This window comes from uncultured Rhodococcus sp., assembly GCF_963525155.1.
GTDB lineage: Bacteria > Actinomycetota > Actinomycetes > Mycobacteriales > Mycobacteriaceae > Rhodococcus_F > Rhodococcus_F qingshengii.
Map to the genome: position 1 here is coordinate 1 of NZ_CAURKP010000021.1, position 51452 is coordinate 51452.

A 51452-nucleotide genomic window follows, 5' to 3' on the forward strand; every position below is an offset into this window, starting at 1 on the left:
CGCTCGTACTGTGGGTTCTCAGGCTTTGCGTGCCGTCTTCATTGCACGGTCCACTTCCCAGAATGCTCGAAGCGACGCGATCTTGCCGTCGTCGTTCACCCGGTAGACGAACACGCCCTCGGCGTCGATGATCGAGCCGCCGATGGTGGTTCGGATCTTGCCGATGTTGACGTTCTCGTTGCCGCACACCAGTGAATCGTCGATCAGAAATTCGAGCTTGTCCGCGTTCGCGATCGTCATGTCGTAGAACTTGGAGATCGCTTCGCGCCCGTGATGGCCTTTGCCTTCGGGATCGAAGCCCGAAGGCCCGACCGGATCTTCCACCCAACCGTCCTCGGCGAAGAGGTCCAGCCAGGCTTCCTTGTTCTTGCCACTCGCTGCGGCGCGCGAAGCGTTACCCGCGACGCGGGCGGGGTGTTCGTCGGTCATCGCGGCTCCTCAGTTGATGTACTGCTCGGCGAATTTGCGCATCGAATCCTGCTTTGCCTCCAGTGGGGCATCGAATCCGATTCCGTCGAAAACCCAAGGCACGGTGATGAGGTCCGTGACGCCGGCATCTTCGAGCTCTGCGTAACCGTCCTTGCCGAAACGGTCGATGCACACCGTCTGGATTTCGAACGGCTCGTTCTCGCGGCCGTACTCGGCGCGCAGTTCGCGTAGTCGTGCGATCACACCCACCAGGTCGTCGAACTTGATCATCGCCGAGGTCCAACCGTCGCCGACTCGTGCAGCACGCTTGAGTGCGACCTCGGTGTGGCCGCCGACGTAGAACGGAACCGGCTTGGTGGGTGCCGGGCTCATCTGCAGGCGATCGAAATCGAAGAAATCACCGTGATACTCGACCATGCCGCCGCCGAGGATCAGTTTGAGGACGTCGATCATCTCGTCCACACGTGCGCCCCGACGCTTGTACGGAGCGCCGCACCACTCGAACTCTTCCGGAGCCCAGCCGATTCCGACGCCGAAGCCGAAACGGTTGTTCGTCAATGCCGCCACGGAACCGACCTGTCGCGCGAGCAGGACGGGATTGCGGCTACCCAGCTTGAGCACCTGGGTGTAGAACTCGATCTTCTCGGTCACCGCGCCCATTGCAGCCGCGGCGATGAGCGGATCGACCCAGGGGGTCTCGGCATTCCACATCCGAGACCCGTCCGGGGTGTACGGGTAATCCGCCGCCTGTGTTTCCATGAAGAACAGTGAATCGGGGAGAGCGATCGACGAAAAGCCGCATTCCTCGGCAGTTTTGGCGATACCGGCTAACTGGTCCAAGGGGTTCATGGCAACCCCGACGGTGTACTTCATCTTCGGCCTCTTCCTGATCGGCGTGTGTGCTGCTGCTTACGTGGTGGGACGTTCGGAGCCGACGACCCACATCGAGAAGTACTGCGAGCCACCGCCGTAGGCATGGCCGAGAGCCTTGCGCGCGTCGGCCACCTGGTGATCGCCGGCGCGGTGCATGACCTGCATCGCCGACTCGGCGAAACGGATCATGCCCGAGGCGCCGATCGGGTTGGAGGAGAGAACACCGCCCGAGGCATTGACCGGGAGCTTGCCGCCGATCGCGGTTTCACCTGCCTCGGTCAGCTTCCAGCCCTGGCCTTCCTCCGCGAAGCCGAGGTTCTCGAGCCACATCGGCTCGAACCACGAGAACGGGACATAGATTTCGGCGCAGTCGATCTCGTTCAGCGGATCGGTGATTCCCGCGGACTTCCACAGCGCGGCCGCGGCATCCCGGCCGGCCGGCGGTTTGCCCTGATCGCGGCCGGCAAAGAAGGTCGGCTCGGTGCGCAGGGCCGTCGCGTGGATCCACGCGACCGAACGACCCTCGGCCTCGACCTGTGCGGCCGCTTCCTCGTTGCCGATCACCAGAGCGCACGCGCCGTCCGAGGACGGGCAGGTCTCGTCGTAGCGGATCGGATCCCAGAGCATCTGAGATGCCTGCACCGATTCGAAGGTGATGTCCGGCTGCCGCAGGTGCGCATACGGATTGAGGCTGCCGTTGAGCCGATCCTTCACCGCGACGAGGTAGCCGATGTGCTCCGGTGCGCCCGATCGACGAATGTACGAACGGACGTGCGGGGCGAAGTATCCACCGGCGCCGGCGCCAACAGGCATGTTGAACGGTACCGGTGTGGACAGCGCCCACATGGCGTTCGACTCGGACTGCTTCTCCCAGGAAACCGTCAGAACCCGCTTGTGGACACCGGATTTGACCAGGCTGGAGGCGACGATAGCCGTCGAACCGCCCACCGAGCCGGCAGTGTGAACACGCAGCAACGGCTTTCCGTTGGCGCCCAGAGCATCCGACATGGCGAGTTCGGGCATCATCGAACCCTCGAACAAGTCGGGGGCCTTTCCGATGACGACGGCGTCGATGTCGTCCCAGCCGACGTTGGCGTCGAGCATCGCGGCGTCGATGGCTTCACGAACCAAGCCCGCCATCGAGACATCGTGACGCTTTGCGACGTAGTGAGTTTGGCCGGTGCCGAGCACGGCCGCGAGTTGAGGCGTTCCGGCCATCAGTTCCGTCCCTCCAAGACTGCTACCAGGTTCTGCTGCAGCACAGGGCCGCTTGTTGCATGGGCCAGAGCGCGATTCGCCTGGCCGTCGAAGATTGCCTTGGCGGCGTGGCCGATTCGTTCCAGACCACCGGCGAACAGTGGGTTGCCGCTGAGCGGACCGCCGGACGGATTGATCGTGGTGGCGTCGGTCAGGCCGATCGCTTCCTTCAAGATCAATTCCTGGTGAGTGAACGGTGCGTGCAGTTCGGCGACGTCGATGTTGCCGACCTCGCCGCCCGTTGCCGCCTTGGCTGCCGACGTAGTGGACGGTGAGGTGGTCAGGTCACGTGCACCCAGGTTGGGGGAGTCGATGCGATGCTCGAGTCCGGTGATCCACGCCGGCCGCTCGCAGAGATCGCGGGCGCGGTTACCCGAGGCCAGGACGATTGCTGCCGCGCCGTCGGTGATGGGCGCACAATCGTGTGCGCGCAACGGATCTGCGAGGAAGGGGCTGGCGAGAAGGGCCTCGATGTCGACCTCGCCTGCGAGCTGAGCCTTCGGATTGCTCAGCGCGTGACGACGGCTACGAGCGGCAACCTCCGCCATGTCCTCTTGCGTCCACTTACCCGCGTCGAGTCCGAGCCGGGCTTGAAGTCCGGCGATCGAGACCGAATCGGGCCACAGCGGAGTGACGAGGTACGGATCGAGCTGCATGGACAGGATCTTGCGCAGGTGCCCGGCGGAGGACTTGCCGAAGCCGTACACCAGCGCGGTCTCGACCTCGCCGGTCAAGATCTTGATCCACGCTTCGTAGAAGGCCCACGCAGCGTCCATCTCGACGTGAGATTCGTTGATCGGCGGGACCGCTCCGATGGAGTCGATGGCCGAGATGAAGGAGAACGCTCGTCCGGCCAGGTAGTCGGAAGATCCGGAGCACCAGAAGCCGATGTCTGACTTGGTGATTCCCAGATCGCTGTAGAGCTGCTGGAAGCACGGGACGAGCATCTCGACGCCGTTGGTGGTGCCGTTGGTTTCGCGGACGTGGGGTGCCTGAGCAAAGCCCACGACTGCGATGTCTGCAGAAGTCATTTCAGGAGCCTCACAGGTGGTGTTGGAAGGTGGAGTACTCGGCGTCGGGTTCACCTGTCGGCCGGAAGTATTCGATGTTCTCGAGGGTGTAACCCCACTCTTCGCGAGGCTTCCACTTGGCTTCGACGCGCATGCCCATCCGCACGTCCGCGGCATCACATTCGAGGATCAAGTGCAGGAACGGAATGTCGGCCCCGTCGAGGAGCACGTAGGCGGCAACGTAGGGAGGTTTGATTCGCTGCCCGAGGAATGGGACGTTGACGATGCAGAAGGTGGTGACAATTCCCTTGTCCGGCAGTTCGATCTGCTCGCTCGTCGGCTTCCCGTTGGTGGGATTCGCGCCGCGCGGTGGGATGTAGATCTTGTCTTCGGGTCCGCTGCGACCACCGATGAGCTTGCCTTCTGCGAGACCGCGGAGGTAGAAGCTCTCCTCGGCCGAAGCGGAATGCATGAAGTGCAGGTCGACAGGCGTCGTGATCATGGTGACAGGATCGGCGCTGGAATCGACTGTCGCGATTCCATTTTCGCTCTCACCCGGTTCGAAGCACTCGATGTCCTTGATCTGCCCGACCCGCTCCGACGCCCAGCGAGCACGAACCCGCAGGCCGGTGCTGATGTCGTCAGGGGAGTCGACGTCGACTGCGTGGAGCATGGACGTGTCCGCGCCGTCGAGCTTGATCAGGGCCCACGCGAAAGGCTTCGTCAGTGGTTGACCCTCGATGGGTTCGGGCATCCACGTCCAACTCACGACCGTTCCGCCGTCGGAGACTCCGACGAAGTCGGTCAGTGGTTCGGCCGTATCCGGATCGAATTCCGGTGGCGGCACGAAGACACGACCGTTCGACCCACGTGCGCCGATCACCTTGCGATCACGCAGGGCAGTCACGAACGCGCCGATGGTCGGTCCCGTCGATCTGGTGTAGTCGAAATGGAGATTCAATGGTGCGCTCAGGGGCTTGTCGGCCACCCCGCTCTTTCCGATGGTCACAAGATCGAGTAGAACAGGTTCTAGAGATTGTGGCAAGAGTCACTTCTGATCACCGGCAATGTGGAGGCCTGCGATGAAGCTTGGGTTGCAACTCGGATACTGGGGCGCACAGCCGCCGGCAAACGCCCCGGAACTGATCGAGGCCGCGGAAGGCGCCGGATTCGACGCGGTCTTCGCGGCGGAGTCGTGGGGCTCGGACGCTTTCACCCCGCTCGCCTGGTGGGGATCGCGCACCGAGAAGGTTCGGCTCGGTACTTCCGTCGTACAGATTTCGGCGCGAACACCGACCAGCTGTGCCATGCACGCGCTCACTCTCGATCACCTCAACGGTGGGCGAACGATCCTCGGGCTCGGCGTATCCGGACCGCAGGTCGTCGAAGGTTGGTACGGCCAGCCGTTCGAGAAGCCGCTCGCGCGCACCCGCGAATACGTCTCGATCGTGCGCCAGGTCCTCGCCCGTGAAGCGCCCGTCACCAGCCCCGGCCCCCACTACCCTCTGCCGTATGCGGGACCGGGCAGTTCGGGACTTGGCAAGCCGCTCAAGCCCATTACGCACCCGCTGCGTGCGGACATCCCGATCTGGCTCGGCGCCGAAGGGCCGAAGAACGTCGCGCTCGCCGGTGAAATCGCCGACGGCTGGCTGGCGATCTACTACACCCCGCGCCTGGCCCCGATGTACAACAAGTGGCTCGACGAAGGCTTCGCTCGCGCCGGGGCCCGTCGTAGTCGCGAAGATTTCGAGGTGGCCGCCACGTGCCAGGTCATCGTGACTGACGATCGCGCCGCTGCCATCGCCGCTCTCAAGCCGATGACCGCCCTCTACGTCGGCGGAATGGGCGCCCCGGAGTTGAACTTTCACGCGCAGGTCTACAAGCGGATGGGCTACGAGAAGGAGGTCGACGAGATCGGTCGCCTCTTCATGTCGGGCCGCAAGGACGAAGCTGCTGCCGTCGTCCCCGACGAGATGGTCACCGAGACCATGATCATCGGCAACGTCGACGAGGTGCGCGCGGACGTGAAGCGTTGGGAGGAAGCCGGAGTCACGATGCTGCTGGTGACCTGCCGCGACGCCGACCATGTGCGTGAGCTCGCGGCCGCGGTGGGTGGTTGAGCGGGGCACCCCCCATTTTCGAGCGGTACCCCCCTTTTTTTTTCGAGCGCCGGTGCCGTCGCCAGCCATCTACCGCATCGCGTGAACGTATCGCTGCCCTTCTCTGACAGGGGGAGCGATACGTTCACAGGGCGGAGGGTTATCCACAGGTCGGTGTAAATGCCTGATTGGCAAGGGCCTGCGCGGCCGGGAAAGCCCATGATGTCTCCATGAGAAGGGGCGAATGGGGAGACGATCCGAGTTTGCTGATCGTTGCGAGCACGGATGGCGTAATTCGCGTGGCAGAGCTGACCAGACTGGGTGTGTCGGACACAGCGATTGCCGGGCGATGCCGCACGGGCGGTACTTGGCAGCGAATGCTTCCCGGCATAGTTCTGCTGGGGAACGGTTATCCGACGCCGCGCCAGCGCACGATCGCTGCATTGATGTTCTGCGGCCGCGGATCGATGGTCACTGGAAAAGCCGCCATGGCGCAGCATGGCTATCGTCCGCACTCCGGCGAGGTTCAAATCTTGATGCCCATGCATCGCAGGGTGCAATCGACCGGATTCGTCGTGGTCGAAAGGACTGTAAGGCTGCCGACGCCACTGACACGCAGCGGAATTGATTGCGCGCCACTGGTTCGGGCGGTACTCGATGCTGCACGGCGATGCAAGACTTTGGATAGTGCTCGCGCGTTGATTGCAGACGTCGTTCAACGAGGTGACGTTGTGGTTCGTGATCTGTCCAAAGAGTTGGAAGCCGGAAGTATTCGCGGTAGCGCATTGCCCCGCAAAGTTTTGCGGGAGGTGGATGCCAACGTGCATTCGGTGCCGGAGGCAGAGGCCCGCGAGCTGTGGAGGAGAACCGGGCTGCCCGAAATGGTATTCAACCGTGAGATCTGCGACGCAAACGGGAAATTCATTGCAATGCCCGACGGGTGGATCGATTCTGTGGCTTTTGCGTGGGACATCGATTCACTGGACTGGCATCTGTCACCTGGGGACTACCGGGCGACGGTCGAGCGTCGGACTCGTATGCAGAACGCGGGCATCATCGTGCTTCCGACTGTGCCGAGCGCGTTGCGCGCAGAGCCCGAGCGCGTGATAAGCGACCTGCGTGCGCATTTTGCGCTGGCCGCGTCACGGCCGCGTCCGAGGGTGTCAATCAGTGCCAGACCCGGAGGGTGAACGTATCGCTCCCCTTGTCAGAGAAGGGGAGCGATACGTTCACGCGATCGGGGGGCGGTGGTGTGGGGAGCGGTGCTGTGCAGAGTGGGACGGGATAGGGCACGGGTGCACCGAGAGGGGACGGGAAAGGGGGTGGGTCAGACAGGGGTGGGTCAGACACCCTTGAACTGGGGCGCCCGCTTCTCACCGAAAGCCCGCGGGCCCTCCTTGGCGTCGGCGCTCATGAACACCTTCATGCCCAGCTGTGCGTCGATCTGGAAGGCCTCTTCCTCGTGCATGCCCTCGGTGTCGCGGATGGTCTTGAGAATCGCCTGCACGGCGAGGGGGCCGTTGGCACTGATCAGGTCCGCGAGCTCCAGCGCCTTGTCGAGGGCCTGACCGTCCGGGACCACGTGGCCGATGAGCCCGATCTCCTTGGCCTCCGGAGCCTTGATGTGACGACCTGTGAGCAGGATGTCCGCCGCGATCGTGTACGGAATCTGTCGCACCAGACGCACTGCGGAACCGCCGAGCGGGAAGAGCCCCCACTTGGCTTCGGAGACGCCGAACTTGGCGCTCTCACCCGCGACGCGGATGTCGGTGCCCTGCAGGATTTCGGTTCCGCCGGCGATGGCTGCACCCTCGACCGCAGCGATCAGCGGCTTGGTCAACCGACGGCCCTTGAGGAGGCCTTCGATCTTGGACATGTCGACGCCACCGCCCGCGAAGGAATCTCCCGGCGGCTTGGCGGACATGTTCTTGAGGTCGGCGCCGGCGCAGAAGTCGCCGCCCGCACCGGTGAGGATGGCGACACGGATCTCGGGGTCGTTGTCGACCTGATCCCAGGCATCGACCATGATCGCCATCATCTCGCCGGTGATGGCGTTCTTACGCTCGGGGCGATTCATGGTCACGATGAGAACGTGGCCACGCTTCTCCACGAGGCAATGCGGCGCGGTTTCCGAAATGTCTGATTTTTCGGTCGTCGAAGTGGACACTGATGGCTCCTGGCGGGTCTGTGAGCTGGCTCTCAAATTGGGTCTTGCCAGAAACGGTAACACGTTCTACTTTGAACTCGTGGCCCTTAACATCGCAGACTTCGTAGAGCACGCAATCGACCTCGTTCCGGACCGCGTTGCGCTGGTCTCGGACAACCGCGAGATGACTTATGCACAGTTGGAGGACCGAGCAAACCGCCTCGGTCACTACCTGCGTGAACATGGCGTTCAGCCGGGTGACAAGGTCGGCATCTACTGCCGGAACGTCATCGAGGCGATCGAGGCCATGGTCGCGGTTTTCAAGATCCGGGCCGTGATGGTCAACATCAACTACCGGTACGTCGAGAACGAGTTGCAGTACATCTTCGACAACTCCGACATGGTTGCGCTCATTCACGAGCGCCGCTACTCGGACAAGGTCGCGAACGTCCTGCCGAACACTCCCAAGGTCAAGTCCGTCATCGTGGTCGAGGACGGCACCGATCTGGACTTCAGTGCTTTCGGCATCGGCTACGAGGACGCACTCGCGCAGAGTTCGGGTGAGCGTGATTTCGAAGAGCGCAGCAACGACGACATCTTCATGCTCTACACCGGCGGCACCACCGGAAGTCCCAAGGGCGTCATGTGGCGTCACGAGGACTGGTGGCGTGTTCTCGGCGGAGGCATCAACTTCGTCACCGGAGTTCCGGTCGAGGACGAGTACGAGATGGCGAAGGTCGGCGCCGCCAACCCGAGCATGATCCGCTACCCGATCCCCCCGATGATTCACGGCGGTTCGCAGTCGGCGGTATTCCACAGCCTCTTCGGCGGCGGAACCTGTTTGATGCACCCGGAATTCGACGCCCACGAGGTGTGGCAGAACATCGACAAGCACAAGGTCAACCTGATCTTCATCACGGGTGACGCGATGGGCCGTCCGATGCTCGACGCACTCATCGCCGGAAACCCGGAGACCGGTGAGCCGTACGATCTTTCGACGCTCTACGTGATGGCCAGCAGTGCTGCACTCTTCTCGCCGAGTATCCAGGAGCAGTTCCTCGAACTGCTGCCCAACCGACTGTTGACGGACTCCATCGGAGCATCCGAGACCGGCTTCGGTGGACTTGCCGTGCTGAGCAAGGGTCAGAAGCACACTGGCGGCCCGACGGTCAAGATCGACGCCTCCACAACGGTTCTCGACGACGACGGCAACGAGGTCGAACCCGGATCGGGCAAGCGCGGCATGCTCGCTCGCAAGGGCAACATCCCGCTCGGCTACTACAAGGACGAGGTCAAGACGGCCGAAACCTTCCGCACCATCAACGGCGTTCGCTACTCGATCCCCGGCGACTATGCGCAGGTCGAAGCCGACGGCACGGTCACGATGCTCGGCCGCGGTTCGGTGTCGATCAACAGCGGCGGCGAGAAGGTCTACCCGGAAGAGGTCGAGGGCGCTCTGAAGGCGCACCCGGACATCTTCGACGTCCTGGTGGTCGGTATCCCCGACGAGCGCTTCGGTCAGCGCGTTGCCGCAGTGGTCCAGGTGCGCGAAGGCACGTCGCCGACGCTGCACGACATCGCCACCGCAGCACGCAAAGAGATTGCCGGATACAAGGTTCCGCGCAGCGTGTGGTTCGTGGACCAGATCAAGCGCAACCCGGCAGGCAAGCCCGACTACCGCTGGGCGAAGGCCGAAACGGAATCGCGCGAGGCCGACGATCACAACGGAAACGGCGCTCCTGTGGCGTCCGCAAACGAAAGCGTGGAAGCCTGATGCGTTCGGATCTCGCCGACAAGTTCGGCATCGAATACCCGATTTTCGGATTCACTCCTTCCGAGCACGTCGCGGCCGCGATCAGCCGCGCGGGGGGTCTGGGCGTGCTCGGTTGCGTCCGGTTCAACGATCCGGAAGAACTCGAAGCCGCACTGACGTGGATGGACGAGAACACCGACGGTAAGCCGTACGGCGTCGACATCGTCATGCCGGCCAAGGTGCCGACCGAGGGCGGCGCCGTCGATCTCGACAAGCTGATTCCGGAGGAGCACCGCGCCTTCGTCAACCGCACGCTCGACGAGCTCGGTGTGCCGCCGCTTTCCGACGACGTCGAGCATGCGACCGGCGTACTGGGATGGCTTCACTCGGTGGCGCGGTCACACGTCGATGTTGCTCTGGGACACCGGATCGCGTTGATTGCGAATGCACTGGGATCACCGCCGAAGGACGTCATCGATCAGGCGCACGAGAAGGGCGTACCGGTAGCAGCGCTGGCCGGCGCCGTCGAGCATGCACGTCGTCACGTCGAGAACGGTGTCGACATCGTGATCGCGCAGGGCTACGAGGCAGGCGGTCACACCGGCGAAATTGCGTCGATGGTTCTCGTTCCGGAAATCGTTGATGCACTGGGTGATTCAGCTGCCGTACTGGCTGCCGGCGGTATCGGCAGCGGCCGTCAGGTGGCTGCTGCACTTGCACTCGGTGCGTCCGGAGTGTGGATGGGCTCGTACTGGCTCACCACGTCCGAATACAAACTCGGCAGTGCATCGGGCGAGGGCCCGTCCGCTATTCAGCGTGCACTGTTGGGCGCGACGTCGGCCGACACCGTTCGTTCGCGCATCTACTCGGGTAAGCCCGCTCGGTTGCTCAAGACCAAGTGGACGGAAGCCTGGTCGAACCCGGGAGCACCGGCGCCCTTGCCGATGCCGCTGCAGAACCTTCTGGTCAGCGACGCTCATCAGAGAATCGCTGCATCGGAGAACCCGGAAGTTGTGGCAATGCCCGTCGGTCAGATCGTGGGACGGATGAACGAGATCCGCCCGGTCGCCGAGGTCATGGCAGAGCTGGTGTCCGGGTTCGAGGACGCGCGAACCCGACTGGATTCGATGAAGTAGTAGATGACACGTGCGTGTGCCCTCGGCCGAGTTTCGGCCGAGGGCACACGTCGTTCAGCCGGCGAGGTCGTCCGGTCCGACGGTGTCCGACAACCATTCTCCGCGACTGAGGGCGCCGTCGTCGCGGCGGCGTGCGATCACGAAAATGACCAGGGCGGCAGCGAGGACAACTGCGAGAACGCGCGAAGGCGTCAGATTCGGGTTCTTCATACCCGTAATTTTGCCGGAAGAACGGGCGCGATGGTGAGACAGCGGAGCAAAATCACGTGTTTCGAAATTACTGCGCTTCCGACGCATGGAGACTGGCGATCCGCTCACGCAGGCCACCGAAGTGCACATCGAGAGTGTGCGCCGCCTCGACTGCATCACCCGTACGGATCGCGTCGAGAATCGCACGATGCTTCGACGCGATGTCGATCAGTGGTGTGTCCGAATGCCCGATGGCCTGCTGGATCTCGCTGTACACCTGCCAGAAGACGTCCATCAACTGAGCGAGGACCTGGTTGTCCAGCGGGGAGTACAGGCGGGAGTGGAAGGTAGCGTCGATGTCGGAGAAGTTCTTCCCGGCGGCGGCACGGACCTCCATGCCGGTGACGAGTTCGTCGAGGTCGGCGTGGTCGGCCGACGTCATCTCGGCCATCGCCGCACCGATCAGTCCGGTCTCGAGTGCCTGACGAATGTCGACCAGTTCCATCGCCTCGTGCCCGGTACCCTGCAAGGACAACCGGCCACGGAAGGTCAGGCCGTCGGCGAGAGCGTCGAAGTTGCTAGGGGCGACGAACATTCCGAAGCCGTGACGGATCTCGACGACGCCCAAGGCCTGCAGAACCTTGAGCGCCTCCCGGAGCGTGTTTCGGCCGATACCCAATTCCTCGGACAGTTCGGCCTCGGTGGGCATCGGGTCGCCGGGGGAGAGCCTGCGTTCGAGGATCAAGTTCATGATGTCCGTCTGAAGTGCGCGCATGCGGTTTTGCGCGCTGAAACGAGCGCCCTGTGTGCCACTCCGGACAGACATCGATTCCCCTTTTCTGATACGAACGTCCTTCATCCTATGTCCGGTCATCCGCTCCATTGGTCAACCCACGTCAACGGTGCGTTGCAGGAGGCTGGGCGCCGCACCCAGCAGTTTGGCCGTGTACGCATCGGACGGGCTGTCGAATACTTCCTGGGCCGTTCCCTGCTCGACGATCCGCCCGGCGTTCATGACGACGATGGTGTCGGAGACGTACCGCACCGTCTGTATGTCGTGCGAGATGAACACCATGCCGAGCCCCAACCGAGCCTTGATGTCGCTGAGCAGATTCAGGATCTGCGCTCGCACCGAGACGTCGAGCGCCGACGTCGGCTCGTCGGCCACGATGACGTCAGGTTCGAGCGCGAGTGCACGCGCGATCGCGACACGTTGCCGCTGACCGCCGGAGATCTGGCTCGGGATGACTTCGAGCGCAGATTGGGGGAGTCCGACCAAACCGACCAGCTCGCGAACTCGGGCGGTCCGGCTCGCGCGGTTGCCGATGCCGTGGACGTCGAGTGGATCGGTGAGGATGTCGGCCACCGTCATTCGGGGATTGAGCGCGGTAGCCGGATCCTGGAAGACGATCGAAATCGCCCGGCCGAACTCCTTGCGCACGCCGGCCGACCGGGTCAGAGCGCTTCGGCCGCGAAAGACCACGTCGCCCGACGTCGGTTTCTGCAGTCCGACCATGACTTTGGCCAGAGTGGACTTGCCACAACCCGACTCGCCCACGATGCCGATCGTCGTCCCTCGTCGTACGTCGATACTGACATCGTTGACCGCGTGAACCGTGCCCGGTTTGAACAGTGATCCCGAACGGGTCTTGTGGACGACGTGAATGTTCTTCAGTTCCAGGATGGGTGCTTCAGCTGTAGTCATCGCACGCTCTCCAATTCCGATTCTGTACGTACGGGAGTCGCGGACTGGTCGGCGAACCAATGCTCGGTCCCGTCGATTCGGACCATCTCCGGCTTACGGAGGGGGTCGGAGTCCGGGCGAGTGGAACGCTCGGCGAAACGGTCACCCGCCGCGAAGTTTCCGGGCGAGGGAACAGTTCCCTGAATCTGATGCAGTCGCGGCGCTTCGTCCTCGATAGAGAGAACGGCACCGAGAAGGCCCTGGGTGTATTCGTGGCGGGGATCGACGAGCAGATCACTCGTGGGCGCCGACTCGACGACCTGACCGGCGTACATCACCGTGATCTTGTGGGCCAGGGAGGCTACGAGTGCCAGGTCGTGGCTGACGAAGACCATTGCAAATCCCAGCTTTTCCCGAAGATCGTTGAGCAAGTCCACGACCTGGGCCTGGACGGTGACGTCGAGGGCGGTGGTGGGCTCGTCCGCGACGATCAACCGTGGACTGCGGGTGAGCGACATGGCGATCAGAACGCGCTGGCGCTGACCACCGGAAAGCTCGTGTGGGTAGCTGGCGAGAGTGCGCACCGGATCGAGTCCGACGAGTTCGAGCAGTTCCTCGGCTGTGCGGGTACCGCCGCGCTTGGTTAGCTGCTTGAACTGCGCGCGTATCAGCATCGCCGGGTTCAGTGAACTCAGCGCATCCTGGTAGATCATGGCCATGTCGTGTCCGCGTAGCTTGTTTCGCTCCCGGTTGTTCAGCTCGAGGACGTTGACTCCGTCGAACAGGATCTCGCCGGTCACCACTGCCGTCTTGGGTAGCAGACCCATGATCGCCAGCGACGTGAGCGACTTTCCGCAACCGGACTCGCCGACGAGCGCCATCGTCTCGTTCGGGCGGACGGTGAAGCTCACGTTGTCGACGATCGCCGTGTCTCCGTAGCGTTCCGGGAACCGGATCGTGAGATTGCGGACCTCGAGGAGTGGTGCGGCATCGCCCTCGTACACAAGACGATCGGACCGAGATCGCTCGGTTTCCGCCAGGATCTTCAGGTGAGTTTCGAGAGGAGTCGGCTCGGCGGCCGGTTTCAGGACATCTTTCACGACGCTCGGGTCGGCGAAGTCGTCTATCAACTCCGGAGTGTCGGTGACCGATGCGGCTTCGTCCTCCAGAATGAGCTCGTTGGAGGTCTCCTCCGCTGCAGCGGTCTGCGCTGCTTGGAGCGCGGAGGGCGTCTTCTTGGTCTTCTTCAGACTCGGATCGGCCATCGCGTCCGTCAGGCCTTCGGCGAGCACGTTGAGGGAGAGCACCGTCAGCAGAATGAGCAGGCCGGGAAACACCGTTGCCCACCAACCACCGAGGAGGACCATGTTCTTGCCGTCGGCGATCACCGATCCCCACGACGGATCCGGGGGACGGACACCTGCTCCGATGAACGACAGGCTGGCTTCCAGCACGATGGCGTCGGCGACCATGACAGTGCAGAAGACGAGAACGGGCGCAGCACAGTTGGCTACGACGTGCTTGACGACGATGTGTGAAGTTCTTGCGCCGATGACCTTTTCGGCCGCGACGTAGTCCTCACCGTACTGAGCGAGAACGTTCGCGCGAACGACGCGAGCCACCATCGGTGTGTAGAGGAACGCGATAGTGACGATCAGAACCGGGATCGAACCACCGAAGGCTGCAACGAGTACGGCAGCGAGCGCGATGCCCGGGAACGCCATGACCACGTCGAGCACTCGCATGATGGTCTCGTCGACGCCTTTTCGGCTCGTTGCGGCCACCGATCCGATGAGAGCGCCGGCGCACAGTGCGAGGAAGGTGGAACCGAGACCGATGGTCAGCGACCAGCGTCCGCCGTAGAGCAAGCGGCTGAACAGATCTCGACCGAGACTGTCCTGACCGAACCAGTGCTCGGCGCTGGGGCCCGCGGTACCCACCGCCTGTTCGAGCGGGGTGTACTGCGTGATCAGCGGCGCGAAGAGGCAGGCGAGCACGATGATCGCGAGAACCGCCATCGACAACCAGGCCGAGAGGGGGAAGCGAGAAAAGGTGATGCCGGGTCGCGAAAGCTTCTCGGTGAGTTTTCTTCTCATCATGCTGCGCTCCGAAGTCGTGGATTGACGAGCAGGTAGAGGATGTCGACGGCGAGGTTGACGACGACGAAGCCGACCGCGATGACGATGACAACACCCTGAACGACTGCGGGGTCACCGTTGGTGACGCCGTTGATCATGAGCTGACCCATGCCGGGCAGGCCGAAGATCTGCTCGATGACCACAGCGCCACCGAGGAGATAACCGACTCGTAGACCCAGGACGGTGAGCGGGTTGATCAGCGCGTTACGCAACACATTCCGTCCGATCACCACGTGATAGGGCAGGCCGCTGCCGATCGCGGTCCGGACGTAGTCCTTGTCCAACTCCTCGACCATCGACGTGCGGATGATGCGCGTGAGTTGTGCTGCGACGGGCAGTGACAGGGACAGCGCCGGGAGCGCCATGTACCAGAGCCAGTCGCTGACGGAGTCGCTCGGATTGACGTAGCCACCGGTAGGGAACCATCCGAGTTGGACAGCAAGGTACTGAATCATCAGCAGTGCCAACCAGAATGACGGTGCCGCCACACCACCGAGGGAGATCACTCGGATGACCTGATCCGGCCAACGATCGCGGAACAGTGCGCTGGTGACGCCGAAGATCAGCGAGAGCACGATGGCGATCACCAGTCCGAGAACCGTGAGCTGAATGGTCAGTGGCAGAGCGGTGGAGATCGAATCCAACACCGGGGTACCGGAAATCAGACTGTCACCCATGTTGCCGCTGACCAGATCGGTCACGAAGTGAACGTATTGCAGCGGAAGCGGATCGAGCAGTCCGTTCTCTTCCTTGAACTGCTGCAGCTGTTCCGCAGTCGGGTTGCCACCGTTGAACGCCGCGGTTGCGGGATCGGTGGGCGCGAACTGCATCACGATGAAGACGAACGCGATGATGCCGAGGATCAGGGGGATCAGTATCAGTAATCGCCTGATCAGCATGGGGAGGACTCTTGCCATCGGGGGATCTCTCAGTTGTGGGAAACGGCCGAGCGGGCGGGTATCAGGCCGGCTTCGCCTGAAGCAGGTTGACGCCGGGGTACGGCAGCGGAGTGACGTCGGCGATCTTCTTCGGATCCCACGCAGTCAGGAGTTCCTGATGGAGAACCGGGTAGTAGACAGCATTTTCGGCGATCTGGTTCAGGTACGACTGCACGAGGGTGCTGCGCTTTGCCGGGTCGGTCTCGCGGGTGGCTTCGTCCATGGTGGCGTAGATCTTCTGCGCTTCGGGGGTGTCGTCCCACTTGGCGTAGGTCTTCGTCCACAAGCCGCCCTTGCTGTACGTGTAGCGGACGAGAAGGTCGACGTCGCTGCCGAATGCCTGCGGGTTGGACGTACCGGCGGCGATCTGGAACTTCTGGCCGCTGTTGAGCTTGCTCACCATGGCGCTGGTGTCCTGCGGTTCGAGCGTCGTGTTGAATCCGACTGCGTCCCAAGACTCTTTGATGGTCGGCAAGCAGTCGGCCAACCAGCTGACGTTGGTGGAGAGCAGCGTCAGGTCGAGGCCACTGACACCGGCGGCAGCAAGGAGTGAGCGGGCCTTGTCCGGATCGTACGAGTAGACGGTGGACGCTCGCGCGTAGTCGGGGTTGCGCTCGTACAGGTAGCTCGTGGCCGGTGCTGCCTTGCCGCCGAGGGCGATCTCGATCATCTTCGGGGTGTTGATTGCGTAGAACATCGCCTGGCGAACACGAACGTCGTCGAACGGTGCCTGAGTGGTGTCGAAGAGCAGGTACATGAGGTTCATGCCCGGGTTGCCCTCGACGGTGCGCCCACCGGAGGTCAGAGTGGGGACGTTGGCGACGGGGATGTTGTCGGCGAGTTGTGCACCGGCATTGTTGCCCGAGACGCGCGCGATGCGTGAGGAGGTGTCGACGATGGAGAGCCAGTTCATGGTCGCGAAGTTGGCCGGACGCGGCCCGTTGTACGCCTCGAAGGCCTCGAAAGCTGTGTTGCTCTTGGGGGTGTGGCTCTTGAGCTTGTACGGACCGGAACCGACGACCAGCGCTCCGGACTTGGCCTCGTCCCAGTGGCCGTCGAAGACGTGCTTGGGCATGATCTTGGCGATCGAGAGACGCTGTGCGGCAGCGCTGAACGGGTAGTTGAAGTTCAGGGTCACCGTTTGGTCGTCGACCTTGGTGACGGACTGCAGCCAGGAGGAGAAGAAGGAGCGGATCAGTACGTTCTGCTGTGGATCGAGGATGCGATCGAAGGTGAAGACGACGTCGTCCGAGGTGACCGGAGTGCCGTCGTGCCAGGTTGCTCCCTCGCGGATTTTCATGGTCCAGCTCGAGGCAGTGGCGTCGGTCGGGACGGCCTGTGCGAGCGCCGCATACGTCTCACCGGTGCCTGGATCGTTTTCGAGCAGTCCCTCGTAGACGTGGTTGACCGCTGCCATGAGGAAACCGGATGCAGTCTGCATCGGGTCGAAGCTCTGGTCGTTGCCGTATCCGATGGCGGTGGTCAGATCGCCGGTGCTCGCGGAACCGCCGACAACCGAGGTCGACGACGGCCCGCCGCCACAGGCCGCGAGAGTCGCGGTGATACCTGCTGCAGCTCCCAGTAGCCCGGTGTACCGGAACAGGTCTCGGCGGGTGAACGCGGAGCTCAGCGGTCGTTCGTTCTTCAAGGCGGCCTCCAAGGCGGGGAGCGGGACATCAAGGGAGTGGATAGGGGATGTCCTATGTTCGACGTCCGATGTTGCGTAACTTACATTGTGGATCAGAAAGCGTCTAGAGAATCTTCGGAACTGGCGGCGCCGAACTTCGACGTTTTGCCGGTTTCGAGCCAAAAATAGTGCGCTCACCTGCATAGATGAAGACTGTGTTACCGACGTCGAATTGACGACCGATGACGCTGGCCGTATAACATAGGACATCCCTCATCCAATCTTTGGAGACTTCATGACCCGATACAAAGTCGGTGTGGTCGGTTGCGGATTCTTCGGTAGTTCCCTCGCTCGCGAGCTGGCTGCCCATCCACGTTTCGAACTGACGATGCTGTGCGACCGTGACTTCGAGCGGGCCAAGGACGTCGCCGCAGAGTTCTCGGCAACCCCGACAGACGATCACGACGCGGTGGCCGCTCACCCGGAGTTGGCCCTCGTTGTCGTCGCGACGCCCAATCACGCGCACGCCGAACCTGCCATCGCGGCGCTCGAACACGGCAAGGCAGTTTTTGTCGAGAAGCCGCTCGCCGTCGAACTGGTCGATGCGCAGAACATGATCGCGAGCGCCGACGCGAGCGGTTCGCCGTTGATGGTCGGGCACATCATGCGGATGATGCCGGGTGTACGACGTCTGGCGGACCTGCTGGCGTCGGGGGAGCTCGGCGAGGTCGCTGCGATTGAAACATCTCGCTCACGCTGGATCGACACCGACGGCGCAGATCCACAGTGGTGGAAGCTCGACAAGAGCCGAACGGGTGGAGAACTGACTCACGAGATTCACGAACTGGACCTGATGTGCTGGCTCGGCGGCGAGGTGACTGCCGTGTCGAGCATCGCCACCGCGGACGACGGCTTCCGCAACACAGTGGTGTCGTTCGCCGGCGGCGCGATCGGCAGACACACCATCTCGACGCGTTCACACACTTCGTCGTGGCAGCTGACGGTCGATGCCACCGAAGGTTCGGTCCACGCGGACTTCCACACCGGCCGGGTCAGCCGACTGCGCGGGGGGCGGGTCGTCGAGTCGTGGCCGATCTTCGACGTCGACGCCGAGAACCAATCGTTGATCGACGCTGCGAGCAGGACGCAGAAGTACAACTCGGGCAACGGAGGATCCTCGCTGTGGATGCAGGCTGCGATTCGTCACGAAATCGACGAGATGGCAGCAGTTCTCGACGGCAAGGCTGATCCCGACTCGCCGTTGACGTACGCACGTGAACGCGCACTCGTCGTCGCCGAACAGGTGCGACTCGGTGGCGGCGAACCGGCAGCGCTCTCGGGAAGTGCCAAGTGACGGTGCGTGTAGCCGTCATCGGTAGCGGCGGAATCGCGCGGGACCACGTCAGCGCCTTGGCGCGCATCCCGTCGGTCGAAGTCGCCTACGTATTCGGCAGTGACTTGGACCGGGCCGCATCGGTTGCGGCGTTGGCGCCGGGCGCGAAGGCCAGTACCGATCTGGCGAAGATTCTCGCCGACCCGAGCGTGCAGGCGGTCAACGTCGTCGGGGCCACTCCCGACCACGCACCCGTGACGATAGCCGCGGGCCGCGCGGGAAAGCATGTGCACGTGGAGAAGCCGGCCGCGCTGACAGTCGCGGACTTCGACGCCATGGTCGAGGCCACCGAAGGTGGCGGCACCTCACTGATGGTCGGACAGACCGTACGATTCCAGCCGTCGATCACCTCGATCGGAAACTCGGTTGCACAAGGTGCCATCGGCGACCCCCGGTTGATCCATCTCAGTTGGTACACCGGCCATGTCTGGCCAGGGGGCTGGCGAGGCTGGCAACACGACAAGGAACGTTCGGGTGGTCACCCCGTTCACAACGGAACCCACGCACTCGATCTGGTGACGTGGCTGATCGGTCGTCGTCCGACCCGTGTGTTCGCTCGTAGTTTCCCCACCTTCGCGGCGGGGATGCCCGTGCACGACAGCTTCCATCTGACCGTTCGCTTCGAGGACGGATCGCTGGCTCTCATCGAATTGGCTTACGCGTTACCACAATCGGGAAAGATGGTACGCCGGATCGTGGTGTCGGGGACTTCCGGCACGCTCGCGCACGACACCGGCGACGACCCGGGACTGATGACGGACACGACCAACGCGCCGCCGTCGTCGATCGAGGACGCGATGTCGCATCAGATGCGTCACTGGATCGCCACTCTCGACGGTTCCTCGAGCCCGGTAGTCGAGAACTGGCAGGTGCGTGCAGCTCTCGCGACTGCCATCGCTGCCCAGCAATCGCTCGACACCGGCCGCGCGATTTCGATCGGAGAAAACCAATGACCGGCACCGGTTCGATCCGCGTCGGATTTGTCAGCGGCGTCAGGCATGCCGGCTCCTATGCGGACCTGTTGCGTTCCGATCCTCGAGTGAGCCTGGTCGGGGCCTCCGACGAATCCTCGGTCCCCGATTGGATTCGTGAGGACGGAATCGCGATGGCAAAGGCCGCAGACATCGAGTGGATCGACGAACTCGGCGAGCTGCTCGACCCCGAACGGATAGACCTGGCGATCATCTGCAGTGAGCCGACCAGGCATGCACGGCTTGCGATTGCCGCACTGAACGCGGGACTCGACGTCCTGGTGGACAAGCCGGTGGGTATCGACGAGTCGGAGGCCGCGGCGGTCGAGGAAGCGGCACGGTCGAACGGGCGAATCTGTACGGTGGTGAACCGCACTCATTCACCTGCGCTCCGGCGACTGCGCCGCTGGATCGATGCCGGAAACCTCGGACTGCCGCGCCACGTGGACATCGAGTTCCTCGCAAGTGGAACACATTTCGCGACGTCCGTCGAGCGTCCCGAACTGGTGGTGGATCCCACGTTGTCCGGCGGGGGAGAAGTAGTGAACTTCGCCGGTTACGCCGCCGACTACCTCCGATACCTCACCGGCCTGGACGTCACCGAGGTGTACGCCGAGACGAGCACACTCTACGGCGGGGCCCACCAGCAGTTCGGCGTCGAAGACACGGCGTTGATCTCGCTCGCCCTGGAAAACGGCGTCACCGCGACGGTGACCGTCGGAAGAATCCCCGCAGCACCGGGTTTCGGCGCGAATACCGCGACGGTTCGGGTCCTCGGTTCCCACGGATACGCGAGTTCCGACGACGACAAACCCGCGGTGACCCACTTCGCATCCTCGGGAGACGTGACCGCACTACCCATCGGCGGCTTCGGTTCGGACAACGCGGTGTCGAGCTTTCTCTCTCACGTGCTCGATCGACTCCCCACACGGACCGAACCCGACTACACCGTGGCAGACGCCCGCGCGTCGATGCGCGTGATCGACGCTGCCTATCTGTCCGCCTCGAGCGGTCAGCCGGTCTCCGTTTCTCCCTGACAGCCGCACCCACAACTCAATCCGACAACCAACATATGGAGACCCCATGAGCACGGAAACCACCACCTTCAGCGGAATCGTCCCGCCGATCGTCACACCACTGACGCTCGAGGGCGAGATCGACACCGCGTCGCTCGAACGCCTGCTCTCACTGCAGATCGAAGCCGGCGTCGACGGCTTGTTCGTTCTCGGTTCCTCGGGTGAGGTCGGTTACCTCACCGACGCTCAGCGCGCCCAGGTGGTGCAGACGGCCATCGGTCACGTCGGCGGCCAGGTACCGGTCCTCGTCGGAGTGAACGACATGACCACCAACCGGGTCATCGCCGTTGCCGAGCAGGCGCGTGAAGCGGGCGCGGATGCCATCGTCGCGACGGCGCCGTTCTACGCGATCACCGATGCAGCCGAGACGGCAACGCATTTCCGCTCCATCCACGCCGCAGTGGATCTTCCGTTGTTCGCCTACGACGTCCCGGTTCGTGTCCACAGCAAGCTCAGCCCGGCAATGCTGGTCGAGCTCGGTCGCGAGGGAGTCATCGCCGGCGTGAAGGATTCGAGCGGCGACGACGTCAGTTTCCGTATGTTGCTCCGTCAGTCGGCCGGGCTCGAAAACTTCGCCGTCTTCACCGGGCACGAGGTAGTCGTCGACGGATGCCTGCTGATGGGTGCTTCGGGCGCAGTGCCCGGCCTGGCCAACGTGGACCCGCACGGCTACGTGCGACTGTGGCGCGCTGCGCAGGCAGGAGACTGGGCGGCGGCGAAGGCCGAGCAGGATCGACTCACCGATCTGTTCTCGATCGTCGAGGCGCCGACACCGGGTCGCGTCAGTGCCGGTGCCGCGGGTCTTGGCGCGTTCAAGACGGCTCTGGCCCTGCGCGGCGTCATCACCGGCAACACGATGTGCGCCCCGATGCTCTCGCTCGACGAGTCCGAGACCGCAACGATCAAGGTCGTTCTGGAACAGGCGGGGCTCCTCTGACATGACATCTGGGCAGAAGCGATGGATCGGCATCGACATCGGCGGCACCAAAGTGGCTGCTGCGGTGGTGACGTCCGACGGAGACGTGATCGACACGGTTCGTGCGGCAACACCGACGGCTGGTAGGGAGGCTGTTCTCGAGACCGCCACCGCGTTGGTCGACCGTCTGAGGACGAATCACCCCGTAGCCGGAATCGGAGTCGGTGCACCGGGAATCATCGATCGGGTGCGTGGCCGCGTCGTTTTCGCCTCCGACATTCTGTCCGGATGGAGTGGCGCCGAGGTTCGCGGAGAACTCGAGGCGCACTCGGGTCTACCGGTGACGGTGGACAACGACGTGCGCGCGATGGCCCACGGCGAGAACATGATCGGCGCCGGTCGCGGTCGAAGCTCTGCACTGTTCGTCTCGATCGGTACTGGAATCGGTGGCGCGTTGACCGTGGGCGGACAGCTGTATCACGGCGCCCACGGAACAGCCGGCGAGCTCGCGCATCTGCTGGTTCCGGTCTCCGGGGCTATAGGTTGCGGTTGCGGCAGAACCGATCACCTCGAGGCAGTCGCCTCTGGCCCGGCGATGGCGGCCGAGTACGCAGCGCGGGCGGGTGTGCCCACTCAACCGTTGCAGAAAGTGGTGGCACTCATGCGCTCCGGCGATCCGATCGCCCGTGCCGTGGTCTCCGACGCCGGTACTCTGCTCGGCCGAGTCCTGGCCGGCGTCGCCACCGCATTCGATCCCGAGGTGATCGTCATCGGCGGCGGTGCAGCCCAGATCGGAGCCGACCTGTTGTCGCCGCTGACCTCAGCTTTCCGGGTGGAAGCGATGGGCCCCATTGCCGAAACTGCCATTCTTCCTGCCCGTTTGGGCACCGATGCACCGCTCGTCGGAGCTGCGCTCCTGGCCGCCGCAACACGAATCGAGGTAACACCGTGACTGTCGAAGAATTGCTCACGATCATCAGCGGGAAGCTGATCGTGTCCTGTCAGGCCGGACACGGCCATGCCCTGCGCGACACCGGGACCATCGAGAGGATGGCCCGCGCCGCGGTCGACGGCGGTGCAGTGGCGATCCGCTGCGGCGGTGTGGGCGGAACCCCGGATGTCGCCGCAGTCGTGTCGGCAGTGAAGGTACCGGTGATCGGTTTGACGAAGATCGGCTCGGAGGGCGTGTTCATCACGCCGACAAGGGAATCAGCCCTCGAAGTCGTGGATTCGGGTGCGCAGATCGTGGCTGCCGACGCCACCCTGCGACCTCGTCCGGATGGGCTGACCTTTGCCGACACCGTCGAAGCGGTCCATGATCGCGGCGGCCTCGTCATGGCCGACTGTGGAACACTCGAGGACGGCGTCGCTGCCGCCGCGGCGGGCGCCGACATCATCTCCAGCACACTGGCGGGATACACCGAGAACAGCCGACGGCTGGCCGGCCCGGACCTGGAGCTGATCTCGGAACTGCGGCAGGCACTTCCAGATGCAGTCCTCATTGCCGAGGGGCGATACCACAGCCCGGAGGATGCGGCACGCGCCATCGCCCTGGGTGCAGACTCGGTGGTTGTCGGAACCGCAATCACGGATCCGGCGTTCATCACGTCGAAGTTCGCAGCGGCAGTATCGGGCGCCGAAAGGTCGAGGGTGTGACCCCGACGTCGAAGGCTCTGAAATCCAGGACCGCTGAACGGATTCGGCTGGAGACTTTGCTCGGCGACTCCTCGACGCCGATACGGTGGGTCTTCACCGGCGACAGCATCACTCAAGGATTGACGCACACCGACGGTCATCGAAGTTACGTCGAACACTGCGCCGAACGCGTCCGTGGTGAACTTTCCTTGTTCAACCACGTCCTTGTCAACACCGGGGTGAGCGGCAATCGATCCTCCGATGTGCGTGCGGGTTTCGCACACCGCATCGAAGTGTTCGAACCCTCGGTGGTGTTGATCATGCTCGGTACGAATGACGCAGTGGATGGCGAAGAAGGACTGGAGCGGTTTCGAGACGACCTCTCGGACACGATCTTCCGGACGCGAGCGATCGGTGCAGTGCCGATCCTGCAGACGCCGCCACCGATCGACGTCGAGAATGCGCCCACCAGAGCGGGATTGGTTCAGTACGTCGAGGTCGTGCGGCAGGTTGCCGCCTCGACGCGCGTGGTGTTCGTCGACCACTACGCGCAGTGGACGGCCCATTCTCCCGAGGGCCCACCGCCGGCTCTCCTGGCTGACGCATTCCATCCGAACGAACAAGGGCACTACGTGCTCGCGGACGCCGTGCTCCGCGAGTTGTCGATCGCAGATCCCCAAGTTCCCGTTGTACCGCAGGTGATGTCGTGATACTTCGTGGACAGATTCTTCGTGGACAACTGGTGACCGGTGGGCAACTGCTTCCGGACGGGGTCGTCGAGATTTCCGGTGATCGTGTGGTGTGGGCCGGGCCCGCGTCGCAGCGAACCGACCCGTTACCCGAACGGGCAGCTGCGGGTACAACGATCATCCCGGGGTTGGTGGACGTTCACTGCCACGGCGCCGGCGGATTCGGTTTCCCCGAGGCAGACGAGTTCGGATCCACCGTGGCTGCCGATCACCACCGGACGAACGGCACGACCTCGGTGATCGGCTCGCTCGTCTCCGCGCCGCCGCAGATCCTGCGCGGTCGCATCGAGCTCCTGGCAGGACTGGTGGACGAGGGTACGCTGGCCGGAATTCACCTGGAAGGTCCATTCCTGTCGGTACTCCGTTGTGGCGCCCAGGATCCCGACAGCATTCTCGACGGCGACCCGGCTCTGCTCGAGTCGCTGCTCGAAGCCGGCCGCGGGCACATCCGCTCGATGACGATCGCTCCGGAGACAGCACACTTCGGCGAACTTGCCTCATTGCTGGAGCGTCACGGTGCCGTCGTGAGTATCGGACACACCGATGCGTCCAACCCGATTGCGACACGTTCGATCGCACACTCGGCGCATGCACCGCTCAGTGCCACTCACCTGTTCAACGGTATGGCTCCGATGCATCACCGTGCTCCCGGCGCAGTGGCGGCATGTCTTGCCGCGGCTGCGAAAGGACAGATGGTGGTCGAGTTGGTCGGGGACGGAGTACATCTGGCCGACGAGACGGTGGCGACGGTGTTCGATCTTGTCGGTCCGCATCAGATCGCGTTGGTCTCCGATGCGATGGCTGCCGCCGGAATGCCCGACGGCCGTTACCCACTCGGGCCTCTCGACGTCGACGTGATCGATGGCGTGGCGCGATTGGCCGGCCAGGGGGAAACGGCCATTGCCGGCGGGACGAGTCGGTTGATGGACATAGTCCGCCGGGCTGTCAATCACGCCGGCGTCGATCTGCTTTCGGCTGTCATCGCAGCGACGGCAACGCCTGCTTCGCTGATGGGGCTGGCCGGAATGGTCGGCGATCTCGTGCCGGGTTGCCGCGCCGATCTGATCGTCACCGGTCCAGAACTCGAAACCCGCGCCGTCATGGCCGCTGGGAACTGGCTCATGAACTACACCGAAAGCTGAGGAATCAACCGATGGAAATTGTCATTGTCGACAGTGCGGAGGCGGCCGGCACCGTTGTTGCCGACATCTTCGAACACGCGGTGCATTCAGGTGCACGGACTTTGGGCCTGGCGACAGGATCTTCACCGCTCTCGGTGTACCGCGAACTCGCGCGCCGTCACCGCGAGGAAGGGTTGAGTTTTGCCGGCGTGCAGGCGTTCCTGTTGGACGAATACGTCGGCCTGCCGGAAGGCCACCCTGAGTCGTATGCCCAGGTTATCCGAACGGAGCTGGTGAATCACCTGGACCTGGACGCGGCAAGGGTATTCAGCCCCGACGGAACCGCGTCGGATCCATTTGCCGCCGCGGCAGCCTACGACCGGGCGATTGCGTCGAATGGTCCGGTGGACGTACAACTTCTGGGCATCGGCGGCAACGGTCACATCGGTTTCAACGAACCGACGTCCTCGCTGAATTCGAGGACCCGGGTCAAGACGCTGACGGAACAGACTCGAACCGACAACGCCCGATTCTTCGAGAGTCCGGACGACGTACCACGGCACGTGATCACCCAGGGCCTCGGAACTATCTGCGAAGCAAAGCATCTGGTGATGATCGCGACCGGCGAGCACAAGGCCGCTGCGATTGCCGCTGCCGTCGAGGGGCCGCTGGCCGCGGTGTGCCCGGCATCGGTCCTCCAACTGCATCCACACGCGACGGTGGTGATCGACGATGCAGCGGCATCACAGCTCCGGCTCACCGAGTTCTACAAAACGGTGTCGGCGCACAAACCGCTTGCTCAGCACTACTGAGATATCGGGCTAGACGGGCTCTCGCGTCTTCTCGAGGCCGAGTGCCATTTCGGGAGTGAGTAATTGGAAGTCGGATTCTCCACGCCGTCGGATCCACACCGGATCGGAGGTGTTCCAGCGTTCGGCGCTCTGCGTTCGAGTGACCACCTTGAACGTCGCCGTTCTCGGGAACTCACTGCACACTCGGATCAAGGTCGGCTTCTGCTTCGGCCCGAGTTCCGGCCGGGAATCGATGAATTCGGCTACGGCTGCCGGGTCGAAGTTGTCGACATCGCCGACCGGAATCACCGACGCCATGACGCGGTCGCCGACGTCGCTGTCGGGGACTGCGTACACGGACACCTGCGCGAAGCCCGGGTAACCGACCAGGGAGCGTTCGATGGGTGCGGCACCGATGTTCTCGCCGTCCACTCGCAGCCAACCGGAACTGCGTCCCGCGAAGTAGACGTAACCGTCGACGTCGGTGTACGCCAGATCGCCACTCCAGTACTGGCCGTTGCGCATTCGCTCGGCGTCGGCTTCCGGGTTCTTGTAGTACCCGGCGAATGTGCCTGGGCCGGTGACATTGACCAGTTCACCAGTTGCCTCGTCGGCGTTGGTGATCCGGCCGTCGGCATCGAAGACTGCAGGCGGGCATGGCGCTCCGGTCTCGGGATCGAGGATCTTGACGCCGTCCGGGAGCAGTCCGAGGGCGCCGGGCCGGGGAACCGGTGCCGCGGAGATCGAAATGCCGCCCTCGGTGGAACCGAACCCGTCGATGACGCGAGCGTCGAAGCGCCGGACGAAGGTGGCGACGGCGGGCGCCGAACCCTCGTTGCCGTACATGATCTTCAAGGTGTTGTCCCGCTCGTTCGGCACCTCGGGGGTGGAAGCGATGAAGGACAACGGCTTTCCGACGTAGTTGGAGTACGTGATTCCGTACTTGTGAACGTCGGGTAGAAAACCCGAAGCGGAGAACTTGCGTCGCATGGCAATTCCCGCACGAGCGTGCAGCGCGACCGTCCACGCCGCCATCATCGCGTTGGAATGGAACATGGGCATCGCCATGTAGACGACGTCGTCGGCGCCGAGCCCGAAACGATCGGCAAGCATGACGCCGGGAGAGGCCAACTTGTGGTGCGTGCACCGAACCGCTTTGGGATCACCGCTGGTTCCGGAAGTGAAGATGAGCATCAACAGATCGTCGGGCTGCGCCGTCGACGCGTAGGCCGGCGTATCGGCGAAGGGCGCCAACAATTCCGCCCAGGCCGGAGAATCCACGTTGATCACCCCGACATCGCCGAGATCGACGTCGTCGAGTAGATGTGCCTGGTTGTTCTCGGTGAAGATGACTTGGCAGTCGGAGATCGCAATGTCTCGCGCCAATGCCGGGCCGCGCCTGGTCGTGTTCAGCCCGGCGGCGACCGAACCCGAGAACGATGCCGCTCCGAGCAGCAACGAGAACTCGGGGACGTTCTCCATCAGAAGTCCGAAATTCCTGGGGCGCGTTCGATCGAGCAGCGTGTCCAGCAGCGCTGCTCGATCGAACGAGCCTTGAACGTGCTCGCGCCAGGTGATGACCTGGTCCTCGAAACGGATACCGCGGTCGTCGATCTCGCTGACTCCGAGGAGTAGATCGGAAACAGTGGGGCTCTGACTCATAGCTGCATCATCATCGATTCGTCTCGGACCAGGTCATGGATTTCCACTCGGTGGGACGCACTCAGGCAGGGACTGCGGCAAGTACCTTGCCGAGCGCGCGAAGCTGATCCGTTGCGTTGCCGAGCAGGAACTCGTGATGCTTGGCCGCGAGGAAGTAGCGGTGAACCGGATGGTCCTCGTCCAGACCGACACCGCCGTGAACGTGAACCGCAGTGTGCCCGACACGGTGTCCCGCATCTGCAGCCCAGAACTTGGCCGTCTGTACAGCGCCGTCGGAAGGAAGTCCTTCGCTCAGACGCCACGCGGCAGCCCACAGAGTCAGACGAACACCCTTGACGTCGATGTATCCGTCTGCGAGGCGCTGGGCCACGGCCTGGAAACTACCGATCGGTCGACCGAACTGCACACGCTCGGTGGCATATTCGGCGGTCAGCTTCAACGCTTGATCGAGCACTCCGTACTGGTAGGCGGTCGAACCGAGCTGAATTCGCTCGACGATCCACGCCGCGATGTCCGATCCCTGGGCAACCGAGCCGAGAACACGATCGGCCGGGATCTGCACCGAATCGAATTCGACGAGACCCGCGCTCGAGAAATCTGTGGTCGATTGCCTGGTAATGCTCACGCCCGCGTCCGACGGTTCGACGAGGAAGACCGCGACGCCGTCCTCGGTGATGGCGGGGACGAGGAACAGATCTGCGAGCGGTGCACTGTCGACGGTGATCTTGGCTCCGTCGATGCGCCAACCTTCGGCGGTCTTCTCGGCACGCGTGACGGGGTGGGCCGGGTCGTCGTTGTATTCCTCGGCGAGGGCCGCGGTGAGTACCTTCTCGCCGGCGGCGGCAGCGCTCGCCCATTCGTCTCGCTGTTGGTCCGAGCCGAATTCCGCTATCGCTGCGGCGGACCCGACGATGGACGTCAGGAACGGAACGGCTGCAACACCGCGTCCGAGTTCGGCCAGGATGCTGCACTGCTCGAGGACCCCGAATCCGTCTCCGCCGACCGACTCCGGAAGGGCCGCGCCGAGAACGCCGGCCGAGGCCAGAGCATTCCACAAGAGGGCGTCGAAACGGTCTTCGGCGGCGTCGAGTTCACGAAGGCGGTCGTTGGTGACCAGTTCGGCGACGACGGATCGTGTCAGTCCGGACAGGTCCTGCTGGGCCTCGGTAAGGGTGAATTCCATGATCGTTGGTCCTTATCGCTTCGATGCGGGAAGCCGCAGAGCTGTCATTCCGATGATGTCGCGTTGCACTTCGTTGGTACCGCCGCCGAACGTCAGGATCAGCGAAGAACGATGCATGCGTTCGATGCGTCCACGCAGAAGAGCGCCGGGGGAGTTCTGCCTGATCGTGGCGGAGGATCCGAGGATCTCCATCAGCAAGCGGTAAGCCTCGGTGGCGAATTCGGTACCGAACACCTTGTTGGCGGACGCAGCTTCGGGGCCGGGAGCGTGATCGGTTGCGGAGGCGATTTCCCAGTTCATCAACTTCAGGTACTCGGCCTTGGCATGCACGCGAGCCAGATTGATCTGCACCCATTCCTGGTCGATCATGCGTCGGCCGTCGGGCAGCTTGGTGTTCTGTGCCCACTCGCGGACCTCACGCTGCGCGGTCAGAATCGGTCCGGCCGAGGTGAGGGCAACACGCTCGTGGTTGAGCTGATTGGTGATCAGTGCCCAGCCGCCGTGTTCCTGGCCGACTATCGACGACGCCGGGACCCGCACGTCCTGGTAGTAGGTGGCGCTGGTGTCGGGGCCGGCCATGGTGTGAACCGGTGTGTAGGAGAAGCCTTCTGCCGTGGTGGGGACGATCAGCATGCTGATTCCCTTGTGCTTCTTGGCTTCCGGATCGGTGCGGCACGCCAACCACACGTAATCGGCGTACTGGATCAGGCTGGTCCACATCTTCTGCCCGTTGATGACGTAATCGTCACCGTCACGGACCGCCGACGTGCGCAGAGAGGCCAGGTCGGTGCCGGCCTCGGGCTCGGAGTAGCCGATCGCGAAGTGGAGCTCACCGCGAGAGATCTTGGGCAGGAAGAAGGCCTTCTGCTCGTCCGTACCGAAATGCATGATTGTCGGCGCTACCGAATTGATCGTCAGGAACGGCACCGGTGCACCGGCGATGGCGGCTTCGTCGGTGAAGATCAGCTGGTCCATCGCGGAGCGTTCCTGTCCGCCGTACTCTTTCGGCCAACCCAGGGTGAGCCAGCCGTCCTGGCCCATCTGCGCGACGACTTCGCGGTACACATTGCCTTCGCCGTACTCACCCGTCGTGGCGGCGAGCGCTTCTCGCCGCTCGGGAGTCATCAGTTGTGCGAAGTAGGCACGCAACTCCTCCTGGAGCTGTTGCTGCTCAGGGGTGTAGGTGATGTGCATGGTTACCTCTCCATAGAGATACGAATCAAAGCGTCAACCATTCGATTGACACAGGTTCTATCGATGCGTACATCGGCGACAAGGGGCGCCCTCGCCGTCGCCGGCGGATCGTTCGACGTCCGTTCTCGGTACTTTTTCGAATCATTGCACACGACTGAAACAGGTTCTAGTGTTATCGCCAGGAACGGTGTGCGGCACAGCCCTGCGGCACTCGTTTCGTATCCGTGTTCGTGTGAGCAGTTGTGAGTAGAGAAGAGGAATCGCCATGGAGGTCAGGGTTGATCTGGACCGTTGCGAGGCAAACGGTGTGTGCGTCGGGATCGCGCCCGATATTTTCGACCTCGACGACAACGAGGAGCTCGTGATCAGTTCTGTGCGCCCACCGGAGGATCGCTGGGAGGATGTCCGTTCCGCGATCGCTCAGTGCCCGCGCGCGGCACTGACCGAACATCCGTGACGATGGTTGCCCAAAACAAGAACACGTTCTAAAGTTGCGAACTCGTGGGTCACGGCAATCGAGCCGGGTAACTCGACACACGACCGCAGAGAACCGGGAGAGCGCTTCGATGAATGCTGTGAACAGCCCAGAAACCAGTCTCGAAGGCAAGGTCGCCATCGTGACCGGTGCCGGATCGGGGCTCGGAAAGTTCGAGGCCATCGGTCTGGCGAAGGCCGGTGCTTCGTTGGTCGTCAACGATCTGGCCCCGAACGAGGCCGTCGAAGCGACGCTCGAGGAAATCCGTGGTCTCGGTGCCAAGGTCGAATTCGTGGCAGGCAACGTCGGTGAGCGTTCTACTGCCGACGCGCTGATGGAAGCAGCGCAGGGTCAGTTCGGCAGTGTCGACATCGTCGTCAACAATGCAGGGGTCGTACGCGACCGGATGCTGTTCAACATGTCCGACGAAGACTGGGATCTCGTACTCGAAGTGCACCTTCGCGGCCATTTCCTCTTGTGCCGCAACGCCGCTGCCTACTGGCGGGCGAAATCCAAGGAAGCCGGGGCGCCGGTGTACGGGCGCATCGTCAACACTTCTTCGGAGGCGGGTCTCCTCGGACCGGAAGGGCAGCCCAACTACGGCGCTGCAAAAGCCGGAATCACGGCGCTGACGTTGTCGGCCGCACGTGGGCTCTCGCGCTATGGCGTACGGGCCAACGCGATCTGCCCGCGGGCACGGACGTCGATGACCGAAGGCGTGTTCGGCGACGCTCCGGCCGACGGCATGGATCCACTCTCGCCCGAGCACGTGGCTTCGCTCGTCTCGTATCTGGCATCACCAGCGGCCGACGCCGTCAACGGTCAGGTATTCGTGGTGTACGGACCGATGGTTGCGCTGATGGCGGCGCCCGTCGTCGAGCAGAGGTTCGATGCAGAGGGAGATTCCTGGTCGCCGGAAACGCTGTCCGCAGTGATGGGTGACTACTTCGCAGGCCGTGACCCGGCAAAGATGTTCTCGGCATCGGCGGCCTTGAGGGCGCTGGGCTGAACGGTGCTCGCGACACGTAGAACCGTTGTTCACACTCAGACGGTCTACGTGTCCACTTCCTGGTAGAAATAGCGTGTTCACGAGTCGGTGGGCGCGGCAGTTTGCCTGCGTTCTGTAACGAGACCAACGGTCTCGAAAAAACTGGACTGTGTTCCAATTTTGCATTCCTGCGAACGATGCGATATTCGATCGGCGTGCCCAGTCAAGGCTCTCGCATGGCTGAATTTCGAACCTGGCGCCGAAAGGCGCCGATCATTCAAAAGTATTAATTTCCAAGATATTTCGGCGAAAATCGCATCGAAAAGGGATGCTTCCCATGTCTCCGATCTTCCGGTTGCGGATCGGCGCCGTGAGGCTACTCCTTAGAGTTGGACACTTGTTTTTGACAGGTGAACACGTTCTAGTTAATATGACCTGAGTCACAAGCTGTCGGGGGCTGGACTATGAGAACAGACAGTACTGCGGCAACCAAGGACGAGGAGGGCGAATGGTAGACCTCGTCGAGGTGCCATTACGAGCGGTCGGTGGCTTCTTTCAGATGTCCGCCCAAACCTTGAGGGCAGTCTTCTCCCGCCCTTTCCAGCGGCAAGAGTTCATCGATCAGGCCTGGTTCGTGGCCCGAGTCTCGATGGTGCCGACGGTGCTGGTCGCAATCCCGTTCACGGTGCTGGTCAGCTTCACCATCAACATTCTCTTGCGCGAGATCGGTGCAGCCGACCTCAGTGGTGCCGGAGCTGCCCTCGGCACCGTCACGCAGGTCGGCCCCATCGTCACCGTGCTGATCGTCGCCGGCGCCGGCGCAACCGCCATCTGCGCGGATCTTTCGGCCCGAACCATCCGCGAAGAGATCGACGCCATGAAGGTGCTCGGGATCAATCCCATCCACCGGTTGGTCGTTCCCCGAGTGCTCGCGTCGACGGGTGTGGCGCTGCTCCTCAACGGACTGGTCTGCACCATCGGCATCCTCGGCGGTTTCGTCTTCTCCGTGTTCATCCAGGACGTGAACCCCGGCGCCTTCGTCAACGGCATCACACTGCTCACCGGATTCGGTGAGCTCATGCTCTCCATGGTCAAAGCAGGGCTGTTCGGCATGATCGCCGGCCTGGTTGCGGCCTACCTCGGACTCAACGTCAAAGGCGGCGCCAAGAGCGTCGGTGACGCGGTCAACCAGACCGTCGTGTTCGCGTTCATGGCGCTCTTCGTCGTCAACGTGCTCATCACGACCATCGGTATCAAGTTGACGGCCGGATGAGGCCCACGGCAGTCGGAGAGATCGAAGTGGACAGAACGACAAACGACAGACGGGAGGAGATCTGATGGCGTTGGCCGCAGCGGGACGCTTCCCGCGCACACGTCGACAGATCGGCTCGATCTCTCGCAGTATCGACAGCATCGGTGATCAAGCGCTGTTCTTCGCGAAGGCTCTCGGTCACGCTCCCAAGGCGCTGATGCGCTATCCACGTGAAACTCTGCGACTGATCGCCGAGATCAGCATGGGCACCGGTGCGCTCGCCGTCATCGGTGGCACCGTCGTGATCGTCGGATTCCTGACACTGTTCACCGGTGGCACCATCGCCGTTCAGGGCTACAGCTCGCTGGGCAACATCGGCGTCGAAGCACTGACGGGCTTCTTCGCCGCCTTCATCAACGTTCGCATCGCAGCGCCGGTCATCGCCGGAATCGGCCTCGCCGCGACCATCGGCGCCGGCTCCACCGCGCAGCTCGGTGCGATGCGCGTCTCCGAAGAGATCGACGCGCTGGAGACGATGGCGATCCCGTCGATTCCGTATCTGGTCAGCACCCGCGTCATGGCCGGCATGATCGCGATCATCCCGCTGTACTCACTGGCGGTGATCGCGTCGTTCGTCGCCAGCCGCTTTGCGACGGTGTTCCTCTACAACCAGTCCGGCGGCGTGTACGACCACTACTTCACGACCTTCCTGATACCCACGGACATACTGTGGTCGTTCGCCCAGGCGATAGTCATGGCGCTGGCCGTCATGCTCATCCACACCTACTACGGCTTCAACGCAACCGGTGGCCCGGTCGGCGTCGGTGTCGCGGTGGGTAACGCAGTGCGCGCCTCGTTGATCGCGGTCGTCACGGTCACCCTGCTCATCTCACTCGCCATCTACGGCGGGTCCGGCAACTTCAACCTGTCGGGATAGGCGGGCAAGCGATGACCGTACCCAGATGGCACAAGAAGTTGGCCGCAGCCGGCCTGGTCCTCGGACTCGTGGCGATCGTCGCCGTTGCTCTCACCATGTTCTCGGGTGGGTTCACCAAGAGCACGCCCATCACCGTGACGTCCACGCGTGCCGGCCTCGTCATGGAACCCAATGCCAAGGTGAAGTTGCGCGGAGTGCAGGTCGGCCGCGTCGAGTCGATCTCACTCGTCGGGGACCAGGCAAACCTGAAGTTGGCGATGGACCCGGGCCAGATGTCGAAGATTCCGTCGAATGCCCGGGTGGAGATCAAGACCACCACGGTGTTCGGTGCGAAGTACGTCAACATCGTGATCCCCGACGATCCGTCGACCCAGCCGATCCAGGAGGGTGCTGTCATCGCTTCGGACAGCGTCACCGTCGAGTTCAACAGTGTCTTCGAACATCTTTCGGACGTGCTCGCGAAGATCGAACCGGAAAAGCTCAACGCCACACTCGGCGCGATCTCCACCGCACTCAACGGGCGCGGCAAGTCGCTGGGTGAGGTTCTCGAGCTCGGTGACACCTATCTGAAGAAGATGAATCCGGTTCTACCGCAGCTCCAGGAAGACTTGGTCGGCGCCGCCGATGTCACCAATCTGTACGCCGACGTGGCACCGGATCTGATGCGCATCCTCGACAATGCCACCGCGACAAGCGGATCGATCGTGGCCGAGCAGGCAAACCTCGACTTGCTGTTGCTCAACGTCACCGGCCTCGCGGACACCGGCAACGCGTTGTTGACCGACAACGAGCAGAACCTGACCACCGCCCTCGACACTCTGACCGCGACGACGACCCTGCTCGACAAGTACTCGTCGGGTCTGACGTGCTTCATCGTCGGATTGAACGACGGTCGGATCAAGTTCGAGCCACTGGCAGGCACCGGGGACAAAGCGGCGCTGATGCTGAGTGCGAGCTTCATGTACGGCGCCGAGGCGTACCAGAACCCGCAATCTCTCCCCAAGGTCGCGGCCTCCGGTGGACCCAATTGTTACGGTCTGCCCGAATTCGATCCGAAGGTCGACGGGCATGCCCCGTTCGCAGTCACCAACACCGGCAACGTGCCTTTCGTTCCCAACACCGAACTGCGCGTCACCGTGCCGACCATTTTCCAGTATCTCTTCGGTGACTCCTACGAGCAGGAAGACGGGAAGTGATGAGACCGACCACGGTCAAGCTGCTGATTTTCACCGTCGTCATGGCGGTCATCTTCGCCGGACTGGCGATCGTCTTCAGTCAGGTGCGCTTCAGCAGCAGCAACGGATTTCACGCCACCTTCTCGGACGTCTCGGGACTCAAGTCCGGCGACAAGGTCCGGATCGCCGGTGTTCCGGTCGGGTCGGTCACCGGAGTGTCCATCGGTGACTCCAACCAGGCCGAGGTCGAGTTCGACGTCGACACCAAGTACTCGCTTATGAAGAGCACCAAAGCGACTGTGCGCTACGAGAACCTGGTGGGCGATCGCTACATGGAACTGCTCGAGGGCGCCGGTTCCACCGAGACGCTTCCGTCGGGAGGATCCATTCCGGTCGATCAGACGTCGCCCGCGCTCGATCTGGATCTGCTGCTCGGCGGATTCAAGCCGCTGCTTCGTTCGCTCGACCCGCAGCAGGTCAACGACCTCTCCGGGGCACTGCTGCAGGTACTCCAGGGCCAGGGCGGAACGCTGGTTTCGTTGCTGGGAAACACCAGTTCGTTCACCAGCACGTTGGCGGACCGAGACCAGCTGATCGGGGACGTCATCACCAATCTCAACGACGTACTCGGCACCATCAACGACAAGGGCGATCAGTTCTCCACCACGATCGATCAGCTCCAGCAGTTGGTCAGTGGATTGGCGAAGGACAGTGGCCCGATCGGCAACTCGATCACCGAGATCGCCGGTGCCACGGGAGATCTCGCGTCGTTGCTGCAGGCGACACGTCCGGACATCCAGACGCTGATCGGGGAGACCAACCGAACGATGACGCAGCTGGACCTGGGCAAGGACGACATCAATACCGCTCTCGGTCGTCTGCCGTCCGACTACCGGAAGCTGATCCGAGTGGGCACGTACGGAGCGTTCTTCCAGTTCTATCTGTGCGCCAACACTTTCAAGTTCTCCGGACCTGACGGAACGACGATCATCTTGCCCACGGCAGTGCAGGACACGGGAAGGTGCGCAAAAGTCTCATGACCCCTACCCGTGAACGCAATCCGGTACAGATCGGTGTCATCGGTCTCGTCCTGGCGGTGGCAACCGTGGGTGCCGCGCTTCAATACGATCAACTCCAGTTCATCAACGGCGGCATTCGCTACTCGGCGTACTTCCAGGATGCCGGCGGCCTGGTCACCGGCGACGACGTCACCATGGCCGGCGTGAAGGTCGGCAAGGTCAGCGACGTCGAACTCGACGACCAGAAGGTGCTGGTCACCTTCACCGTTCAGGATGGTGTCGCCCTGGGCGAGCAGACCGCGGCCGACATCAAGACCAACACGGTTCTCGGCCGAAAGTCGTTGGCGGTAAGGCCGGAAGGATCCGGACTGTTGCGGACGGACACGCCGATTCCGGTCGAACGCACCAACTCCCCGTACTCGCTCAACGACGCTCTGGGTGACCTCGGGACAACGGTGTCCGAACTCGACACGGAACAGATCAACGATTCGCTCAATGCGATCTCGGACACCCTCGCCGATACTCCGCCAGAGCTTCGCACCGCATTGGACGGAATGACGCGGCTTTCGCAGAGCATCAACTCACGCGACGAGAGCCTGCTCCAATTGCTCTCGCGGGCCGAAGATGTCACCAAGATCCTCTCCGACAGAAGCGGTCAGATCGATTCGTTGCTGGTCGACGGCAACAAGTTGTTTGCCGAACTGAGCTTGCGGCGTGACGCGATCAGCGAACTGATCGTCAACACCGGCGCAGTCTCACGTCAACTGTCAGCGCTGGTGCAGGAGAACGAGGCTCAGATGGGGCCGACCCTCGAGAAGCTGAATTCGGTCGCCGAGGTTCTCCAGCAGAACAAGGACAACATCGCGGGAGCGCTCGACGGACTCGGACCGTACATCACCGCGCTCGGTGAGACCGTGGCCAGCGGCCCGTTCTTCGACGCCTTCATCATCAACATTCTGCCGAGCAACTGGTGGAAGACCCTGGTGGACACCAGCGTCGCGCCCGAGCAGGTTCCGGGCGACCTGGAAGACTTCTTCCCCGGTATTCCACCGACGATCAGGGGGCCGGGAGAATGACCGAGACCATGACTTCACAGGATCCACAGGGCTCCACCAACCCACGCAAGAAGTGGGTGCTGATCGGAGCGGGTGTGCTGGTCGCTCTGCTCGTCGCCGGTGCGGCCTACCTCTTCATCCCTGGCCTGGGCAAGACCAAGATCTCCGCGCACTTCGTCTCGACGACAGGTCTCTACGAGGGCGACGTCGTGCGAGTGCTCGGTGTCAACGTCGGCAAGGTGACGAAGATCGAACCGCGTGATCGGGACACGTACGTCGAGATGAAGATCGACTCGAGCGTCGACGTTCCGGCAGATGCCAAGGCGCTCATCGTTGCTCAAAGCCTCGTGTCCGCACGCTTCGTGCAATTGACCCCCGTGTACTCCGGCGGGGAACAGATGCCCAACGGCGGCGAGATCCCGATCGAGCGCACCGCCGTTCCGGTGGAGTGGGACGAGATCAAGACCGAACTGACCAAACTGTCGGACGCACTCGGACCGGAGGGTCTGGACGATCAGGGTTCCCTCGGTCGATTCATCGACACCGTGGGAACGAACCTCGACGGTAACGGTGAGTCGATTCGGTCGACGCTGCGCGAACTCTCGGCCACGATGCACACGCTGTCCGAAGGCCGGACCGATTTGTTCTCCACCATTCGGAACCTGCAGGCGTTTGTCACTGCGTTGTCCTCGAGCAACGAGCAGATCGTGCAGTTCAGCGGTCACCTCGCTTCGGTGACAAGCGTTCTCGCAAGCAGCTCCGACGAGTTGGGTACAGCCCTCAGTGATCTCGACCTGGCCGTCGGCGACGTCCAGCGGTTCGTCAAGGACAACAGCGAGGGACTGAGCGAATCGGTTGCGCGTCTCGCCGATGCCACTCAGGTACTGACTGACAAGCGCCCGGAGATCGAGCAGGTTCTGCACTCCGGACCGACGTCGCTTGCCAACTTCTATCAGATCTACAAGCCGGCTCAGGGCAGTATGACCGGCGCAATTGCACTGAGTAACTTCAAGAATCCGATCCAGTGGATCTGTGGTTCCATCGAAGGTATCGAGAGTGGTAATTCCCAGAACAGTGCCGACCTGTGTAAGCAGTACCTCGGGCCGGTGCTCAGCACCATGATCGGCAACTACCCCGGATTCCTGTTCAACCCGGTTGCGGGCGTGCAGGCTTTCCCGGATCAGATCGTCTACACCGAGCCGGGATTGGAAGCGGCAAGTCAGAATCAGCCGGAAACCGTCGCAGGACCGATGTCGGGTGCTCCCATGACGAGTGTTCCCAAGGATCTCGCCGAACTCTTCAACATGGGCGGAGGGAACTGATGCGGGTAGCTCGCAAGACCACGGTTGCCGTGTTGGCCACGGCAGTGGCTCTCGGCGCCAGCGGTTGTGAATGGAACGGTCTCAACTCGGTGCCGATGCCAGGCACTCAAGGCCGGGGCGAAGGCGCATACGAGGTTCAGATCGAGATGCCGAACGTGACTACGCTGTCGCAGAATTCGCCCGTCCGGGTGGATGACGTGGCAGTGGGAAGCGTTTCGAACATCGAGGTTCAAGGCTGGCACGCTCTGGTGACGGTGTCGCTGAATCCCGAGGTTCAGTTGCCGGCCAACGCGACGGCAAAAATCGGTCAGACCAGCTTGCTCGGCTCTCAGCACATCGAGTTGGCGCCGCCGGTAGGGGAGGAGCCCGAGGGCCGACTCGAAGCCGGTGACCTGATTCCGATCGAGCGGGCGGGCGCTTACCCGACGACGGAACAGACGCTGTCGTCGCTGTCGGTGGTACTGAACGGCGGCGGTCTCGCTCAGGTTCAGGACATCACGAAGGAACTCAACGCCGCTCTCGGTGGGCGTGAAGATTCGGTTCGCGACCTCCTGCCTCAGCTCGATCAGCTGGTCGGCAGTCTGGACAAGCAACGGGGCGACATCGTTTCGGCGATGGAGGGACTCGATCGACTGTCCTCGACGGTCCAGGCCCAGCACGACACCCTGAACAAAGCACTCGAAGGTATTCCGCCGGCACTCGAGGTTCTTGTCGCTCAGCGTCAGGAGATCACCAACGCCTTGACCTCCCTCGGTGGTCTCAGCGAGGTGGCCAGTCGCGTCATCCAGGAGAGCGGTGACGATTTCGCGACCAACGTTCGCGCGCTGTCGCCGACTCTGAAAGCGTTGGCGGATTCGGGCAACGCTCTCACGCAGGTTCTCGGAGTCCTCTTGACGTTCCCGTTCCCACAGAACGGAATCGACAACGTCATTCGCGGTGACTACGCCAACCTGGCCATGACCATCGACATCTCGCTGCCCCGACTGGACGCGAACTTCCTCACCGGAACTCCGTTGGCCGGAACGCTCTCCGGACCGGAAGGCGTGTTGGGTAAGCAGGCTGGGCTGGCCGGACAGACAGGCAACCCGTTGAGCGATCCGCTCAAGCCTGCCGCACCGCCCGCACAGGCCCCTGCCGGACAGGCTCCCGCAGGACAGGCTCCGGCAGCGGATCCGAATACCATTCAGATTCCGGGACTTCCGCCGATCAACATTCCAGGACTTCCTCAGGGGGCACCGGCACCATGATGCTCACAAAGTTCGTCCGTATCCAGCTCACCATCTTCGCCGTCTTGACGGTCGTCGGTTTGATCGTGATGGCCACTCAGTACGTGCGTGTTCCCGCTATGGTCGGTATCGGCCGATACGACGTCACCGTCGAATTGCCCGCCACCGGTGGGCTGTACAAGAACTCGAACGTCACCTACCGCGGTCAGACCATCGGCGTCGTGAACGCGGTGGAGTTGTCGGAAACGGGCGTGAATGCGCGTCTGTCTCTCGAGAGCGGCGTCAAGGTGCCCTCGGACGTCGACGCTGCGGTCAAGAGTGTGTCGGCGATCGGCGAGCAGTTCGTCGATCTGATTCCGCACACCGACAGCTCCGGAGCGATCGTGGTCGACGGGCATCTGGAAAACGGATCGGTGATTCCCGAAGACCGAACCAGCATTCCCCAGGATGTCGGCGCGATGCTCGATCAGGCAGATCTGTTGCTGCAGAGCATTTCCGACACCAAGCTCAAGACCGTCATCGACGAATCCTTCAAGGCGTTCAACGGTGCCGGCCCGGATCTGCAGAAGCTGATCGACTCGGCTCGGCTGTTCGTCGAAGAGGCGAACAACAACTCCGACGCGACCAAGACCCTGATCGAGCAGGCCGGTCCACTCCTGGACACCCAGGTGGTCAGCAGCGACGCCATCCGTTCCTGGACAAGCAATCTGGTGACGTTCACCGATCAGCTCCGAGCCAGCGACCCTGATCTGCGTGCCGTCATCCAGAAGGGGCCGGCGGCAGCGGCGGAGGCGAATGCTCTTCTGCAAGACATGCAGCCGACATTGCCGATTCTTCTGGCGAACCTCGTTTCCGTCGGACAGGTCGGCGTGATCTACAACAACGCGATCGAGCAGATTCTGGTCATCTATCCGCCGCTGGCCGCAGCGCTGGTCACGGTGGCAGGCTCCGGCCCGGCTGCGGATGGTGCACTGGTGGACTTCCACATGGAGGTCAACGACCCGCCGCCGTGCACTACAGGATTCCTGCCCGCAGAGCAGTGGCGCAGTCCGAAGGACGAATCACCGATCGAGACGCCGTCGGATCTCTTCTGCCAGGTTGCTCAGGATTCGCCGATCGCCGTGCGCGGCGCGAGAAACCTTCCCTGCGAGGAGTATCCGGGACGTCGTGCGCCGACGGTCGAACAGTGCCGTTCCGGCTACGTACCGATGGGCACGAACCCGCAATCCGGGCCTCCGGAACCGATTACCGCGACCCCGAGCTCGTACACGTCGACGCCTTCGGTCTCGGCTCGTCGGTACGATCCGATTACAGGCACGTACATCGGGCCGGACGGAAGGACGTACTCGCAACCGAACCTCGGTGGCGGCGACGTCAGTCTCGAACAGTTCATGAAGGGTCAGCAGGGTTGATGACAGACGAAGATCCACAGGCCGGGCAGCGGGTGCGCCGTCGCGCGTCCCGCAGCGCCGGACCCACGGGTGCGGATGCAGACGCTGCCGCGGTAGTAGTGCCCACCGAAAAGAAGTCGGCCGAACAGAAGCCAGCCGAGCAGAAGGCGGCTGAGCAGAAGGTGGCTGAGCAGAAGGCGGCGGCGCCAGTTGCTTTGGGCAAGCCCGATACTCCACCTGAGAAGGTCGTCAGCGGTGATCAGGTCACGACCGAGGCCGAGCCGATCGGTACCGCCGAAACCCCCGCAGAAACTGCTGTGGACACCCCTGTTCGTTCGAAGCCCAAGGCCGGGTTGGTAGTCGGGATCGCCATTGCTTCGGTGATCGCTGTTGCTCTTGCGGCCCTGACGGTGTTTCTTCTCGTCGACCGGAACAAGGCGTCCAATGCCGACGAGGACCGAGCCCGCTACGTGGCCGGTGCCCGGACCACCGCACTGAATCTGACGACACTGCACGCGGATACAGCGGCTGCCGACCTCGACAAGTTCCTCGCCGGCACCACCGACGAGTTCAAGTCGCAGTTCGACGGACGCAAGGATTCGTTTGTCAACGTCCTCGGGCAGGCCGGAGTTCAGACCGACGGCGAGGTGCTCGAAGCCGGGTTCGAGAAATCCGACGGCGATTGCGGGACTTCATTGGTCGCGGTGCGCGCGATGCAGAAGAACGGCGACGAAGCGCCCGCCGAACGCAACTACCGACTCCGAATCACCATGTGCGACGTCGACGGGCAGTTGCTTGCCTCGAATGTGGAGTTTGTGCCATGACCCCAGAAGTAATCCCCGAGACGTCCAAGCCCAAGCGCGTCTCACCGCTCGCCATCGTTCTGTGCGTCATCAGTGCAGTGGCCATCGCGTTGGCGGCAGTGTCGGCGTATCTCTACTTCGGTCCGGGTGGAACGCGTGACATCACGGCGATCGATCAGACCAGAGACGAAGTGGCACAGGCCTCTTCCGATCAGGCGGTTGCGATGTTCCAGTACGACTACAACAACGTCGATCAGCAGTTGCACGCGGCCACAGACGGTTTGACGGGCGATTTCCAGGGCACGTTCACCAACCTGATCGAATCGGTGATCATTCCGGGAGCCAAGGAAAAGTCGCTGACCGTTCAGGTAGTCGTCCAGGGCGCCGCGGTTCTCGACGCCGAGGCGGACAGCGCGACGACGATGCTGTTCCTCAATCAGATCACCACGTCTTCGGAATCGCCCGAAGCCGTTGCCAGTGGCAGTCGCGTGAAGATGAGTCTGGAGAAGCAGGACGGGCGTTGGCTCGTGAACAACGTCCAACCCTTCTGATCAAACACACGAAGGCTGGAGTCGGGTACGAAAGAGGCTGGGGCCGCGGAGATTCACTCTCCGCGGCCTCAGCCTTTGTGCACTGTCCTCAGTGGTCTTGTGCTTCGGCCGGGGCGATCAGCGCCGGGCCTGCGGCACCGCCGTGTGCGAGCGCGTCGAGGAACGAGCGCGCCCAGCGGTCGACGTCGTGCGTCAGGACCTGACGACGTAGCGCACGCATGTGGCGCCGGCCGTCCTCGCGCGGTTGATTGAGGGCCTTCTCCATCGAATCCTTGACGTCGTCGAGGTCGTGGGGATTGCACAGAAATGCCTGGCGGAGTTCTGCTGCGGCACCGGTGAATTCGCTGAGCAGCAATGCACCACCCAGATCGCTGCGGCAGGCGACGTACTCCTTGGCGACGAGGTTCATGCCGTCACGCAGCGGCGTGACGAGCATGAGATCGGCGGCGACGAAGAACGCGACCAGTTCGTCGCGTGGGATCGGCCGATGGATGTAATGGACGACGGGGCGGCCGACTTCGCTGAACTCGCCGTTGATCCGGGAGACCTTCTGCTCGATGTCTCCGCGCATCTGTACGTAGCTTTCGACGCGTTCGCGGCTCGGGGTCGCCAGCTGCACCATGACGGTGTCGGCGGGGTCGATGCGCTTCTCCATGAGAAGTTCGTGGAGCGCAGCGAGCCTGACGTCGATGCCTTTGGTGTAGTCGAGGCGGTCGACGCCAAGCATGATGTGCTTGGGGTTTCCGAGTTCTTTGCGAATCTGCTTGGCGCGGTCTCGAATTGCCTTGGTACGCGAGAGCTCGTCGAGCTTGCCGGAGTCGATGGAGATAGGGAAGGCGCCGACGCGGACGCTACGGAAACCTACTTGCACCACACCGAGTTTGGAGCGGACGCCGACGGTTCCACGTGAAGTCTGTTGCCCGGCAAGGCGTCTGGCCAGGTACAGGAAGTTCTGTGCGCCACCCGGAAGGTGGAAGCCGATGAGGTCGGCGCCGAGGAGGCCTTCGACGATCTCGGTGCGCCACGGCATCTGCATGAACAGCTCGACCGGGGGAAACGGAATGTGCAGGAAGAAGCCGATGGTCAGGTCGGGGCGCAGCATCCGCAGCATCTTCGGTACCAACTGCAGCTGGTAGTCCTGGATCCAGACTGTCGCGCCCTGTGCCGCTGCCTTGGAGGTGGCTTCGGCGAATCGCCGGTTCACCTCGACGTAGGCGTTCCACCATTCGCGGTGGTACTCGGGTTTGACGATGACGTCGTGATAGAGCGGCCAGAGGGTGGCGTTGGAGAATCCCTCGTAGTACTCGTTGATCTCCTCGGCGCTCAGCGGCACGGGGTAGAGCTCGAGTCCGTCTTCGACGATGGGGTCGAGCTCGGCGTCCGCCACCCCCACCCAGCCCACCCACGCGCCCTGATTGCTGCGCAGGATCGGCTCGAGAGCGGTGACCAGTCCGCCGGGGCTTCGCTTCCAGCGGGTGGTGCCGTCGGGAAGCCGTTCCAAGTCGACGGGCAGGCGGTTCGCTACGACAACGAACTCAGCCTGCCCGGACACGGCTTCACCGGTCGAAGAAGCAGGTGCGCTGTCAGAAAGGGTTGAACTGGTCGAATCCGGACTGACAGGCACGTGGTTCCTTCTCGGTCGGTGAGGGAAAGATTCAGTCGAGCTTGGCGGCGGGGGAGATACCGAGCATCGAGAGCAGCATCCTGCACTCGTCGGCATCTTCCGCGTAGGCAGCGACGACGCGCTGTGCCTGACGAGCAGTTTCGTCCGCAACGGGCTCGAGGTCCTCGTCCGCGATCTCGGTTTCGACGGTCGTGTTCTCAGCCATCATGTTCCTCTCGTGCTTGCCTGCACGGCGCAAGCAATGGTTCTTACTCGCGACTCTATGAGAACTGGGCGTGTCGACGCTAGTTGCTCATGTATTAGGGTCGACTTACTTATCTCTGTACTCAACTTTATCGCTTCCATCGATGCTTGGAGTTCCATGAGTTCGACCCCCTCGAGTGTGACCGTCGACTCGGACGAGCCGGATAGTGGCAATCACAGCGGTGCTGCGATTTTGCGACGTGTCCTCGTCCGTAACCGTGGCCCGCTCGCCATCGGCACGGTTCTGGTCTGTCTGCACCAACTGACCGAGACGGCGGTGCCGATCTCCATCGGTGTGATCATCGACCGTGCGGTGGAGACTTCGGACACCACGGCCCTGATCGTCTCCATCGTCGGTCTCGCGGCTCTCTTTCTCGTTCTGACGGCCGCGTGGCGTTTCGGCGCACGCTTCATCGTCACCGCGATGCAGCAGGAGGCTCATCGCCTCCGGCTCGAGGTGGCGCACCGCGTCCTCGATCCGCGTGGGGTGCGCACCGATCTGCGTTCGGGTGAATTGCTGACAGTCTCGACATCCGATGCCGAGCAGACCTCGTGGATCGCGGACATCGTCCCGCGCGCCGCTGCGGCCCTGACAGCTGCGGTGGCGTCGGCGGTGGCGTTGGTGTGGATCGACCTCTGGCTGGGGCTGGCCGTTCTGATCGGAACGCCGGTCATTCTCGGTCTGCTGCAGTTGGCGGCGCCTCTCATCACGTCGAGGGCCACCGGTCAGCAGGCGTCGATCGCTCGGGCGTCGGCGATGGCTACGGATCTGGTCAGCGGATTGCGTCCGCTGCGCGGTATCGGCGGCGAGAAGACCGCGTCGGCGCGCTACCGCACGGTCAGCCGTCAAGCGCTCGCATCGACGATCGGCACGGCCAAGGCGACCGGTATCTACACCGGCGTTGCCGCGACCATCAGTGCGTTGCTCGCGGTCGGTGTTGCGGGCTTCGCGGGATACTTCGCGTTGCAGGGCCGGATCACGGTCGGTGAACTGATCACCGTGGTGGGGCTTGCGCAGTTCATCATCGAACCGCTCGGATTGCTTGCGTCCATTCCCGGATACTTCGCGGTGGCGCGAGCGTCGTCGGATCGACTGGCACTGGTCTTGGACGCGGAGCCACTGCGTGGCGCGGGTTCGCAGACCGAACTCGAAGGCACCGACCTGACTCTCGACAGAGTCGAGTACAAGTCACTCAAGGGCATCGACCTGCATCTGCCTGCCGGAGAACTGCTGGGCGTCGTGGCTTACCAGCCGCAGGACGCCGACGCTCTTGTCGCGGTCCTGTCCGGTCAGCTGGCGCAGGACGCGTATCGCGGAGTGGTGAGGGTTGGCGGAATCAGCCTGTCCGACATGGACTTGCGATTGGCACGTCGGACGGTGTTGGTGGAGCCGCACATCACCGATCTGTTCTCCGGGTCGCTTGCGTCGAACGTCACTGCGGGCGCCGGTGATGCCGCTGCTCTCGACATCCAGAGCGCTCTGGTGGCGTCGGCAGCGGCGGATGTCGTCGACGCACATCCGGACGGTCTCGACCTCGAAGTGACCGATCGGGGCGCCAGTTTGTCGGGAGGCCAGCGGCAACGCGTCGCCCTCGCGCGCGCCTTGGTGGCACAGGCACCCGTGATGGTCCTGCACGATCCGACGACGGCGGTGGACGCGGTTACCGAGGCATCGATCGCCGAAGGAATCGCAGAACTGCGGCACGAGGGTGCCGGTGGCATCCACACGACGGTATTGATCACCAGCAGCCCCGCCTTGCTGGCCGTGACGGATCGGGTGATCGTGTTGAGCGACGGAGTGATCGCCTCGACGGGCACACATTCCGAACTCTCTCGCGGCGACGCGAACTACCGAGGAGCGGTGCTGCGGTGACGGCCACGGACATGACAACCGAAATGCCGGCCGGGGAGAACGCAGAGAAGGTGACAGAGCGCGAGTTGTTGCCGATCGCGAGTGGTCGCCAGACCTGGAAGTGGTTGCGGGCAGCGCTGGCCGAACACCGGATGCAGAGCCTGCTGGTCCTGATCGTCGCGGCTTCGGCGTCGGCGATGGCCTTGGTGCCGATTTACGTCTTCGGTGTCCTGGTCGACCGGGTCCGGGACAACGCGCCCACGTCGACGATCGTCGGGGTGGTCGTGATCATCGCCGCTGCCGCAATCGTGGGCGGTGTGTTCACCGGTGTGGCTGCCTATCTGATCAAGCGGCTCGGTGAGACGATCCTGGCGGATCTGCGAGAGCGGACCGTGGACCGGGCACTGCGCCTGCCGATCCAGACCGTCGAGAAGGTCGGCAAGGGCGATCTGCTCTCACGAGTCGGTGACGACGTGTCGGTGATCGCCAAGGCCGTGTCCGACGTGGTTCCCGGCATGATCGCGGCGGTTCTGCTCGTGGCTCTGAGCATGGTGACCATGCTCGGACTCGACTGGCGACTCGGTCTGGCCGGAATGGTCGCGCTGCCGATGTACGCGCTGGCGCTCAAGTGGTACCTGCCACGATCGGCTCCCGTTTACGCTGCCGAGCGGGTAGCGATGGGCGCTCGTTCACAAGCGCTGATCAGCAGTCTCCAGGGTGCGAAGACGGTCCGCGCGTACAGCCTCGAGAAGGAACACCTCGGGCAGATCGATGCGGCGTCGGCAAAAGCGCGCGATCTGGCAGTCGGAGTGTTCGGCCTGTTCACGAGGTTCGCCGGTCGAGGTAACCGCGCCGAATTCGTGGGCCTGTCCATGATTCTCGTCGTCGGATTCCTGCTGGTCCGTGAGGACGTCGTGACAGTCGGCCAGACGACGACTGCTGCCCTGCTGTTCCACCGCCTGTTCAACCCGATCGGCTCACTGCTCTACACCTTCGACGAAGTGCAGTCGGCCGGCGCCAGCCTCGCGCGACTGGTCGGCGTCGTCGAGATCGAGGAAACCGAGCCTTCGACGGATGCAGGTCCCGTTCCGGCTGACGGTTCGCTGCGTCTGGACGACGTTCGGCACAGCTACGACGGTGGTCATGAGGTTCTCCACGGAGTGAGCCTCACACTGCGAGCGGGGGAGCGCGTGGCGCTCGTCGGTTCGACCGGAGCCGGAAAAACGACGCTCGCGGCGATCGCTGCCGGTTCGATCACTCCGACGTCGGGGCGGGTGTCGATCGGCGGTGTCCCGCTTGCCGACCTCGATGACCTACGACGCCACATCGCGATCGTGAGCCAGGAGGTTCATGTCTTTGCCGGGCCCCTGATCGAGGATCTGAGGTTGGCCGCTCCCGAATCCTCGGACGAGGACGTTGCCGCGGCACTGCGGACGGTCGGTGCGTACGAGTGGGTGGAGGCTCTCGACGAGGGAATGCTGACCGTCGTGGGCGAAGGCGGGCACGAGATGACAGCGGCGCAGGCGCAGCAGTTGGCTTTGGCGAGACTGGTGTTGGCCGATCCCGCCGTCGCCGTACTGGACGAGGCAACAGCGGAGGCGGGCAGCGCCGGAGCGCGGGAACTGGAAGCGACTGCCGACGCCGCTACGGAGGGCCGCACCACTCTGGTTGTCGCACACCGGCTTACCCAGGCCGCGGGCGCCGACCGAGTGATCGTGCTCGAACACGGTCAGATCGTAGAAGAAGGCCCGCACCGCGAACTGGTGTCCGCGGGCGGGCGTTACGCGCAGCTGTGGGCGGCCTGGGAAGGTCGCGACTGAGGGGTTTGTTCAGACGATCAGGTGAGGTACCCGCCGCCGTGGGGGAAGAACTCGGCGGCGGTGTACTCGCTGCCGTCGTCGAGTCGGACGCGCTCGATCCGCAGTCCCTTGTTCTTGCCCGACCACGCGTCGGGGCCCGCGACGATCACCATGCCGTCGTCTTCCTGGATGAACACTCGGCCGGGGGTTCCGCCGTAGTGCCCGCGTGAGACGGACGCCTTCAGGATGCGGATGCGCTGGCCCTTGAACTCGGCGAAAGCGTTGGGGTACGGATCGGACTGTGCCCGGACGAAACGCTCGATGACCTCGGCGGGCCAGGACCAGTCGACGTGGCTGTCCTGCGGTGCACGCTTGTGGAAGAACGTGGCCTGCGATCGGTCCTGCGGCGTCCAGTCGGTACGGCCGGACGCGATCAGATCCAGGGCGTCGAGTGTGATGGGGCCGATCATGTCGATCGTGCGGTGGAACAGATCGGTGACGGTGTCGGTCGGGCCGACCGTCGTCGATCGCTGCAGCACGATGTCGCCCGCATCGAGTTCCTCGTCCATCAGGTGCGCCGTGAGGCCGACTTCTTCCTCGCCGTTGATCAGAGCCCAGATGAGCGGGGAGAAGCCCGTGTACTTGGGCAGCAGCGAATCGTGGATGTTGAGGGTGCCGTACTTGGGTGCGTCGAAGACCTCCGCCGGCAGCCAGGTACGCCAGTTGTTGGCGACGATGATGTCGGGAGCCGCTTCGGCCAGCGCGGCTTTGAAGGCGTCGTCAGGCTTGTTCGCCACGTGAACGGGTACACCGTTCTCGGCCGCCAGATCTGCAACCGAGTCCGCCCACATCTGTTCGTAGACGTGTTCGCTCTTCGGGTGTGTGATTGCCAGCACGACCTCGTGATCGGAGTCGATCAAGGCCTGCAGGGTACGGTGGCCCCAGGTTTGGTATCCGAGCGTAGCGACTCTCAACGGGGGTCCTCCTGGACGAGCATGGGCTGGGGTTGCGGTCACACGACCGCCCATCAGCTTAGGCTATCCAACCAAAATTGTTGATCACACGTACGAGGAGGAAGGCTGACATGACGGTCGCCACAATCAACGGAATCCCCATCAATTACCAGGTCAAGGGTGATGGAGATCTGGTGGTGCTCATCATGGGGACCGGCAGCCCCGGCCGCGTCTGGGATCTGCACCAGACCCCGGCGCTGGTGGCCGCCGGCTACCGAGTCTGCACCTTCGACAACCGCGGAATCGCACCGTCCGGCGAGAGCCTCGGCGGCATCACGATGCCCGACATGGTCGCAGACACCGCCGGACTGATCGAGCACCTCGGTGGCGGTCCGGCCCATGTCATCGGCACCTCGATGGGCGCCCGGGTGGCGCAGGAACTGACGCTCGCCAGGCCCGATCTGGTTCGCAAAGCAGTGTTCCTCGCCGGCCACGCCCGGATGGATCATTTCCAGCAGGTCCTGACCGAGGGCGAGCGCCAGTTGTTCGACAGTGGCGTCGCTCTGCCGGCCAAGTACCGTGCCGCAGTGACCGCGGTGATGAACCTTTCGCCGGCCACGCTGGCAGACGATCACTCGGCGCGCGACTGGATGGATATCTTCGAGTTCACCGGCGGCGCAACGTCACCGGGTGTTCGCGCACAGCTCGGTATGGACCGCGCCTTCGATCGACGGGGTGCGTACAAGTCGATCATGCGCCCGTGCCTGTCCGTCGCTTTCGCCGACGACCGCATGATCCCGCCCTACCTCTCCCGCGAGGTGGCGGACTGCATCGCTACGGCGTCGTACGAAGAGATTCCCGACGCCGGGCACTACGGCTACCTCGAGCGTCCGGAGGCCGTGAACAAGGTGCTGATCGACTTCCTGGCGAAGTAGTTCTTTCGCACGCGAGGAAGGGTCTGACCCGCTACCTGCGGGTCAGACCCTTCTCATGTTTCAGGCCAGTGCCAGGAACAGCTTCTCGAGTTCGGCCTCGGTCATCGGTTCCTGACCTTCCACGCTGTCACCGCTCAGGCATTCACGCAGCCCGGAAGCGACGATCTTGAACCCTGCTCGGTCCAGCGCCTTGGACACGGCGGCGAGTTGCGTGACGACGTCCTTGCAGTCGCGGCCGTTCTCGATCATCGAGATGACCCCGGCAAGTTGGCCGTGGGCACGACGCAGTCTGTTCAATACGAGCGCAATGCTCTCTTCGTCGCCGGTCATGGTGGCCCCTTCTCGAGTGTTCGTGCTGCGGTCAAGGGTACCCCTGGGGGCATGTCACTGCTTGATTCAGTGTTTGATCCGGCTGCGGTGTCAGATCAGCGAGTCGACGGCCGCGCGCAACTTGACGGCTGCGTCGGCTGCCACGGACTCGAGGCCGGGTTCGCCGGAAACCTGAACCATGAGAGCAGGATTCATCGCTTCGACGAAGAACGAATTCTCGGTAGTCGTATCTTCGCGGACGACGACGTTACACGGCAGTAGGAGGCCGATCTGACGATCCACCGAAACTGCCCGATGGGCCAACGGCGGGTTACAGGCACCCAGGATCAGGTACTTTTCCATGTCCTCGTCCAGCTTCGCCTTGAGTGTTGCCTGCATGTCGATCTCGGTCAGGATGCCGAAGCCCTGCTCGGCGAGAGCGCCACGCGTGCGGGTGACGACGTCGTCGAAGGTTCCGGTGACCTTGGTTGCGATCGCTATCGGTTCTGTGGGTGTTGTCATTGCGCGCTCCTCGTCGTTGGCTGTCACTGTCGCCGGCTTTGATTTCTCTTGTCTCCATCATACCCCTGGGGGTATCAGTAGGACAGTGATGTCGGGTACACGATCAGCCATGAGAGAAGCTGATGTTCGGCAGGACGCGACGCAGCCATGCCGGCGCCCACCAGGCTGCCCGGCCGGTGAGGCGTAGGAGAACGGGCAGCAGCACCAAGCGGACGAGCACTGCGTCCAGGAGGACAGCTACGCCGAGAATGATGCCCATTTCCTTGGGTGGCAAGGGATCTGCGAGCGCAAAAGTGAAGAAGACCGCAACCATCACCGCTGCTGCCGCCGCAATGACCCGACCTGAATGCGCGAGGCCGTCGATGTGTGCGATCGCGGGGTCGCCTGTGCGTTCGTAGTGCTCCTTGGCACTCGAAAGCAGGAATACGGTGTAGTCCATCGCGATCGCAAAGATCATGGCGAAGAAGAAGACCGGACCCCACCCGTTGAGAAACCCCTGGGGATCGAAGCCGAGTAGGCCTGCTCCGTGGCCGTCCTGGAAGATCAGCTTCGCTATGCCGAATGCGGCCCCAGTGGACAGCAGGCTGACCAGCGTGCCGATCAAGGCGATCAAAGGCGCCTGGAGGGCGATCAGCAGCAACAGGAATCCGAGCGTCAGAATCACGACCACGACGATGGGAAGGTAGTCGTCGAGTGCCTGCTGAAGGTCGAGATTTTCGGCCGGAGCGCCGCCGACGAGCGCCGATTCCGGCAGTTGCGACCGAAGGTCGGCAAGGATGGTTTCCATCGCAGGATCTGACGGGTCGACGGTGGGAACTGCTTGCAGCATAACAAGATCGGACCCATCGGCAGCTTGTTTCGCTGGGGTGACCATGGCCACGCCGTCAACGCTCATGGCAATACGTGAGGTGTCGGCTGCATCGTCGGCGGACGTGACGATCTGCAACATCCCCGGGGCGCCGTCCCCGAATTGCTGCTGCACCAGTTCATAGCCCTGGCGAACCGGGGCGTCCTCGGGAACCACGGCGATGGAGGGCATTGCCACCTTCAG

The 51452-nt window shown here is 63.1% G+C and carries 49 protein-coding genes; 28 read left to right on the forward strand and 21 right to left on the reverse strand.

Annotated elements, in window-relative coordinates; all coding sequences use genetic code 11:
• Nucleotides 1-18: 18 nt before the first annotated feature.
• From RWT78_RS07335 to RWT78_RS07355, 5 genes are read right to left on the reverse strand one after another with little or no spacing between them, the layout of a single operon-like run.
• Nucleotides 19-429: a nuclear transport factor 2 family protein gene (locus RWT78_RS07335; RefSeq protein ID WP_007734269.1), complete on the reverse strand. Its 411-nt coding sequence runs from the start codon at nt 427-429 to the stop codon at nt 19-21.
• A gap of 9 nt (nt 430-438) precedes the next feature.
• Complete coding sequence (locus RWT78_RS07340) at nt 439-1302, reverse strand: TIGR03619 family F420-dependent LLM class oxidoreductase (RefSeq protein ID WP_314674991.1); 864 nt, start codon at nt 1300-1302, stop codon at nt 439-441.
• A 36-nt stretch (nt 1303-1338) separates the two neighbouring features.
• On the reverse strand, nt 1339-2520 hold the full coding sequence (locus RWT78_RS07345; RefSeq protein WP_314674993.1) for a thiolase domain-containing protein: 1182 nt from the start codon (nt 2518-2520) through the stop codon (nt 1339-1341).
• The gene (locus RWT78_RS07350) at nt 2520-3590 is read right to left on the reverse strand and encodes a thiolase domain-containing protein (protein ID WP_003945801.1); all 1071 of its coding nucleotides are present in this window, start codon (nt 3588-3590) and stop codon (nt 2520-2522) included. Before RWT78_RS07350 ends, RWT78_RS07345 begins: the two co-directional genes overlap by 1 nt.
• A 10-nt stretch (nt 3591-3600) precedes the next feature.
• Entirely contained in the window at nt 3601-4578 is a 978-nt protein-coding gene (locus tag RWT78_RS07355) for an OB-fold domain-containing protein (protein ID WP_314674996.1), read from the reverse strand.
• A gap of 73 nt (nt 4579-4651) precedes the next feature.
• Here RWT78_RS07355 and RWT78_RS07360 point away from each other — a divergent pair, with 73 nt between their 5' ends.
• Entirely contained in the window at nt 4652-5689 is a 1038-nt protein-coding gene (locus RWT78_RS07360; RefSeq protein WP_214886939.1) for an LLM class F420-dependent oxidoreductase, read from the forward strand.
• 209 nt (nt 5690-5898) lie between these two features.
• On the forward strand, nt 5899-6858 hold the full coding sequence (locus tag RWT78_RS07365) for a hypothetical protein (protein WP_007734274.1): 960 nt from the start codon (nt 5899-5901) through the stop codon (nt 6856-6858).
• A 152-nt stretch (nt 6859-7010) separates the two neighbouring features.
• Here RWT78_RS07365 and RWT78_RS07370 read toward each other — a convergent pair whose 3' ends face one another.
• The gene (locus RWT78_RS07370; protein WP_007734275.1) at nt 7011-7835 is read right to left on the reverse strand and encodes a crotonase/enoyl-CoA hydratase family protein; all 825 of its coding nucleotides are present in this window, start codon (nt 7833-7835) and stop codon (nt 7011-7013) included.
• A gap of 79 nt (nt 7836-7914) precedes the next feature.
• Here RWT78_RS07370 and RWT78_RS07375 point away from each other — a divergent pair, with 79 nt between their 5' ends.
• Both RWT78_RS07375 and RWT78_RS07380 read left to right on the forward strand, forming a co-directional pair.
• Nucleotides 7915-9588 carry an acyl-CoA synthetase gene (locus RWT78_RS07375; protein WP_039973409.1) on the forward strand — a complete coding sequence of 558 codons (1674 nt, stop codon included), beginning with the start codon at nt 7915-7917 and terminating at the stop codon, nt 9586-9588.
• Nucleotides 9588-10703, forward strand: a complete 1116-nt coding sequence (locus RWT78_RS07380) for a nitronate monooxygenase family protein (protein ID WP_003945863.1) — start codon at nt 9588-9590, stop codon at nt 10701-10703. Before RWT78_RS07375 ends, RWT78_RS07380 begins: the two co-directional genes overlap by 1 nt.
• 54 nt (nt 10704-10757) lie before the next feature.
• On the opposite strand, the gene RWT78_RS07385 is transcribed toward RWT78_RS07380, so the two are convergent.
• The 6 genes from RWT78_RS07385 to RWT78_RS07410 form a co-directional block, all read right to left on the reverse strand.
• Nucleotides 10758-10913, reverse strand: coding sequence for a hypothetical protein (locus tag RWT78_RS07385; RefSeq protein WP_003945810.1), 156 nt, complete (start codon nt 10911-10913; stop codon nt 10758-10760).
• A 67-nt stretch (nt 10914-10980) separates the two neighbouring features.
• The gene (locus tag RWT78_RS07390) at nt 10981-11718 is read right to left on the reverse strand and encodes a FadR/GntR family transcriptional regulator (protein WP_007734278.1); all 738 of its coding nucleotides are present in this window, start codon (nt 11716-11718) and stop codon (nt 10981-10983) included.
• 60 nt (nt 11719-11778) lie between these two features.
• Nucleotides 11779-12597 (reverse strand): ABC transporter ATP-binding protein, encoded by an 819-nt coding sequence (locus RWT78_RS07395; protein ID WP_003945888.1) that lies wholly within the window; start codon nt 12595-12597, stop codon nt 11779-11781.
• Complete coding sequence (locus RWT78_RS07400) at nt 12594-14672, reverse strand: dipeptide/oligopeptide/nickel ABC transporter permease/ATP-binding protein (RefSeq protein WP_037132256.1); 2079 nt, start codon at nt 14670-14672, stop codon at nt 12594-12596. The genes RWT78_RS07395 and RWT78_RS07400 overlap by 4 nt, the downstream gene beginning before the upstream one ends.
• Nucleotides 14672-15631, reverse strand: a complete 960-nt coding sequence (locus tag RWT78_RS07405; RefSeq protein ID WP_003945671.1) for an ABC transporter permease — start codon at nt 15629-15631, stop codon at nt 14672-14674. Before RWT78_RS07405 ends, RWT78_RS07400 begins: the two co-directional genes overlap by 1 nt.
• Before the next feature lie 43 nt (nt 15632-15674).
• Complete coding sequence (locus RWT78_RS07410; RefSeq protein WP_003945716.1) at nt 15675-17300, reverse strand: ABC transporter substrate-binding protein; 1626 nt, start codon at nt 17298-17300, stop codon at nt 15675-15677.
• Nucleotides 17301-17574: 274 nt separating this feature from the next.
• On the opposite strand from RWT78_RS07410, the gene RWT78_RS07415 reads away from it, so the two are divergent.
• From RWT78_RS07415 to nagB, 9 genes are read left to right on the forward strand one after another with little or no spacing between them, the layout of a single operon-like run.
• Entirely contained in the window at nt 17575-18633 is a 1059-nt protein-coding gene (locus RWT78_RS07415; RefSeq protein WP_314675006.1) for a Gfo/Idh/MocA family oxidoreductase, read from the forward strand.
• Complete coding sequence (locus tag RWT78_RS07420; RefSeq protein WP_314675007.1) at nt 18630-19625, forward strand: Gfo/Idh/MocA family oxidoreductase; 996 nt, start codon at nt 18630-18632, stop codon at nt 19623-19625. The genes RWT78_RS07415 and RWT78_RS07420 overlap by 4 nt, the downstream gene beginning before the upstream one ends.
• Entirely contained in the window at nt 19622-20680 is a 1059-nt protein-coding gene (locus RWT78_RS07425; protein ID WP_003945517.1) for a Gfo/Idh/MocA family protein, read from the forward strand. The genes RWT78_RS07420 and RWT78_RS07425 overlap by 4 nt, the downstream gene beginning before the upstream one ends.
• A 46-nt stretch (nt 20681-20726) precedes the next feature.
• The gene (locus tag RWT78_RS07430) at nt 20727-21656 is read left to right on the forward strand and encodes a dihydrodipicolinate synthase family protein (protein WP_314675010.1); all 930 of its coding nucleotides are present in this window, start codon (nt 20727-20729) and stop codon (nt 21654-21656) included.
• A 1-nt stretch (nt 21657) separates the two neighbouring features.
• A complete protein-coding gene (locus RWT78_RS07435; protein ID WP_003945908.1) occupies nt 21658-22587 on the forward strand; it encodes an ROK family protein in 930 nt (309 codons plus the stop codon).
• Nucleotides 22584-23291 (forward strand): N-acetylmannosamine-6-phosphate 2-epimerase, encoded by a 708-nt coding sequence (locus tag RWT78_RS07440; protein WP_003945593.1) that lies wholly within the window; start codon nt 22584-22586, stop codon nt 23289-23291. Before RWT78_RS07435 ends, RWT78_RS07440 begins: the two co-directional genes overlap by 4 nt.
• On the forward strand, nt 23288-23980 hold the full coding sequence (locus tag RWT78_RS07445; RefSeq protein ID WP_003945510.1) for an SGNH/GDSL hydrolase family protein: 693 nt from the start codon (nt 23288-23290) through the stop codon (nt 23978-23980). The genes RWT78_RS07440 and RWT78_RS07445 overlap by 4 nt, the downstream gene beginning before the upstream one ends.
• Nucleotides 23977-25161 carry an N-acetylglucosamine-6-phosphate deacetylase gene (locus RWT78_RS07450; RefSeq protein WP_003945566.1) on the forward strand — a complete coding sequence of 395 codons (1185 nt, stop codon included), beginning with the start codon at nt 23977-23979 and terminating at the stop codon, nt 25159-25161. Before RWT78_RS07445 ends, RWT78_RS07450 begins: the two co-directional genes overlap by 4 nt.
• Nucleotides 25162-25172: 11 nt before the next feature.
• Nucleotides 25173-25952 (forward strand): glucosamine-6-phosphate deaminase, encoded by a 780-nt coding sequence (nagB, locus tag RWT78_RS07455; protein ID WP_003945641.1) that lies wholly within the window; start codon nt 25173-25175, stop codon nt 25950-25952.
• 9 nt (nt 25953-25961) lie between these two features.
• Here nagB and RWT78_RS07460 read toward each other — a convergent pair whose 3' ends face one another.
• From RWT78_RS07460 to RWT78_RS07470, 3 genes are all read right to left on the reverse strand, one after another.
• The gene (locus RWT78_RS07460; protein WP_003945783.1) at nt 25962-27593 is read right to left on the reverse strand and encodes a long-chain-fatty-acid--CoA ligase; all 1632 of its coding nucleotides are present in this window, start codon (nt 27591-27593) and stop codon (nt 25962-25964) included.
• A 61-nt stretch (nt 27594-27654) separates the two neighbouring features.
• On the reverse strand, nt 27655-28776 hold the full coding sequence (locus tag RWT78_RS07465; RefSeq protein WP_314675016.1) for an acyl-CoA dehydrogenase family protein: 1122 nt from the start codon (nt 28774-28776) through the stop codon (nt 27655-27657).
• A gap of 12 nt (nt 28777-28788) precedes the next feature.
• The gene (locus RWT78_RS07470; protein WP_003945878.1) at nt 28789-29970 is read right to left on the reverse strand and encodes an acyl-CoA dehydrogenase family protein; all 1182 of its coding nucleotides are present in this window, start codon (nt 29968-29970) and stop codon (nt 28789-28791) included.
• Between the two features lie 265 nt (nt 29971-30235).
• Here RWT78_RS07470 and RWT78_RS07475 point away from each other — a divergent pair, with 265 nt between their 5' ends.
• The 12 genes from RWT78_RS07475 to RWT78_RS07530 all read left to right on the forward strand — a co-directional run bounded on the left by RWT78_RS07475 (nt 30236) and on the right by RWT78_RS07530 (nt 42164).
• Nucleotides 30236-30427: a ferredoxin gene (locus RWT78_RS07475; protein WP_007734330.1), complete on the forward strand. Its 192-nt coding sequence runs from the start codon at nt 30236-30238 to the stop codon at nt 30425-30427.
• Nucleotides 30428-30536: 109 nt separating this feature from the next.
• Entirely contained in the window at nt 30537-31454 is a 918-nt protein-coding gene (locus tag RWT78_RS07480; RefSeq protein WP_003945439.1) for a 3-oxoacyl-ACP reductase, read from the forward strand.
• 487 nt (nt 31455-31941) lie between these two features.
• The gene (locus RWT78_RS07485; protein ID WP_003945687.1) at nt 31942-32706 is read left to right on the forward strand and encodes an ABC transporter permease; all 765 of its coding nucleotides are present in this window, start codon (nt 31942-31944) and stop codon (nt 32704-32706) included.
• A gap of 64 nt (nt 32707-32770) precedes the next feature.
• Nucleotides 32771-33622 carry an ABC transporter permease gene (locus RWT78_RS07490; RefSeq protein ID WP_003945759.1) on the forward strand — a complete coding sequence of 284 codons (852 nt, stop codon included), beginning with the start codon at nt 32771-32773 and terminating at the stop codon, nt 33620-33622.
• Between the two features lie 11 nt (nt 33623-33633).
• Nucleotides 33634-34818 (forward strand): MCE family protein, encoded by a 1185-nt coding sequence (locus RWT78_RS07495; protein WP_314675023.1) that lies wholly within the window; start codon nt 33634-33636, stop codon nt 34816-34818.
• A complete protein-coding gene (locus RWT78_RS07500; protein WP_314675044.1) occupies nt 34818-35837 on the forward strand; it encodes an MCE family protein in 1020 nt (339 codons plus the stop codon). Before RWT78_RS07495 ends, RWT78_RS07500 begins: the two co-directional genes overlap by 1 nt.
• Complete coding sequence (locus RWT78_RS07505; RefSeq protein ID WP_003945728.1) at nt 35834-36892, forward strand: MCE family protein; 1059 nt, start codon at nt 35834-35836, stop codon at nt 36890-36892. The genes RWT78_RS07500 and RWT78_RS07505 overlap by 4 nt, the downstream gene beginning before the upstream one ends.
• Nucleotides 36889-38193, forward strand: a complete 1305-nt coding sequence (locus tag RWT78_RS07510; protein ID WP_007734341.1) for an MCE family protein — start codon at nt 36889-36891, stop codon at nt 38191-38193. Before RWT78_RS07505 ends, RWT78_RS07510 begins: the two co-directional genes overlap by 4 nt.
• On the forward strand, nt 38193-39440 hold the full coding sequence (locus tag RWT78_RS07515) for an MCE family protein (RefSeq protein ID WP_314675025.1): 1248 nt from the start codon (nt 38193-38195) through the stop codon (nt 39438-39440). The genes RWT78_RS07510 and RWT78_RS07515 overlap by 1 nt, the downstream gene beginning before the upstream one ends.
• Complete coding sequence (locus RWT78_RS07520; protein WP_019747002.1) at nt 39437-40831, forward strand: MCE family protein; 1395 nt, start codon at nt 39437-39439, stop codon at nt 40829-40831. The genes RWT78_RS07515 and RWT78_RS07520 overlap by 4 nt, the downstream gene beginning before the upstream one ends.
• Entirely contained in the window at nt 40831-41634 is an 804-nt protein-coding gene (locus tag RWT78_RS07525) for a hypothetical protein (protein ID WP_314675028.1), read from the forward strand. Before RWT78_RS07520 ends, RWT78_RS07525 begins: the two co-directional genes overlap by 1 nt.
• Nucleotides 41631-42164 carry a twin-arginine translocation pathway signal gene (locus RWT78_RS07530; protein ID WP_314675030.1) on the forward strand — a complete coding sequence of 178 codons (534 nt, stop codon included), beginning with the start codon at nt 41631-41633 and terminating at the stop codon, nt 42162-42164. Before RWT78_RS07525 ends, RWT78_RS07530 begins: the two co-directional genes overlap by 4 nt.
• Nucleotides 42165-42252: 88 nt before the next feature.
• Here RWT78_RS07530 and RWT78_RS07535 read toward each other — a convergent pair whose 3' ends face one another.
• Together RWT78_RS07535 and RWT78_RS07540 are read right to left on the reverse strand one after the other, a co-directional pair.
• Nucleotides 42253-43716, reverse strand: a complete 1464-nt coding sequence (locus RWT78_RS07535) for a trehalose-6-phosphate synthase (protein WP_314675032.1) — start codon at nt 43714-43716, stop codon at nt 42253-42255.
• Nucleotides 43717-43819: 103 nt separating this feature from the next.
• Nucleotides 43820-43993 (reverse strand): hypothetical protein, encoded by a 174-nt coding sequence (locus RWT78_RS07540; RefSeq protein ID WP_164490548.1) that lies wholly within the window; start codon nt 43991-43993, stop codon nt 43820-43822.
• Nucleotides 43994-44149: 156 nt separating this feature from the next.
• Between RWT78_RS07540 and RWT78_RS07545 the strand changes: the two genes are divergently transcribed.
• Both RWT78_RS07545 and RWT78_RS07550 read left to right on the forward strand, forming a co-directional pair.
• Entirely contained in the window at nt 44150-45904 is a 1755-nt protein-coding gene (locus tag RWT78_RS07545; RefSeq protein ID WP_314675036.1) for an ABC transporter ATP-binding protein, read from the forward strand.
• Between the two features lie 11 nt (nt 45905-45915).
• Nucleotides 45916-47703: an ABC transporter ATP-binding protein gene (locus RWT78_RS07550; protein ID WP_399551483.1), complete on the forward strand. Its 1788-nt coding sequence runs from the start codon at nt 45916-45918 to the stop codon at nt 47701-47703.
• A gap of 17 nt (nt 47704-47720) precedes the next feature.
• Here the strand turns inward: RWT78_RS07550 and RWT78_RS07555 are convergent, their stop codons facing one another.
• A complete protein-coding gene (locus RWT78_RS07555) occupies nt 47721-48656 on the reverse strand; it encodes a methionyl-tRNA formyltransferase (RefSeq protein WP_007734348.1) in 936 nt (311 codons plus the stop codon).
• Between the two features lie 110 nt (nt 48657-48766).
• Here RWT78_RS07555 and RWT78_RS07560 point away from each other — a divergent pair, with 110 nt between their 5' ends.
• A complete protein-coding gene (locus RWT78_RS07560) occupies nt 48767-49570 on the forward strand; it encodes an alpha/beta fold hydrolase (RefSeq protein WP_003945829.1) in 804 nt (267 codons plus the stop codon).
• A gap of 60 nt (nt 49571-49630) precedes the next feature.
• Here RWT78_RS07560 and RWT78_RS07565 read toward each other — a convergent pair whose 3' ends face one another.
• The 3 genes from RWT78_RS07565 to RWT78_RS07575 all read right to left on the reverse strand — a co-directional run.
• Nucleotides 49631-49900 (reverse strand): metal-sensitive transcriptional regulator, encoded by a 270-nt coding sequence (locus RWT78_RS07565; RefSeq protein ID WP_314675039.1) that lies wholly within the window; start codon nt 49898-49900, stop codon nt 49631-49633.
• A gap of 90 nt (nt 49901-49990) precedes the next feature.
• Nucleotides 49991-50401 (reverse strand): DUF302 domain-containing protein, encoded by a 411-nt coding sequence (locus tag RWT78_RS07570; RefSeq protein WP_003945447.1) that lies wholly within the window; start codon nt 50399-50401, stop codon nt 49991-49993.
• 103 nt (nt 50402-50504) lie between these two features.
• A partial coding sequence (locus RWT78_RS07575; RefSeq protein WP_314675041.1) for an MMPL family transporter occupies nt 50505-51452 on the reverse strand: 948 nt, incomplete at its 5' end.

Excerpts from the sequence above, each read along its gene's own strand:
- RWT78_RS07415 (WP_314675006.1), top strand. The coding sequence starts at position 17,575 with ATGACCCGATACAAAGTCGGTGTGGTCGGTTGCGGATTCTTCGGTAGT.
- RWT78_RS07395 (WP_003945888.1), bottom strand. The coding sequence starts at position 12,597 with ATGACTACAGCTGAAGCACCCATCCTGGAACTGAAGAACATTCACGTC.
- RWT78_RS07365 (WP_007734274.1), top strand. The coding sequence starts at position 5,899 with ATGAGAAGGGGCGAATGGGGAGACGATCCGAGTTTGCTGATCGTTGCG.
- RWT78_RS07520 (WP_019747002.1), top strand. The coding sequence starts at position 39,437 with ATGATGCTCACAAAGTTCGTCCGTATCCAGCTCACCATCTTCGCCGTC.
- RWT78_RS07345 (WP_314674993.1), bottom strand. The coding sequence starts at position 2,520 with ATGGCCGGAACGCCTCAACTCGCGGCCGTGCTCGGCACCGGCCAAACT.
- RWT78_RS07435 (WP_003945908.1), top strand. The coding sequence starts at position 21,658 with ATGACATCTGGGCAGAAGCGATGGATCGGCATCGACATCGGCGGCACC.
- RWT78_RS07500 (WP_314675044.1), top strand. The coding sequence starts at position 34,818 with ATGAGACCGACCACGGTCAAGCTGCTGATTTTCACCGTCGTCATGGCG.
- RWT78_RS07565 (WP_314675039.1), bottom strand. The coding sequence starts at position 49,900 with ATGACCGGCGACGAAGAGAGCATTGCGCTCGTATTGAACAGACTGCGT.
- RWT78_RS07545 (WP_314675036.1), top strand. The coding sequence starts at position 44,150 with ATGAGTTCGACCCCCTCGAGTGTGACCGTCGACTCGGACGAGCCGGAT.
- RWT78_RS07385 (WP_003945810.1), bottom strand. The coding sequence starts at position 10,913 with ATGAAGAACCCGAATCTGACGCCTTCGCGCGTTCTCGCAGTTGTCCTC.
- RWT78_RS07350 (WP_003945801.1), bottom strand. The coding sequence starts at position 3,590 with ATGACTTCTGCAGACATCGCAGTCGTGGGCTTTGCTCAGGCACCCCAC.
- RWT78_RS07530 (WP_314675030.1), top strand. The coding sequence starts at position 41,631 with ATGACCCCAGAAGTAATCCCCGAGACGTCCAAGCCCAAGCGCGTCTCA.
- RWT78_RS07335 (WP_007734269.1), bottom strand. The coding sequence starts at position 429 with ATGACCGACGAACACCCCGCCCGCGTCGCGGGTAACGCTTCGCGCGCC.
- RWT78_RS07425 (WP_003945517.1), top strand. The coding sequence starts at position 19,622 with ATGACCGGCACCGGTTCGATCCGCGTCGGATTTGTCAGCGGCGTCAGG.
- RWT78_RS07470 (WP_003945878.1), bottom strand. The coding sequence starts at position 29,970 with ATGCACATCACCTACACCCCTGAGCAGCAACAGCTCCAGGAGGAGTTG.
- RWT78_RS07490 (WP_003945759.1), top strand. The coding sequence starts at position 32,771 with ATGGCGTTGGCCGCAGCGGGACGCTTCCCGCGCACACGTCGACAGATC.
- RWT78_RS07390 (WP_007734278.1), bottom strand. The coding sequence starts at position 11,718 with ATGTCTGTCCGGAGTGGCACACAGGGCGCTCGTTTCAGCGCGCAAAAC.
- RWT78_RS07480 (WP_003945439.1), top strand. The coding sequence starts at position 30,537 with ATGAATGCTGTGAACAGCCCAGAAACCAGTCTCGAAGGCAAGGTCGCC.
- RWT78_RS07400 (WP_037132256.1), bottom strand. The coding sequence starts at position 14,672 with ATGAGAAGAAAACTCACCGAGAAGCTTTCGCGACCCGGCATCACCTTT.
- RWT78_RS07510 (WP_007734341.1), top strand. The coding sequence starts at position 36,889 with ATGACCGAGACCATGACTTCACAGGATCCACAGGGCTCCACCAACCCA.
- RWT78_RS07515 (WP_314675025.1), top strand. The coding sequence starts at position 38,193 with ATGCGGGTAGCTCGCAAGACCACGGTTGCCGTGTTGGCCACGGCAGTG.
- RWT78_RS07380 (WP_003945863.1), top strand. The coding sequence starts at position 9,588 with ATGCGTTCGGATCTCGCCGACAAGTTCGGCATCGAATACCCGATTTTC.
- RWT78_RS07475 (WP_007734330.1), top strand. The coding sequence starts at position 30,236 with ATGGAGGTCAGGGTTGATCTGGACCGTTGCGAGGCAAACGGTGTGTGC.
- RWT78_RS07540 (WP_164490548.1), bottom strand. The coding sequence starts at position 43,993 with ATGGCTGAGAACACGACCGTCGAAACCGAGATCGCGGACGAGGACCTC.
- RWT78_RS07460 (WP_003945783.1), bottom strand. The coding sequence starts at position 27,593 with ATGAGTCAGAGCCCCACTGTTTCCGATCTACTCCTCGGAGTCAGCGAG.
- RWT78_RS07405 (WP_003945671.1), bottom strand. The coding sequence starts at position 15,631 with ATGGCAAGAGTCCTCCCCATGCTGATCAGGCGATTACTGATACTGATC.
- nagB (WP_003945641.1), top strand. The coding sequence starts at position 25,173 with ATGGAAATTGTCATTGTCGACAGTGCGGAGGCGGCCGGCACCGTTGTT.
- RWT78_RS07550 (WP_399551483.1), top strand. The coding sequence starts at position 45,916 with ATGACAACCGAAATGCCGGCCGGGGAGAACGCAGAGAAGGTGACAGAG.
- RWT78_RS07485 (WP_003945687.1), top strand. The coding sequence starts at position 31,942 with ATGGTAGACCTCGTCGAGGTGCCATTACGAGCGGTCGGTGGCTTCTTT.
- RWT78_RS07570 (WP_003945447.1), bottom strand. The coding sequence starts at position 50,401 with ATGACAACACCCACAGAACCGATAGCGATCGCAACCAAGGTCACCGGA.
- RWT78_RS07525 (WP_314675028.1), top strand. The coding sequence starts at position 40,831 with ATGACAGACGAAGATCCACAGGCCGGGCAGCGGGTGCGCCGTCGCGCG.
- RWT78_RS07505 (WP_003945728.1), top strand. The coding sequence starts at position 35,834 with ATGACCCCTACCCGTGAACGCAATCCGGTACAGATCGGTGTCATCGGT.
- RWT78_RS07360 (WP_214886939.1), top strand. The coding sequence starts at position 4,652 with ATGAAGCTTGGGTTGCAACTCGGATACTGGGGCGCACAGCCGCCGGCA.
- RWT78_RS07430 (WP_314675010.1), top strand. The coding sequence starts at position 20,727 with ATGAGCACGGAAACCACCACCTTCAGCGGAATCGTCCCGCCGATCGTC.
- RWT78_RS07560 (WP_003945829.1), top strand. The coding sequence starts at position 48,767 with ATGACGGTCGCCACAATCAACGGAATCCCCATCAATTACCAGGTCAAG.
- RWT78_RS07465 (WP_314675016.1), bottom strand. The coding sequence starts at position 28,776 with ATGGAATTCACCCTTACCGAGGCCCAGCAGGACCTGTCCGGACTGACA.
- RWT78_RS07495 (WP_314675023.1), top strand. The coding sequence starts at position 33,634 with ATGACCGTACCCAGATGGCACAAGAAGTTGGCCGCAGCCGGCCTGGTC.
- RWT78_RS07340 (WP_314674991.1), bottom strand. The coding sequence starts at position 1,302 with ATGAAGTACACCGTCGGGGTTGCCATGAACCCCTTGGACCAGTTAGCC.